The 56,675-nt window shown below is 72.9% G+C and carries 52 protein-coding genes (1 of these 52 running past the window's edge); 20 read left to right on the top strand and 32 right to left on the bottom strand.

All coding sequences use genetic code 11. The features are described 5' to 3' along the window. The 5 genes from BG482_RS28920 to BG482_RS28900 form a co-directional block, all read right to left on the bottom strand. Positions 1–980, bottom strand: the beginning of a protein-coding gene (locus tag BG482_RS28920; protein WP_069772103.1) for a helix-turn-helix transcriptional regulator. It extends 2,014 nt beyond the left edge of the window; the window shows 980 of its 2,994 coding nt (coding positions 1–980); its start codon is at positions 978–980; its stop codon lies beyond the left edge, outside the window. A gap of 78 nt (positions 981–1,058) precedes the next feature. Further along, positions 1,059–1,412, bottom strand: a complete 354-nt coding sequence (locus BG482_RS28915; protein ID WP_069772102.1) for a UBP-type zinc finger domain-containing protein — start codon at positions 1,410–1,412, stop codon at positions 1,059–1,061. Beyond that, entirely contained in the window at positions 1,409–2,905 is a 1,497-nt protein-coding gene (locus BG482_RS28910) for an ATP-binding protein (protein WP_069772101.1), read from the bottom strand. Before BG482_RS28910 ends, BG482_RS28915 begins: the two co-directional genes overlap by 4 nt. Then, positions 2,902–4,578 carry an FAD-dependent oxidoreductase gene (locus BG482_RS28905; RefSeq protein ID WP_069772100.1) on the bottom strand — a complete coding sequence of 559 codons (1,677 nt, stop codon included), beginning with the start codon at positions 4,576–4,578 and terminating at the stop codon, positions 2,902–2,904. The genes BG482_RS28910 and BG482_RS28905 overlap by 4 nt, the downstream gene beginning before the upstream one ends. Positions 4,579–4,723: 145 nt before the next feature. Then, positions 4,724–5,080, bottom strand: coding sequence for a VOC family protein (locus BG482_RS28900; RefSeq protein ID WP_069772156.1), 357 nt, complete (start codon positions 5,078–5,080; stop codon positions 4,724–4,726). A gap of 61 nt (positions 5,081–5,141) precedes the next feature. On the opposite strand from BG482_RS28900, the gene BG482_RS28895 reads away from it, so the two are divergent. Next, positions 5,142–6,014 (top strand): universal stress protein, encoded by an 873-nt coding sequence (locus tag BG482_RS28895; protein ID WP_069772099.1) that lies wholly within the window; start codon positions 5,142–5,144, stop codon positions 6,012–6,014. A gap of 26 nt (positions 6,015–6,040) precedes the next feature. On the opposite strand, the gene BG482_RS28890 is transcribed toward BG482_RS28895, so the two are convergent. The 3 genes from BG482_RS28890 to BG482_RS28880 form a co-directional block, all read right to left on the bottom strand. Next, a complete protein-coding gene (locus BG482_RS28890; protein ID WP_069772098.1) occupies positions 6,041–7,276 on the bottom strand; it encodes a DUF4032 domain-containing protein in 1,236 nt (411 codons plus the stop codon). 9 nt (positions 7,277–7,285) lie between these two features. Continuing rightward, positions 7,286–8,035 carry an MBL fold metallo-hydrolase gene (locus tag BG482_RS28885; RefSeq protein WP_069772097.1) on the bottom strand — a complete coding sequence of 250 codons (750 nt, stop codon included), beginning with the start codon at positions 8,033–8,035 and terminating at the stop codon, positions 7,286–7,288. Positions 8,036–8,161: 126 nt separating this feature from the next. Continuing rightward, positions 8,162–8,791 (bottom strand): alpha-ketoglutarate-dependent dioxygenase AlkB, encoded by a 630-nt coding sequence (locus BG482_RS28880; RefSeq protein ID WP_069772096.1) that lies wholly within the window; start codon positions 8,789–8,791, stop codon positions 8,162–8,164. A gap of 130 nt (positions 8,792–8,921) precedes the next feature. Here BG482_RS28880 and BG482_RS28875 point away from each other — a divergent pair, with 130 nt between their 5' ends. Both BG482_RS28875 and BG482_RS28870 read left to right on the top strand, forming a co-directional pair. After that, positions 8,922–9,554 (top strand): TetR/AcrR family transcriptional regulator, encoded by a 633-nt coding sequence (locus BG482_RS28875; protein ID WP_069772095.1) that lies wholly within the window; start codon positions 8,922–8,924, stop codon positions 9,552–9,554. Positions 9,555–9,571: 17 nt separating this feature from the next. After that, entirely contained in the window at positions 9,572–11,245 is a 1,674-nt protein-coding gene (locus BG482_RS28870; RefSeq protein ID WP_069772094.1) for an FAD-binding dehydrogenase, read from the top strand. Positions 11,246–11,259: 14 nt separating this feature from the next. Here BG482_RS28870 and BG482_RS28865 read toward each other — a convergent pair whose 3' ends face one another. Next, on the bottom strand, positions 11,260–11,619 hold the full coding sequence (locus BG482_RS28865) for a DUF488 domain-containing protein (protein WP_069772093.1): 360 nt from the start codon (positions 11,617–11,619) through the stop codon (positions 11,260–11,262). Positions 11,620–11,768: 149 nt separating this feature from the next. Here BG482_RS28865 and BG482_RS28860 point away from each other — a divergent pair, with 149 nt between their 5' ends. The 4 genes from BG482_RS28860 to BG482_RS28845 all read left to right on the top strand — a co-directional run bounded on the left by BG482_RS28860 (position 11,769) and on the right by BG482_RS28845 (position 16,543). Further along, a complete protein-coding gene (locus BG482_RS28860; protein ID WP_069772092.1) occupies positions 11,769–13,184 on the top strand; it encodes a M1 family metallopeptidase in 1,416 nt (471 codons plus the stop codon). Positions 13,185–13,248: 64 nt separating this feature from the next. Next, positions 13,249–13,986 (top strand): L,D-transpeptidase family protein, encoded by a 738-nt coding sequence (locus BG482_RS28855; RefSeq protein ID WP_069772091.1) that lies wholly within the window; start codon positions 13,249–13,251, stop codon positions 13,984–13,986. Between the two features lie 17 nt (positions 13,987–14,003). Continuing rightward, the gene (locus BG482_RS28850) at positions 14,004–14,702 is read left to right on the top strand and encodes a response regulator transcription factor (protein WP_069772090.1); all 699 of its coding nucleotides are present in this window, start codon (positions 14,004–14,006) and stop codon (positions 14,700–14,702) included. Beyond that, complete coding sequence (locus BG482_RS28845; protein ID WP_069772089.1) at positions 14,699–16,543, top strand: cell wall metabolism sensor histidine kinase WalK; 1,845 nt, start codon at positions 14,699–14,701, stop codon at positions 16,541–16,543. Before BG482_RS28850 ends, BG482_RS28845 begins: the two co-directional genes overlap by 4 nt. A 96-nt stretch (positions 16,544–16,639) precedes the next feature. On the opposite strand, the gene BG482_RS28840 is transcribed toward BG482_RS28845, so the two are convergent. Together BG482_RS28840 and BG482_RS28835 are read right to left on the bottom strand one after the other, a co-directional pair. Further along, entirely contained in the window at positions 16,640–16,888 is a 249-nt protein-coding gene (locus BG482_RS28840; protein ID WP_069772088.1) for a WhiB family transcriptional regulator, read from the bottom strand. Between the two features lie 103 nt (positions 16,889–16,991). Further along, positions 16,992–18,209, bottom strand: a complete 1,218-nt coding sequence (locus tag BG482_RS28835) for a saccharopine dehydrogenase family protein (protein WP_069772087.1) — start codon at positions 18,207–18,209, stop codon at positions 16,992–16,994. Between the two features lie 196 nt (positions 18,210–18,405). Here BG482_RS28835 and BG482_RS28830 point away from each other — a divergent pair, with 196 nt between their 5' ends. Continuing rightward, complete coding sequence (locus tag BG482_RS28830; RefSeq protein ID WP_069772086.1) at positions 18,406–19,128, top strand: TetR/AcrR family transcriptional regulator; 723 nt, start codon at positions 18,406–18,408, stop codon at positions 19,126–19,128. On the opposite strand, the gene BG482_RS28825 is transcribed toward BG482_RS28830, so the two are convergent. Next, positions 19,125–20,033, bottom strand: coding sequence for a LysR family transcriptional regulator ArgP (locus BG482_RS28825; RefSeq protein WP_069772085.1), 909 nt, complete (start codon positions 20,031–20,033; stop codon positions 19,125–19,127). The genes BG482_RS28830 and BG482_RS28825 overlap by 4 nt on opposite strands. 107 nt (positions 20,034–20,140) lie before the next feature. Here BG482_RS28825 and BG482_RS28820 point away from each other — a divergent pair, with 107 nt between their 5' ends. Beyond that, a complete protein-coding gene (locus BG482_RS28820; RefSeq protein ID WP_069772155.1) occupies positions 20,141–20,758 on the top strand; it encodes a LysE/ArgO family amino acid transporter in 618 nt (205 codons plus the stop codon). 104 nt (positions 20,759–20,862) lie between these two features. Next, the gene (locus tag BG482_RS28815) at positions 20,863–22,167 is read left to right on the top strand and encodes an MFS transporter (protein WP_069772084.1); all 1,305 of its coding nucleotides are present in this window, start codon (positions 20,863–20,865) and stop codon (positions 22,165–22,167) included. A 127-nt stretch (positions 22,168–22,294) separates the two neighbouring features. Here BG482_RS28815 and BG482_RS28810 read toward each other — a convergent pair whose 3' ends face one another. Then, a complete protein-coding gene (locus tag BG482_RS28810) occupies positions 22,295–22,750 on the bottom strand; it encodes a cyclic nucleotide-binding domain-containing protein (protein WP_069772083.1) in 456 nt (151 codons plus the stop codon). A 472-nt stretch (positions 22,751–23,222) separates the two neighbouring features. Further along, on the bottom strand, positions 23,223–23,444 hold the full coding sequence (locus tag BG482_RS28805; protein WP_069772082.1) for a hypothetical protein: 222 nt from the start codon (positions 23,442–23,444) through the stop codon (positions 23,223–23,225). Between the two features lie 516 nt (positions 23,445–23,960). Here BG482_RS28805 and BG482_RS28800 point away from each other — a divergent pair. The 6 genes from BG482_RS28800 (at position 23,961) to BG482_RS28775 (ending at position 27,892) form a co-directional block, all read left to right on the top strand. After that, positions 23,961–24,407: an ATP-binding protein gene (locus tag BG482_RS28800; RefSeq protein ID WP_069772081.1), complete on the top strand. Its 447-nt coding sequence runs from the start codon at positions 23,961–23,963 to the stop codon at positions 24,405–24,407. A 271-nt stretch (positions 24,408–24,678) separates the two neighbouring features. Continuing rightward, complete coding sequence (locus BG482_RS28795; RefSeq protein WP_069772080.1) at positions 24,679–25,494, top strand: SigB/SigF/SigG family RNA polymerase sigma factor; 816 nt, start codon at positions 24,679–24,681, stop codon at positions 25,492–25,494. 55 nt (positions 25,495–25,549) lie between these two features. Beyond that, positions 25,550–25,855 carry a DUF5133 domain-containing protein gene (locus tag BG482_RS28790; protein ID WP_079142258.1) on the top strand — a complete coding sequence of 102 codons (306 nt, stop codon included), beginning with the start codon at positions 25,550–25,552 and terminating at the stop codon, positions 25,853–25,855. A gap of 490 nt (positions 25,856–26,345) precedes the next feature. Further along, a complete protein-coding gene (locus tag BG482_RS46225) occupies positions 26,346–26,750 on the top strand; it encodes a DUF1206 domain-containing protein (RefSeq protein ID WP_079142256.1) in 405 nt (134 codons plus the stop codon). Further along, positions 26,659–27,432, top strand: coding sequence for a DUF1206 domain-containing protein (locus BG482_RS28780; RefSeq protein ID WP_107450799.1), 774 nt, complete (start codon positions 26,659–26,661; stop codon positions 27,430–27,432). Before BG482_RS46225 ends, BG482_RS28780 begins: the two co-directional genes overlap by 92 nt. Before the next feature lie 28 nt (positions 27,433–27,460). Then, on the top strand, positions 27,461–27,892 hold the full coding sequence (locus BG482_RS28775) for a hypothetical protein (protein WP_069772077.1): 432 nt from the start codon (positions 27,461–27,463) through the stop codon (positions 27,890–27,892). Positions 27,893–27,947: 55 nt separating this feature from the next. On the opposite strand, the gene BG482_RS28770 is transcribed toward BG482_RS28775, so the two are convergent. Both BG482_RS28770 and BG482_RS28765 read right to left on the bottom strand, forming a co-directional pair. Continuing rightward, positions 27,948–30,197, bottom strand: a complete 2,250-nt coding sequence (locus BG482_RS28770; protein WP_069772076.1) for an FUSC family protein — start codon at positions 30,195–30,197, stop codon at positions 27,948–27,950. Between the two features lie 46 nt (positions 30,198–30,243). Continuing rightward, the gene (locus BG482_RS28765; protein ID WP_069772075.1) at positions 30,244–31,620 is read right to left on the bottom strand and encodes an NAD(P)/FAD-dependent oxidoreductase; all 1,377 of its coding nucleotides are present in this window, start codon (positions 31,618–31,620) and stop codon (positions 30,244–30,246) included. A 227-nt stretch (positions 31,621–31,847) separates the two neighbouring features. Here BG482_RS28765 and BG482_RS28760 point away from each other — a divergent pair, with 227 nt between their 5' ends. Then, entirely contained in the window at positions 31,848–32,372 is a 525-nt protein-coding gene (locus BG482_RS28760) for a MarR family winged helix-turn-helix transcriptional regulator (protein ID WP_069772074.1), read from the top strand. Positions 32,373–32,379: 7 nt separating this feature from the next. On the opposite strand, the gene BG482_RS28755 is transcribed toward BG482_RS28760, so the two are convergent. Genes BG482_RS28755 through BG482_RS28730 form a run of 6 tightly spaced genes read right to left on the bottom strand, consistent with a single transcriptional unit; the run spans position 32,380 to position 38,320 of the window. After that, a complete protein-coding gene (locus BG482_RS28755; protein ID WP_079142254.1) occupies positions 32,380–34,185 on the bottom strand; it encodes a PP2C family protein-serine/threonine phosphatase in 1,806 nt (601 codons plus the stop codon). After that, positions 34,182–35,285, bottom strand: coding sequence for an ATP-binding SpoIIE family protein phosphatase (locus BG482_RS28750; protein ID WP_069772073.1), 1,104 nt, complete (start codon positions 35,283–35,285; stop codon positions 34,182–34,184). Before BG482_RS28750 ends, BG482_RS28755 begins: the two co-directional genes overlap by 4 nt. Then, positions 35,282–35,731, bottom strand: coding sequence for an anti-sigma regulatory factor (locus BG482_RS28745; protein ID WP_069772072.1), 450 nt, complete (start codon positions 35,729–35,731; stop codon positions 35,282–35,284). The genes BG482_RS28750 and BG482_RS28745 overlap by 4 nt, the downstream gene beginning before the upstream one ends. Beyond that, a complete protein-coding gene (locus tag BG482_RS28740; protein WP_069772071.1) occupies positions 35,728–36,132 on the bottom strand; it encodes an STAS domain-containing protein in 405 nt (134 codons plus the stop codon). Before BG482_RS28740 ends, BG482_RS28745 begins: the two co-directional genes overlap by 4 nt. Further along, positions 36,129–37,034, bottom strand: coding sequence for an STAS domain-containing protein (locus tag BG482_RS28735; RefSeq protein ID WP_069772154.1), 906 nt, complete (start codon positions 37,032–37,034; stop codon positions 36,129–36,131). Before BG482_RS28735 ends, BG482_RS28740 begins: the two co-directional genes overlap by 4 nt. Before the next feature lie 5 nt (positions 37,035–37,039). Beyond that, entirely contained in the window at positions 37,040–38,320 is a 1,281-nt protein-coding gene (locus BG482_RS28730) for a PP2C family protein-serine/threonine phosphatase (protein WP_079142253.1), read from the bottom strand. 75 nt (positions 38,321–38,395) lie between these two features. Here BG482_RS28730 and BG482_RS28725 point away from each other — a divergent pair, with 75 nt between their 5' ends. Continuing rightward, positions 38,396–38,878 carry a MarR family winged helix-turn-helix transcriptional regulator gene (locus BG482_RS28725; RefSeq protein WP_069772070.1) on the top strand — a complete coding sequence of 161 codons (483 nt, stop codon included), beginning with the start codon at positions 38,396–38,398 and terminating at the stop codon, positions 38,876–38,878. Between the two features lie 189 nt (positions 38,879–39,067). Here the strand turns inward: BG482_RS28725 and BG482_RS28720 are convergent, their stop codons facing one another. The 4 genes from BG482_RS28720 to BG482_RS28705 all read right to left on the bottom strand — a co-directional run bounded on the left by BG482_RS28720 (position 39,068) and on the right by BG482_RS28705 (position 47,720). After that, entirely contained in the window at positions 39,068–39,475 is a 408-nt protein-coding gene (locus tag BG482_RS28720; RefSeq protein ID WP_069772153.1) for an STAS domain-containing protein, read from the bottom strand. Positions 39,476–39,698: 223 nt separating this feature from the next. Then, a complete protein-coding gene (locus BG482_RS28715) occupies positions 39,699–42,191 on the bottom strand; it encodes a SpoIIE family protein phosphatase (protein ID WP_079142251.1) in 2,493 nt (830 codons plus the stop codon). Between the two features lie 54 nt (positions 42,192–42,245). Next, a complete protein-coding gene (locus BG482_RS28710; protein WP_069772069.1) occupies positions 42,246–46,526 on the bottom strand; it encodes a HAMP domain-containing protein in 4,281 nt (1,426 codons plus the stop codon). 318 nt (positions 46,527–46,844) lie between these two features. Beyond that, positions 46,845–47,720 (bottom strand): RNA polymerase sigma factor SigF, encoded by an 876-nt coding sequence (locus tag BG482_RS28705; RefSeq protein WP_079142266.1) that lies wholly within the window; start codon positions 47,718–47,720, stop codon positions 46,845–46,847. A gap of 199 nt (positions 47,721–47,919) precedes the next feature. On the opposite strand from BG482_RS28705, the gene BG482_RS28700 reads away from it, so the two are divergent. Then, the gene (locus tag BG482_RS28700) at positions 47,920–48,291 is read left to right on the top strand and encodes a hypothetical protein (protein ID WP_069772068.1); all 372 of its coding nucleotides are present in this window, start codon (positions 47,920–47,922) and stop codon (positions 48,289–48,291) included. Positions 48,292–48,311: 20 nt separating this feature from the next. Beyond that, complete coding sequence (locus tag BG482_RS28695; protein WP_069772067.1) at positions 48,312–48,734, top strand: ATP-binding protein; 423 nt, start codon at positions 48,312–48,314, stop codon at positions 48,732–48,734. Between the two features lie 34 nt (positions 48,735–48,768). Here the strand turns inward: BG482_RS28695 and BG482_RS28690 are convergent, their stop codons facing one another. The 6 genes from BG482_RS28690 to BG482_RS28665 all read right to left on the bottom strand — a co-directional run. Continuing rightward, a complete protein-coding gene (locus BG482_RS28690; protein ID WP_069772066.1) occupies positions 48,769–49,215 on the bottom strand; it encodes an ATP-binding protein in 447 nt (148 codons plus the stop codon). A gap of 266 nt (positions 49,216–49,481) precedes the next feature. Beyond that, complete coding sequence (locus tag BG482_RS28685; protein WP_069772065.1) at positions 49,482–51,383, bottom strand: long-chain fatty acid--CoA ligase; 1,902 nt, start codon at positions 51,381–51,383, stop codon at positions 49,482–49,484. Between the two features lie 145 nt (positions 51,384–51,528). Then, the gene (locus BG482_RS28680) at positions 51,529–52,617 is read right to left on the bottom strand and encodes a glutamate--cysteine ligase (protein ID WP_069772064.1); all 1,089 of its coding nucleotides are present in this window, start codon (positions 52,615–52,617) and stop codon (positions 51,529–51,531) included. A 57-nt stretch (positions 52,618–52,674) separates the two neighbouring features. After that, the gene (gene glgB, locus BG482_RS28675; RefSeq protein WP_069772063.1) at positions 52,675–54,885 is read right to left on the bottom strand and encodes a 1,4-alpha-glucan branching enzyme; all 2,211 of its coding nucleotides are present in this window, start codon (positions 54,883–54,885) and stop codon (positions 52,675–52,677) included. Positions 54,886–54,890: 5 nt separating this feature from the next. Beyond that, the gene (locus BG482_RS28670) at positions 54,891–56,252 is read right to left on the bottom strand and encodes a maltokinase (RefSeq protein ID WP_069772062.1); all 1,362 of its coding nucleotides are present in this window, start codon (positions 56,250–56,252) and stop codon (positions 54,891–54,893) included. Between the two features lie 28 nt (positions 56,253–56,280). Next, a partial coding sequence (locus tag BG482_RS28665) for an alpha-glucosidase C-terminal domain-containing protein (protein ID WP_176741482.1) occupies positions 56,281–56,675 on the bottom strand: 395 nt, incomplete at its 5' end.

Here is a 56,675-nt window from a genome sequence, read left to right as displayed (position 1 = left end):
AGCTCCTCCTCCGGCAGCCCCACCGCGTCCCGCAGCAGGTCGTGGTCGACCCGCCGGCCGGCGACGGCGGCGGTGCGCAGCACCTGCTGGGCGGTGTCGGGGAGTTGCTCGACCCGGATGAGCAGCAGGTCGGCCAGCCCGCTGGGCACGGCGCCGGACTCCGCGTCCCGGGCAGCCACGAGCTCCTCCGCGTAGAAGGCGTTGCCCTCCGCGCGCTCCACGATCCGGCGCACCGCGGCCTCCGGCAGCGGACGGTCCTCCAGCGCGCGCACCAGACGGGCCACCTCGGCGTCGGCCAGCGGGCGCAGCTCCAGCCGCTCCACGGCCGGCAGCCGCACCAGCTCGGCCAGCAGCGGGCGGAACGGGTGGCGGCGGTGCAGGTCGTCCGCGCGGTAGGAGGCCAGGACCGCCGGCCGGTGCCCCGGTCCGCCGCCCGTGGGCCGTTGCAGGAACCCCCGGCTGAGCAGGAACCGCAACAGGTCGCGGGACGACGGGTCGGCCCAGTGCAGGTCCTCCAGGACGAGGAGCAGCGGGGTGACCTCGGAGAGGTCGGCGAACAGTGACGCCATGCCCTCCAGCAGGCGCAGCCGCCCGCCGCCGGCGTCCGAACCGGCCAGGGGACCCCCGTCGTCCCGCACGGCCTGCGCGCCCGTGCCGAGCAGCCGGTCGACCACCGGGTGCGCGGCGAGGACGGAGGCGAACCGCCCGTCCGCGGCGAGCAGGCCCAGGATCTCCGTGAACGGCAGATACGGCAGGCCCACGTCGCCCAGGTCCACGCAGTGTCCGGTGAGCACGGTCATGCCGGAGCGCGCGGCGCGCACCGCGATCTCGTTCAGCACCCGTGTCTTGCCCACGCCCGCGTCTCCGGCGATCAGCACCGCGCGGGCCTCACCTCCCCGGGCGCGCTCCAGCACGCCGGAGAGCCGGGCGAGTTCCTCTTCCCGGCCGACGAACGGAGTGGCGAACACGGTCTGCGACACGGCCCCATCCTGGCACGCGGCACCGACAGCGCGGCCCGCGACCAGGAACGGAGCCCTGCCGGGCGGGCCGCGGCGGCCTCAGCGACGCAGCAGCCGCGCCCAGTCCGCGGGCACCCGGCCGGCCGGCCCCGGCGTCGGCTGCTCCGCGGGGTGGCTCACCGGCGGGGCGAGCTCCGGCCCGGACTCGTACAGCTCGTCGGTGGAGTAGTCCCAGAACCACTCCTCGCCCGGCTCGAAGCTGCGCACCAGAGGATGACCGGTGGCCTTGTAGTGCGCGGTGGCGTGCTGCGCGGGCGAGGAGTCGCAGCAGCCGATGTGTCCGCAGCTCGTGCAGCGCCGCAGATGGAACCACCAGCCGCCGCTCGCGTCGCAGTCCACGCAGCCCGCGCCGCTGGGCGGGACGCTCGGGTCGATGGGGTCCACGTCGGTCATACCGTCTCCTCGGCGTTCTCGGCGTTCTCGGGGTGCTCGGGCTCGTCCTGGGCGTTCTCGGCCTCGGGGGCGGTCAGCGGCAGCAGCACCTGGAACCGGGTGTCGCCCGGAACGGACTCCACGTGCAGGCTGCCGTGGTGCTTGTTGACGACGATCCGCCAGGAGATGTCCAGGCCCAGACCGGTGCCTTCGCCGACCGGCTTGGTGGTGAAGAACGGGTCGAAGATCCGCTCGCGGATGTCCGGCGGGATGCCGGGCCCCGAGTCGCGGAACTCCACCAGCAGCCGGTCGCCCTCGCGGGCCGTCCGCACCGTCAGCGTGCCTTCCCCGCCGGAGGTGTCGACGGCGAAGACGGCGTTGTCGACCAGGTTCGTCCACACCTGGTTCAGTTCGGCCGGGTAGGCCGGGATCGCCGGGAGCGTGCGGTCGTAGTCCTTGACGACCTCGATGCGCCGGCCGATCTTGCCCGAGAGCATCAGCAGGGTGGAGTCGAGCAGTTCGTGCACGTCGACGACCCGGTAGGGCGCGCGGTCGAGCTGAGAGTACTGCTTGGCGGCGTCGACGAGGTGGGAGATGCGGTTGGTGGAGTCGTCGATCTCGTCCATCAACAGCTCGGTCTCCACCGTGTAGTTGAGCCAGCCGACCGCGCCCGGCAGGATGTCCGGCGCGACGGCGGCCGCGACCTGCTCCAGCCAGTCCACGTCGAGCCCGGCCTGGACGAACGTCGGGGCGATCCGCCAGCCCTCCTCGATGTCGTGGTCGTCGAGCCAGTCGGCGAGGGCGTCCTCCCGGTCGGAGGCCTCCAGGGGGCTCAACACCGGTGCCTTGGCGACCAGTTCGGCCGTGCGCTCCTGGATCTCGATCAGTCGGGTCAGGGCCTCCGGGTCGTACGCGCCGGACGCGATGACGGCGAGCTTGTGCCGCATCTTCGCCACCCGCTCGCGCAGCGTGGCGGTGGCCCGCACGGCCGCCGCGGCCGGGTTGTTCAGCTCGTGCGTGAGACCGGCCGACAACGAGCCCAGCGCCAGCAGCCGTTCGCGCTGACCGATCGCCCGCTGGGTGTTCTTCGAGCCGAAGAACAGCCCCTCCAGCAGGTGCGCCGCCATCGGGAACCACTCCCGCATGACGGCCGAGAACGACTCGGCCGGCAGCACGAAGAACCGGGTCGGCTCGGTCACCCGCATCGAGTTGTTGTAGACCTGCGGCACCTGGTCGCCCAGGTAGGCCTGCATGGCCCCGGCGTACACCCCGCGCTGGGAGGTACGGCTGACCTCGACGTCGTCCGCGCCGACCCTGCGGTACAGCACGACCGTGCCGTCGAGCATCACGTAGAAGCAGGTCGCCGGGTCGCCCTCGGTGTACACCGGGCCGGGCTCGAACTTCTCCACCCGGCCTTCGCCGCACAGCCGTCCCAGCTGCTCGGGGGAGAGCTTCTCGAACAGGAACAGCGAGCTGATCTCGGCCGGGCTGCACGGCATCGGCTTCCCGCTCATGACTGCTCCAGGTAGCGGTGGACGAGCATCACGGCCATGGCTCCCTCTCCGACGGCGGACGCGACGCGCTTGGCGGACTCCGCGCGCGCGTCGCCCGCCACGAACACGCCGGGGATGTTGGTCTCCAGGTGGTACGGCGGCCGGTCGAGCTCCCAGCTCGCCGGGGGCCGCCCGTCCGGGGTGAGGTCGGGGCCGGCCAGGATGAACCCGCGCTCGTCGCGCAGCACCGTGCCGTCCAGCCAGTCGGTCAGCGGGGCGGCGCCGATGAACACGAACATCCACTGCGCGTCGACGAGTTCGGTCCGTCCGCTCGCCACGTCGCGCAGTGTGAGCTGCTCCAGCCGGCCGTCCCCGTGCGCGGCCTCGACGACGGTGCCGGGGCGCACCGAGATGTTGGGCGCTTCCTCGATCTGCTGGATCAGGTAGTACGACATCGACGCCGCAAGCGACTCCCCGCGCACCAGCAGCGTGACCGACTTGGCGCCTCTGGCCAGGTACATCGCCGCCTGCCCGGCGGAGTTGGCGCCGCCGACGATGTACACGTCGTGCCCCTGGCAGGAGGACGCCTCCGTGAGCGCGGACCCGTAGTACACGCCGCAGCCGGTCAGGTCGTCGCAGCCCGGGGCGGCCAGCTGCCGGTAGGACACGCCGGTCGCGAGGATCACGCTGTGCGCGGCCACCGCCGAGCCGTCCGAGAACCGCACGACCCGCGCGGACCCGTTGACCTCCAGGCCCGTCACCTCGCGCGCGGTGAGGATCTCCGCGCCGAACTTGCCCGCCTGCCGCCGCGCCCGGTCGGTGAGCTGAGCGCCGGACACGCCGTCGGGGAAGCCCAGGTAGTTCTCGATGCGCGAGCTCTGCCCGGCCTGTCCGCCGGTCGCCGACCGCTCCACGAGCACCGTCCGCAGCCCCTCGGAGGCCCCGTAGACGGCCGCGCCGAGGCCGGCCGGTCCGCCGCCGATCACCACGAGGTCGTAGAAGTCCGCGGTCGGCGTGGTCGCCAGCCCCACGTGGGCGGCCAGTTCGGGTGCGTCCGGCTCCACCAGGGGCGTGCCGTCGGCGGTGACCACCAGCGGCAGCCGCTGTCCGTCCACGCCGGCCGCCGCGAGCAGCCGTCGGCCCTCGGGCTCGTCGGCGGAGTACCAGCGGTAGGGCACCTGGTTGCGCGCCAGGAACTCCCGTACGTCGGAGGAACGCGCCGACCAGCGGTGCCCGACGACCTTCGTGGCAGGCACCGGCCGGTGGTCGCTGGACCGCCAGGCCTCCAGCAGGTCGTCCAGGACCGGGTAGAGCTTCTCCTCGGGCGGGTCCCACGGCTTGAGCAGATAGTGGTCGAGGTCGACGACGTTGATCGCGTCGATCGCCGCGCTGGTGTCCGCGTAGGCGGTCAGCAGCACGCGCCGGGCGCCGGGGTACACGTCCAGGGCCTGTTCGAGGAACTCGATGCCGTTCATCTGCGGCATCCGGTAGTCGGCCAGGATGACGGCCACCAGGTCGCCGCGGAGCTTCAGCTCGCGCAGGGCGTCCAGCGCGGACTCCCCGGACTCGGCCCGCACGATCCGGTACGAGGCGCCGTAGCGGCGCCTGAGGTCACGGGCGACGGCCCGGGACACCCCCGGATCGTCGTCCACGGTCAGGATGACGGTCCGCGCGGTTTCGGCGGCCTGTGCCATACGTCTCCCACCCCGAGAGGGTCATTGCTCATGGCGGCACGGCAGAGCCCCGTGCCGGCTCCGCCCATCGTATGTTCGATCGGCCCGGTCCGCTCCGGGACAAGGGCGAACCGTGCGCTCACGGCACAGCCCGGGGCGCACGCCGTCAAGCCGGCTGCCGCTCTCCCAGCACGCAGAACTCGTTTCCCTCGGGGTCGGCCAGCACCACCCACGGCTGCTCGCCCTGGCCGACGTCCGCGCGGCGCGCGCCCAGCGACAGCAGACGGGCCACCTCGGCGTGCTGGTCGTCGGGCCGGAAGTCCAGGTGGAGCCGGTTCTTGGCCGTCTTCCCCTCCGGCACCGGAACGAAGACCAGACCCGGCAGCCGGTCCTGCCGCTGCCGGATCTCGTACTCGTCGGGGGCGTCGTGGACCACCACCCAGCCGAGGGCCGCGGCCCACCACCGTCCCAGCGCCACCGGGTCGGTCGCGTCCACGACCGTCTGCTCCCACTCCAGAGTCATGCCGGCAGCGTAGTGAAGACTGGGGGCGACGGATGTGATCACGACACGAGGAGGCGGCGGGATGACGGGCCCGATCACGGCAGGGGTCGACGGAACGGACGAGAGCCTCGCGGCGCTCGCCTGGGCGGCCCGCGAGGCCGTCCGGCGTGACCTGGCGCTGCGGGTGGTGCACGCCTGGCGCTTCCAGCCGAACGCGGCGGCCGACGTGGCGGACCGCGACGCGCAGGAGCGATGGGTGCGCGACGCGGTCGAGCGGGCCGTGGCGACGGTGGCCGAGCGGCACCCCGCGCTGAGCGTCACCGCCGACGTCGAGGAGGGCGGCCCGGTGGAGTCGCTGGTCGCCGCCGCGGCCGGGGCGGAACTGCTGGTGCTCGGCTCGCGCGGGTACGGACCCGTCGTGGGATTCCTGCTGGGCTCGGTCGGCCGGCAGGTGATCGCCGAGGCCGCGCGTCCCGTCGTGCTGGTGCGCGCGGGCGACCGTCCGTCGTCCGAGGCGGCGGCGCACGAGATCGTCGTCGGTCAGCAGGGCGAGCCCGAGGACAGCGCGCCGGCCCTGCGCTTCGCGTTCGAGACCGCGGCCGCGCGGGGCGCGGGCGTGCGCGCGGTGCGGGCCTGGACGCTGCCGCCGGTGTTCGCCTACAGCCCCGGCTCGCTCAGGCTCCTCGACGAGGCCGGCGGCCTGGAGCCGTACGAGAAGAAGGCGCTGGCGGAGGCGCTGCAGCCGTGGCGGGAGCGGTTCCCCGACGTGCCCGTGGTGGAGCACGTGGAGATGGGCAGCGCCGGCCAGGTACTGCTGTCGGTCGCCGGACGGGCCCAGCTGATGGTGGTCGGCCGCCGCGCCCACCGTACGGCGGTGGGCGCCCGGATCGGCTCCGTGGCGCACGGCGTCCTGCACCACGCGGACTGCCCGGTCGCCGTCGTGCCCCACGACTGACCCGCGGGGCGCGCGCGGCCCCGGGCTCATTCCGGGAGGGTCGGCTCCAGGGTCTCGCGCGCCTTGGGCAGGATGTTGCCGATGTAGTCCTCGACCACGGCGTCGAGCCCGATGTCGTGCTGCGCGTGCTCCGACAGGTACCAGCGGTGTTCGAGCAGCTCGTGGTAGATCTCCGCGGAGTCCATCGAGCCGCGCAGCTCGAGCGGCACCGCACGCACGGTGGGCCGGAAGACGTCCCGCACCCAGCGGTGCGCCAGCACCTCCGGGCGGGCCGCGAGCGGGTCGCCCGGGGCGTAGTCGTCCTGGGTGGCCATCCAGCTCTCCAGGTCGCTCAGCAGCCGCCGGGCCTGGTTCTCCTCGGTGTCCAGTCCCGTCAGGCGCAGCAGCTGACGCTGGTGGTGGCCCGCGTCGACGACCTTGGGCACGAAGGTGACCGTGTCGCCGTTGGAGGAGTGCTCGATCTGCATCTCGGCGACGTCGAAGCCGAGCTCGTTGAGGCGGCGGATCCGGCGCTCGATGTAGTGGTACTTGCCCGCCGGGTAGACCGAGGTGCGGGTCAGCTCCTCCCACAGCGCCCCGTAGCGGGCGCAGATCTCCATGCCGAACTCGATCGGGTCCACCGACGGGTGCAGCGCCCCGGAGGCTTCCAGGTCCAGCAGCTCGCCGCTGATGTTGACGCGGGCGAGGTCGAGGTCGTACTCGCGCTGCCCGGTGCTCAGCTGCGGGTGCAGATCGCCGGTCTCGGCGTCCACGAGGTAGGCGGCGTAGGCGCCCGCGTCCCGTCGGAACAGGGTGTTGGACAGCGAGCAGTCGCCCCAGGCGAACCCGGCCAGGTGCAGTCGCACCAGCAGGACGGCGAGGGCGTCCATCAACCGGTGCATGGTGGCCGGCCGCATCGTCGTCTCGAACATCGAGCGGTACGGCATCGAACCGCCGAGGTGCCGGGTGACCAGCACCGACTCCAGTGGCGACCCGTCGTCGGCGGTGCGACCGGTGACCACGGCCAGCGGGTCGACGGCGGGGATGCCGATCCGGTCGAGGTCGCGCAGCAGCTCGTACTCGCGCAGCGCGGGCCGCTCGGCGAGCTCCTTGACGGCGATCACCTCGTCGCCCGCCCGGGCGTAGCGCACCACGTGGCGGGAGATGCCGCGCGGCAGCGGGACCAGGACCTCCTCGGGCCACTCCTCCAGGGGCACGTGCCAGGGCAGCTCAAGCAGGAGTGCCGGGTGCTCCGGGTTGGTGGCGCTGATCTGCAAAGCCATGACCTGACCTTAGACGGCGCGTTCGTGGGCCTGCTGGGCCGCGGCCTTCACGGACCCCTGGTGGAGCGGTCCGTGTCCGGGCAGCAGCAGCTCGCCCGTCAGTCCCGCGATCACGTCCAGCGACGCGACCGCGCGACCGCGCTCGTGGTGGAACATGTCCGGCAGCAGCTGCGGACCGCGGAGGCGGGACGTCGGGTGCCCGCTGACCAGCGCGTCCCCGGACACGACGATCCCGCGGTCCGGGAGGTGGAAGACGGTGTGCCCGTCGGTGTGCCCCGGGGTGTGCACCGGGACCGGCCGGCCGGGCAGGTCGAGCGGACCCTCGGCGGCCGGGAACGCCTCGGGCGCGGTGACCGGGTGCTGTTCGGTGCCGCCGGAACGCAGCGCATGCACCATCCACGGCAGCACGCCGGGCCGCCAGGCGTTGCGCAGCACCTCGCCGACGCTCACCTGCTGGAGGAACTCGCGGCGGGCGTGCGGTACTTCGGCCTCGTGCAGATACACCGGCACGCCGTACGTCGCACGCAGGTGCTCGGCGGAGCCCAGGTGGTCGTTGTGGGCGTGCGTGACGAGCACGGCCGTGATCGCCTCCGGCGAACTGCCCACGGAGGTGAGGGAGTCGAGGACCAGCTCACGGTCGCCCGGGTAGCCGGTGTCGATCAGCGTGACCGCGTCCCCGTCGGTGAGGATCACCCAGTTGGTGTTGCTGCCGTGCACCAGGTAGGTGCCGTCCGCCACTTGCCGTACGTCTGCCCGCATGGCCGTCCCGTGTTCTTCGCGAGGTGCTCGACGGGGACAGCAAAGCAGACCGTGCGCAAGAGGCGGTGGGCGGGGCTCCCCGCCCGACGGGACCGGGCCGGGCCGGGCCGCGTCGGCGCCGCGGGCTCAGCGCACCCCGCGCGGGCGGAACTGGACGCTGATGCGCGGTCCGGCGGCCCGGGTGGACTTGGGGACGCAGTGTTCCCAGGTCCGCTGGCAGGAGCCGCCCATGACGATCAGGTCGCCGTGCCCCAGCGGACGCCGCACCGTCTCGCCGCCGCCCGCCGGACGCAGCAGCAGGTCGCGCGGCGAGCCCACGGAGAGGATCGCGACCATCGTGTCGAGCCGGGCGCCGCGGCCGATCCGGTCGCCGTGCCAGGCGACGCTGTCCCGGCCGTCGCGGTAGTGGCACAGGCCGGCGGTGACGAACGGCTCGCCCAGCTCGTCGGCGTAGTGCGCGGACAGGGTCCGGCGGGCTTCCTCCAGCACCGGGTGGGGCAGGTCGTCGTCCGCTCCGTAGAACGCCAGCAGACGCGGCACGTCGACGACGCTGTCGTACATCGTGCGCCGCTCGGCCTGCCACGGGACCTCCACCGCCAGGTGTTCGAACAGCGTGTCCGAGCCGGTGAGCCAGCCCGGCAGCACGTCGATCCAGGCGCCCGCACCGAGGGTGGTGCGGCGGAGCCCGTCGAGGGGGCCGAGGCGCGGGGCGTCGGCCTGGTCGAAGAGGGAGCCCTGAAGGTGGTGCGCGGTCATGCGTCCCAGCGTACGCCTTAATCGAAAATGTGTTCGCCGAGGTCGGCGCGGCTCGTGTGCGCCCGCGGTCCGGGCCCTTTCGATACATCTGTGTATCGGATACATTCGCGTATCGAACGGAGGTCCAGCCATGGACGTACGGCACCCGGAGCCGGCGGGACGCGTGACCCGGCGGCGGGCCCGCACCCGCGCCAACCTGCTCGACGCCGCGTTCGCCGTGTTCGCCGCCAAGGGCTTCGGCCGGGTCTCCATCGAGGAGGTCTGCGACGCCGCCGGCTACAGCAGGGGCGCCTTCTACTCCAACTTCGCCAGCCTGGACGAACTGTTCTTCGCCCTCTACCAGGAGCGCGCCGACCTCATCGCCCGGCAGGTCGCCGAAGCCCTCGCCGACGGCGGGCCCGACCTGGCCGTGCCGGCCTCCGTGGACCGCGTCACCGAGGTGCTCCTCCTCGACCTCGACTGGCTGCTGGTGAAGACGGACTTCCTGGTGCACGCCGCCCGCGACGCCACGGTCGCGCAGACCCTCCTGGAGCACCGGACCAGGCTGCGCGGCGCGATCGCCGACCGGCTGGCCCGCACCCCGCTGCCCGCCGTCCTCGGCGACGCCGACTCCGCCGCCCACGCGGTGGTCGCCGCCTACGACGGGGTTACCACCCAACTGCTGCTGGACAAGGACGTGGACCGCGCCCGCGGCTGGCTGAAGCAACTGCTCACCGCGCTGCTGACCGACGGCAGCACACCCCCTCCCGGATGTTCCGAATGAGAAAGGCAACCCACGCCATGGACGCGGACGTCATCGTCGTCGGAGCGGGCCTCGCGGGCCTCGTAGCGGCGCACGAACTCACCAGCAGGGGCAGACGGGTCGCCCTCGTCGACCAGGAGAACGCCGCCAACCTCGGCGGCCAGGCGTTCTGGTCCTTCGGCGGACTCTTCCTCGTCGACTCCCCGGAGCAGCGCCGGCTCGGCGTCAAGGACTCCTTCGACCTGGCCTGGAGCGACTGGCAGGGCAGCGCCGCGTTCGACCGGACCGAGGACGAGGACTCCTGGGCGGTGCGCTGGGCGCGCGCCTACGTCGAGTGGGCGGCGGGGGAGAAGCGCACCTGGCTCGCCGGGCACGGGATCTCCTTCGTGCCGACCGTCGGCTGGGCCGAGCGCGGCGACCTGCGGGCCGACGGCCACGGCAACTCCGTCCCCCGTTTCCACGTCGCCTGGGGGACCGGCACGGGCGTCGTCGAACCCTTCGTGCGCTACGCCAAGCAGGCGGCCAAGGACGGCCTGCTGACCTTCTACCACCGGCACCGCGTCGACGCGCTGGTCCTCTCGGACGGCGCCGCGCGCGGGGTGCGCGGCACGGTCCTCGCCGCCGACGACTCCGCGCGCGGCGTCGCCTCCAACCGCGACCCGATCGGCGAGTTCGAACTGACCGCGCAGGCCGTGGTCGTCAGCAGCGGCGGCATCGGCGCCGACCACGACATCGTCCGCCGCTACTGGCCCGAACGGCTCGGCACCCCGCCCGCCGAGATGGTCACCGGCGTCCCCGCCTACGTCGACGGCCGGATGCTCGACATCAGCGCCGAGGCCGGGGCCCGCCTCGTCAACCGCGACCGCATGTGGCACTACACCGAGGGCATCCAGAACTGGGACCCCATCTGGCCCGGCCACGGCATCCGCATCCTGCCCGGCCCCTCCTCGATGTGGTTCGACGCGCTCGGCCGCCGGCTGCCCGACCCCTGCCTGCCCGGCTACGACACCCTCAACACCCTCAAGCACCTGCGCACCACCGAGGACATCGCCGCGTACGACCACTCCTGGTTCGTCCTCACCCGCAGAATCGTCGAGAAGGAATTCGCGCTGTCGGGCTCCGAGCAGAACCCGGACATCACCGCCAAGGACCGCAAGGCCGTCCTGCGCGACCGGCTGCTCGGCAAGGGCGCCCCGGCCCCCGTGCAGGCGTTCCTCGACCGCGGCGCCGATTTCGTGATCGCCGACACGCTGGAGCAGCTGGTCGAGAAGATGAACGGGCTGACGGAGAAACCGCTGCTCGACGCGGACACCCTGCGCCGCCAGATCCAGGCCCGCGACCTGCAGATGGCCAACCCGTACAGCAAGGACGCCCAGATCCAGGGCATCCGCAACGCCCGCCGCTACATCGGCGACCGGCTCGGCCGCGTCGCCACCCCGCACCGCGTCCTCGACCCCGCGGCCGGCCCGCTGATCGCCGTCAAGCTGCACGTGCTCACCCGCAAGACGCTCGGCGGCATCCAGACCGACCTCGACTCACGCGCCCTGGGCGCCGACGGGCAGCCGGTCGAGGGTCTGTACGCGGCCGGCGAGGTGGCCGGCTTCGGCGGCGGCGGCGTCCACGGCTACAACGCGCTCGAAGGCACTTTCCTAGGCGGCTGCCTCTTCTCCGGGCGGGCGGCCGGCCGAGCGGCGGCGAAGCAGACGGGCTGACGTCCGCGTGTCGGTCAGTGCCGGTCCGCCTCCAGCAGGCGGACCAGCACCGCCGTGTGGCTCTGCTCCGGGGACTTCGCGGCGGTCAGCAGCGTCACGGGTCCCCGCCCGACCAAGTCACGCACGTGGTCGAGCGGTTCGCGCGCCCCGGGCTCGGCGAGCTCGGCCTCGTAGCGGCGGGCGAACTCCTCGAACGTCCCCTCGCCCGCGTGATACCAACGGCGCAGCTCGGTGGACGGGGTCAGCCCCTTGGGCCACTCGTCGACACGGGCCGCCTCCTTGGACACCCCCCGCGGCCACAACCGGTCGACGAGGACGCGCACGCCGTCCTCCGGCTCGGGCGGGTCGTACACGCGGCGAACGCTGACCGACATGGTGGCCGTCCTCGGGTCGGCGGGTCTCCCAGCCTAGCCGCGCGGCGCCCGCCGCTCCTGTTCGGCTTGACCTGAATGAGGGGGAGAGGCGAGGGTCCAGTCCTTAGTCTGAGGGGCGTTGATCACCCGCCACCCCCCTAGGAGCGCACGTGACACACCCCCGCAGACGCCCCGCCCTGCTGCGCCGCGAGGCCGTCGCCGCCACCGTCCCCGTCGCCGTGGCCGCACTGCTCACCGCGGCCGGTCCCGCCGTGGCGGCCGGCCCCGTCGGCACGAGCGGCGTCGGCGACCCCTACTTCCCGCTCGCCGGCAACGGCGGCTACCACGTGAGCCACTACGACCTGACCCTGCGTTACGACCCGACCGGCCGTCACCTCGACGGCACGGCCGTCCTGTCGGCCCGCGCCACCCAGCGGCTCACCCGCTTCGACCTCGACTTCAAGGGGCTGAAGATCACCGGTCTGACGGTCGACCACGTCAAGGCCGCACACCGCCGCGACGGTCAGGAGCTCGTCGTCACCCCCCGGCGCGCCCTGCGCAAGGGCGAGCGGTTCCAGGTCGCCGTCACCTACAACGGAAGCCCCCGCCCGGTCACCGACCCCGACGGCTCCCTCGACGGCTGGATCCCCACCGACGACGGCGCGTTCGTCGCGGGCGAGCCGCAGGGCGCCATGACCTGGTTCCCGGCGAACAACCATCCCCTCGACAAGTCCTCCTACGACTTCACCCTCACCGTCCCCCGGGGCCGTACCGCCGTCGCCAACGGCGTCCTGCTCGGACAGCGCACCAGGAAGGGCGGGACCACCTTCCACTGGCGTCAGACGGAACCCATGGCCGCCTACCTGGCCACCGCCACCGTGGGAACGTTCCAGGTCACGCAGTACACGACCCGGGGCGGCCTCAAGGTCTACGACGCGGTGGACCCACGGGAGGCCGCAGCCGCGAAGCCGGTGCTGAAGAAGCTGCCCTCGGTGCTGGAGTGGGAGAGCAAGCTGTTCGGCCCCTACCCCTACCGCGCCGCCGGCTCCATCGTCGACCACGCCCCGAACGTCGGCTACGCGCTGGAGACCCAGACCAGGCCGGTGTACGACAGCGCCCCCGACCTGAGCACCCTCGTCCACGAGAGCGCCCACCAGTGGTTCGGCGACTCCGTCTCCCTCACCTCCTGGAAGGACATCTGGCTCAACGAGGGCTTCGCCACCTACGCAGAGTGGCTCTACAGCGAGCAGCACGGCGGTGACAGCGCCCGGAAGTCCTTCGACGCCCTCTACGCCCGCCCCGCCACCGACGGCCTGTGGGCGTTCCCGCCCGGGGCCCCAGGCAGCGGCGCCCACATCTTCGGCACCCCCGTCTACGCCCGGGGCGCCATGACCCTGCAGGCCCTGCGCACCGCCGTCGGCGACCGCGACTTCTTCCGCATCCTGCGCGCCTGGGCCGAGCAGCACCGCTACGGCCACGGCACCACCGCCCAGTTCGAACGTCTCGCGGAACGGCAGTCCGGGAAGAACCTCGACCGGCTGTTCACGACGTGGCTCTACACACAGGGCAAGCCCCGCCACCCGTGATCCTCGGCCGAACGGGCATGGGGAACCTGACGAGTTCCACACATCTCCCGGCCAAGGTCACCTCATGATCATGCACCGCCCCCGTGCAGCGCTGCTCGCTGCGTCCCTTCTGCTCACCGGATGCGGAGGAGCCGCGTCCGCAGGTCCGGCGCACCCCACGGCCTCCGTCCGGGGTGCCCCGGCGCCTCCCGCGCCCGCCGCCGCGGAGGCGGCGCCACGGGACATACCCGGTCTCGGGGCCAGGACCCGGGCGGCGGTTCCGGCGAACGCACGGCAGGTGGTCGTGGTGAGCGGCCGCGGCAGGAACTCGCCGCTCGCCACGGTCGTCCTGTACCGGCGCACCGGGTCCGGCTGGCAGGCCGGCACCCCCTGGCCCGCGCACAACGCGCTGCGCGGCTGGAGCGACCGGCACATGGGCGGCGACCTGCGCTCGCCCGTCGGCGTCTACGGCCTCACCGACGCCGGCGGGCTGCTGGCCGACCCCGGCTCGAAGCTGCCCTACGACCACGGCCCCGGCTTCCACTCGCCGGGCACCGGCTTCGAGGGCGAGCCGCTGGACGGTTCCTTCGACTACGTGGTCGCCATCGACTACAACCGCAAGCCCGGCACTTCACCCCTCGACTGGACCCGGCCGCTCGGCGCGGGCCGCGGCGGCGGCATCTGGTTCCACGTCGACCACGGCGGGCCCACCCACGGATGTGTGAGCATCGCCGAGGAGCACATGAAGGAACTGCTGCGCACGCTCGACCCCGCGCTGCACCCCGTGGTCGTCATGGGCGACCATGCCTCTCTGGCCCGCTGAGGAAACGGAGTCGTGGCGTGTGCGCTCATGTACTGGTGGCCGAGGACGACGCGATGCAGGCCGAACTCATCCGCCGCTCGCTGATCGCCGAGGGGCACACCGCCACCGTGGTGCACGACGGCTCCGCCGCGTTGGACGCGGTGCGCCGGGACCGGCCGGACCTCGTCGTCCTCGACCTGATGCTGCCGGTCATCGACGGCTTCGGGGTCTGCCGGGTGCTGCGCCGGGACGACGACCTGCCGGTGCTGATGCTCACCGCCCGCGCCGCCGAGGACGATGTGCTGCTCGGCCTGGAACTCGGCGCAGACGACTACATGACCAAGCCGTACAGCCCGCGTGAACTCATGGCCCGCATCCGCACCGTGCTGCGGCGCAGCGGACGGGCCGGCGCCGACCGGCGGGACGAGGGCGTCGTACGGACCGCTGGGCTCGCCGTCGATCCGGAGCGTCACGAGGTGCGGTGCGACGGCGAACCCGTGGACTGCACGCCCGCCGAGTTCCAGATCCTTCTGGCGATGGCCGCCGAACCCGAACGGGTCTTCTCACGGCGGCAGTTGCTCCGGTGCACCCACGGCTTCGACCGTTCCTCCACCGAACGGGCGGTGGACGTGCACATCATGAACCTGCGCCGGAAGATCGAGGCCGACCCGCGCAGACCCGTACGGCTGCTGACCGTGTTCGGCGTCGGCTACAAACTCAGCGGCGGCCGTGCGTGACGCGCGCGACCCGGGTCCGGATACCGGTGCGCAAACGGCTGCTGGTGCGGCTGCTGAGCGCGTCGGTGCTGATCGCCGTGTGCTCGGTGGCCGCCACCGCGTGGCTGGCGGTCGCGACCACCACCCGCGCGCTGCGGGAGGAGCAGGGCCAGGCCCTGGCCGACGACATGGACATCCTCGCCCGGCTCAGCGGCTACGCGGCCACTCATCCCGACTGGGCAGGCGTCCAACGCATGGTGCGCGACCTGTCCGCCCGGACCGGCCGGCGCATCGCCCTGACCGGCGCCGACCGCACGCTCCTCGCCGACTCGGCGCCGCACGGCACCTCGCTGCCGCCGCGCGCCGCCGCCGCCGTCGACCCCCTGCGCACCGACACCTACACCGAACGCGGCGCCCAACTCAGCGGCACCGACCCGCGCGTGGTGGGCCCCTACCGGCTCACCGACCTCGAACGCCGGAAGCTCGACGCCGTGGCGCACGCCCGGCAGCGCTGCTTCTCCCGCTACGGCGTCGAGACGACCATCACCCGGACCCCGAGCGGCCGCCCGGTGCTCACCGACGCCGACGGCGGCGCGACCACCGGCTACGTGCCCGAGGAATGCGCGGACGGACAGCTCGACACGCCGACCTCCACCGAACAGAAGGCGCTGAACGCGCTCCAGGCCCACGCGGGCCCCTGTCTGGTCCGCGAGGGCCTGGAACCGGACATTCCCCTGTACTTCGGACCCGGCATCCCCGGCGTCAACGGCCGGGACGCCACCCCCGCGCCCGCGTACGTCAAGGTGAGGGACGCCAAGACGGGGCGCGCGGCCCAGAGCTGTCTGGAGGAGGCCCGCCGCGCGCAGCTCGACCCGTACGTGGCGCCGGTCGCCGAGCTGTTCCTCGGGGGCGGGGACAGCGGCGCGGCGCCCCGCTGGGACATGTCACCGGCCAACAAGACGAAGGTCTTCGGCGCGGCGGGCCTGGTGCTGGCCGTCACCGTCGCCGTGAGCGCCGTCGTCGCGGCCCGTCTCGTGCGGCCCCTGCGCGCCCTCACCGAGGCCGCGCAGCAGCCCCCGGACCGGCACGCGCGCGTGCCCGTCACCACCCGGGACGAGACCGGGATCCTGGCCGAGGCGTTCAACGACCTCGCCGAGCGCCGGGAACGTCTGGAGGCCCAGCGCAAGGCCCTGGTGAGCGACGTCGCCCACGAACTGCGCAGCCCGCTCACCAACATCAGGGGCTGGCTGGAGGTCACGCGCGACGGACTGGTCGAGCCCGACGCCGAACTGCTGGGCGCCCTGCACGAGGAGGCCCTCGTCCTGCAGCGCGTCATCGACGACCTGCGCGACCTCGCGGCCGCCGACGCCGGCGCCCTGCTGCTGCGCCGCGAGCCGGTGCCCGCCGACGAGCTGCTCGCCCAGGTCGCCGCCGCCCACCGTGTGGCGGCCGACGGCGCCGGAGTCTCCCTGCGCACCGGGACCGACGGCGCGCTCTGGCTCGACGCCGACCCGGTGCGGCTGCGGCAGGCGCTCGGCAACCTCGTCACCAACGCCGTCCGCCACACCCCGCCCCACGGCACGGTCACGCTGACCGCGCGGGGCGAGGGCGCGCAGGTCGTGCTGGCGGTCGCCGACACCGGCACGGGCATCGCCGAGGCGGATCTGCCGCACGTCTTCGAGCGGTTCTGGCGCGCCGAGAAGTCACGCAGCCGCCGCACCGGCGGCAGCGGCCTCGGGCTGTCGATCGTCCGGCAGTTGACGACCGCTCACGGCGGCACGGCGGAAGTGGCCAGCACCCCCGGCGCGGGCAGCGTGTTCACGCTGAGACTGCCCGCCGCGCCGCCTCCCGCGGACGCCTGACGAGCGCCGCCGGGACGGCCGCAAGCGGGGTGCGGCACCCCGGCCGCTTTCGGCGCCCGGGCCGCCGGGGCGCCGGCCGGGTCGGATGCCGGGGGCTCAGGCACTGCGCCGCGCCCTGATGCGGCGCTTGAGAGCACGGCGTTCCGTCTCGCTCGTGCCGCCCCACACCCCGAGGGTCTGATCGGTCTCCATGGCCCATTCCAGGCACGGTTCACGCACCGGGCAGCGTCGGCAGACCGCCTTCGCCTGTTCCGTCTGCAGCAGTGCCGGGCCGGAGGTGCCGATCGGGAAGAAGAGGTCGGGGTCCTCGGTGCGGCACTCGGCGTGCTCTCGCCAGTCGTCCATCGAAGTCACCTGCGATCGAGTCGTATGTGCTTTTCCGGATGTGTTGCTTCCGATCGGGTCACCGGCACGGCGGCGCTGAAACAGGGCGAGCCCGGAAAAACGTTCACTGCTCCCGCAGACCCCATGGGGAGCCGTACGCCGTCAGCAGGTCGAGGAACGGCCGCGCCGGGAACGCCTCGGGGCCCAGCACGCCCGCGCCGGACCAGACTCCGGTGGCGAGCAACTCCAGGGCCACCACCGGGTTCACGGCCGTCTGCCACACCACGGCCTGGCTGCCGTACTCGGCCATGGACCACTGGTTGTCGACCACGTGGTAGAGGTACACCTCGCGCGGGGCGCCGTCCTTGACGCCCCGTACCCAGGCGCCCGCGCAGGTCTTGCCGCGCATCAACTCGCCCAGCGTCGCCGGGTCGGGGAGACACGCGGCCACCACGTCCCGCGGCGAGACCGGCACCGGGCCCTGCGCGCTCGGGACGGTCACCGGCGCGGTGCGGTCCAGTCCCAGCCGGTGCAGCGTCTTGAGGGTCTCGATGAACTCGCCGCCCAGGCCGTACTTGAAGGTGACCCTGCGCGCCTTCACCCAGCGCGGCACGAGAAGCACCTCCTCGTGCTCGACGTTCACGCACTCCACCGGCCCGATGCCGTCGGGGAAGTCGAACACCTCGGGCTCGCTGAAGGGGGCGGTGGTGAACCAGCCCCGGTCCGCCTCGTAGACCACCGGGGGGTTCAGACACTCCTCGATGGTGGTCCAGATGTTGAAGGAGGGCGCGAAGTCGTGGCCCTCGACGGTCAGATTCGCGCCGTCACGGATGCCGATCTCCTCGATCTCGTCGAAGAGTTCGTCGGCGGCGTACCGGGCGAAGACGTCCGAGAGCCCGGGTTCGACGCCCATGCCGACCAGGGCCAGGCCGCCCGCCTCGGCCCACTCGTCGGCCTCGGCGAACTGTGCGTCGCCCAGCCGCACGCCGCACTCCTCGTACGGACGCTCCGGGTGCGGTCGCGACAGCGACATCGCCATGTCGACATAACGGGCCCCGGCGGTGCGCGCCGCGTGGAACAGGGGCATCACGAACCGCGGGTCGGTGGCGTTGAGCAGGACGTCGCAGCGGTGGCGGGCGAGCAGGGCGGTCACGGCCGCCTCGTCGGAGGCGTCCACGCGCTCGGCGTGGAAACGGTCGTCGCCGTCGAGTGCGGCGACGGCGGCTTCGGCGCGCGCCGGGTCGTAGTCGGCGACGACCATCGCCTCGAAGAAGGGACGCCGGGCGGCGATCCGGGTGATGGCGGTGCCCACACCGCCGGCGCCCACGAGCAGGACACGCATGAGGAGAACTCCCTCGGTCGAGAGTGCGAACGAAAGTGTGCGAAGCGGGGGCCCCTGACCCGATACAACGCCGCGGGCCGACGTAAGGTCAATGGCGTTGGCATAAGGACGCGAGGACCCGCACCGGGACGGGCACTGAGGCGCGGCACGACGGCACGGCACGACGGCACGGCACGGCACGAGGGAGCGTGGGCACATGGCCAAGCAGGTGGTCCCCGAGGAGAAGCGGCGGCGCCGCCGCCCCACCAGAAGCGGCACCGTGCTGTCCGAGACGCTGATCGTCGAGGCCGCGCTGCGTCTGCTGCGCGAGCACGGCAGCGCCGGGCTCAGCGCCCGCCGTCTCGGACTCGCCCTCGACTGCGACCCCAGCACGCTCTACCGCTACTTCCGGGGCATGGACGAACTCACCCTCGCCATCGGCGACGCGCTGATCGGCGAGGCGCTGCGCGGCTGGCGGCCGACCGGGGACTGGCGGACGGACCTGCACGCCGTGGGCCTGCGCATCCACGCCGCCTACGTCGCCCATCCGCAGGCCGCCCAGCTCACCGCGAGCCGGGTCACCGGCCGGGCCAACGAACTCGCCGCCGACGAGGCCGTCCTGGACGTCCTGCGCACCGCCGGCTTCCCGCTGGCGGACACCGTGCGGATCTACCACGCGTTCATCGACCAGACCCTCGCGTTCGCCGCCCTGGACGCCGCGTCCCTCGCCCTGCCCCGCGCCGCACAACGCGCGGACGACGCGATCTGGCGCTCGACCTACGCCCGGCTGCCCGCCGCGACCCACCCCAGGATCGCCGAGGCGGCCCCGCTGCTGTCGACGCGCATGGTGACCAGTGCCTATCCGACGGCGCTGGAGATGCTGCTCGACAGTGCGCAGGCCCGGCTGGCGGCCATCACGGCGGCCGGCCGCCGCCCCTAGGGCGCGCGGTTCAGCGACTCGGCCGCCGCCGCGGCCACGGCGTCCGCCACCGCCGCCAGGGCCGGGGAGTCGAGCTTCCACTGCTGCCAGTACAGCGGGACGTCGAGCGGCCGGTCGGGGGCGAGGGGCACCAGACGGCCCGAGCGCAGGAGGGGTTCCCCCTGGACCTCGGGCACCATGCCCCAGCCGAACCCGGCCGCGACCGAGGCGACGAAGCCCTCCGAGGTCGGCACGGCGTGGCGCACGGGACCCGCGCCCCGGGCGCCCCGCAGCAGGCCGCGCACGAAGGCGTCCTGCACGTCGTCGCTGCGGTCGAAGGTCATCACCGGGGCCCGCGTCAGGGTTTCGTGGAGCGGGCCGTCGGCGAGGTGGCGCGCGACGAAGTCCGGGCTGGCCGCGGCCAGGTAGCGCATCGTGCCCAGCGTCCGCACCGAGCAGCCCGTCACGGGGGCCGGCGACGAGGTCACCGCGGCCATCACCAGTCCTTCCCGCAGCAGTTCGGCCGTGCGGGTCTCGTCCTCGCGGTGCAGTTCGAAGCAGAGCCGTGGTTCCCGAGCCACCTCGGCCAGGGCCGGCAGGAACCAGGTGGCCAGCGAGTCCGCGTTCACCGCGACGCTCACCCGGGTGTGTTCGCCCTCACCGCTCATGCCCAGCTCGGCTTGCGTGTCGCGCTCCAGCCGGGCCAGCTGGCGGGCGAACCGCACGACGATCTCGCCGGACTCCGTGGGACGCACCGGCTTGGTGCGCAGCAACAGGACCCGTCCTGTGCGCTGCTCCAGCGCCTTGATGCGCTGGCTGACCGCGGACGGCGTCACATGCAGGGCTGCGGCTGCCGCGTCGAAGGTGCCCTCGTCGACCACGGCGAGCAGCGTCCGCACCTGGTCGAGCGGGAGGTCCGTCATCATCGCCGCGCCACCGCATTCCGGGCCATCGCAGGTGTCATCACGAAGGCTAATGATACGTAAGAATCTTTAGCTGTACCCGCAGTGATCGACTGCCTAGCGTGGACGGCATGTTCCCCGCACTCACCGCCGCGGCCGCCGGCTTCGGCACCGGTCTCTCACTCATCGTCGCCATCGGCGCCCAGAACGCGTTCGTCCTGCGGCAAGGGGTCCGCCGTGACGCCGTCCTGGCCGTCGTGGGGATCTGCGCGCTGTCCGACGCGCTGCTCATCGCACTCGGCGTGGGCGGGGTCGGCGCGGTGGTGGTCGCCTGGCCCGGGGCGCTGACCGTGGTCGGCTGGATCGGCGGGGCCTTCCTGCTCGGATACGGACTGCTCGCGGCCCGCCGGGTGCTCCGGCCAGGCACGGACGCCCTGCGCACGGACGGCGAGGCGGCCGGCTCACGCCGCGGTGCCGTGCTCACCTGCCTGGCGCTGACCTGGCTCAACCCGCACGTCTACCTCGACACCGTCTTCCTGGTCGGCTCGACCGCCGCCGACCGCGGCCCGCTGCGCTGGACGTTCGGCCTCGGCGCCGCGCTGGCCAGCCTGTGCTGGTTCGCCGCCCTGGGCTTCGGCGGCCGGCTGCTGGGCCGCTTCCTGGCCCGCCCCGCCGCCTGGCGGGTCCTGGACGGCCTGGTGGCCGTCACGATGATCACGCTGGGCGTGCTGCTGATCGCCAGGGCCTGATGTCCGTGATCCGGGACGGCAGGTCCAAATGAGCGGCGAGAGCGCAGGAGGGCTGCGATAGTGACCCACGGAATCGAAAGATGTAACGAGCAACCAGGAAGCGCGTGGACACCAGCGAGAGCACCCCCGCCCCCGAGGCCGAGGAGACCGACCCGAGTCCGCACGGCCCCGCCCGGCGCGGCTGGCGCCGCTGGGCCATGGACACCCGGCCGCTGCGCCGGCCGGCCTACCGGCGGCTGTGGTCCTCGACCATCGTCACCGCGGTGGGCAGCCAGCTCACCGCCGTCGCCGTGCCCAAGCAGATCTACGACATCACCGGCTCCTCCGCCTGGGTCGGTTACGCGAGCCTCGCCGGACTGGTGCCGATGGTGCTGTTCGCGCTCTGGGGCGGCGCGGTCGCCGACACCGTCGACCGCCGCAAGCTGCTGCTGGTCACCAACAGCGGCATCGCCGTCACCTCGGTGCTGTTCTGGGTCCAGGCGGCCTCCGGGCTCGGCTCGGTGGCCGTGCTGATGGTGCTGCTCGCCGCCCAGCAGGCGTTCTTCGGCCTCAACTCGCCCGCCCGCAACGCCTCCATCGCCCGGCTGGTCCCGGCGGACGAACTCGCCGCCGCCAACGCCCTCGGCTCCACCGTGATGCAGACGGGCCTCGTCGCGGGACCGCTGCTCGCGGGCGCCCTGATACCCGTGATCGGGCTGCCCGAGCTGTACCTCCTCGACGCCGTCGCGCTGTGCGTGACGCTGTGGGCCGTGTTCCGGCTGCCCGCGCTGCCCCCGTCGGCGAGCGCGACCGTCCGGCGCGCCGGGCTGCGCGAGATCGCGGAGGGCTTCCGCTACATCTCGCTGCACAAGGTGCTGCTGCTGTCCTTCCTCGCCGACGTCATCGCCATGGTCTTCGGCATGCCCCGCGCCCTGTTCCCGCAGCTCGCCGCGCAGACGTACGCCTCGTACGGCGAAGGGCTCGCCCTCGGTCTGCTGTTCGCGGCGATCCCGATCGGGGCGGTGCTGGGCGGGCTGTTCTCCGGCACGTTCTCCCGGGCGCGCAGGCACGGCTGGATGGTCATCGGGGCGGTCGTCGCGTGGGGTGTGTCGATCGCCGGGTTCGGGCTGAGCCGCAGTCTGTGGCTCGCGGTGGCGTTCCTCGCCTGCGCCGGCGTCGCCGACATGGTCTCCATGGTCTTCCGGGGGGCGATCCTGCTGTCCGCCGCCACCGACGAGATGCGCGGACGCATGCAGGGCGTCTTCACCGTCGTCGTCGCGGGCGGCCCGCGGCTGGCCGACGTCCTGCACGGCACCGCGGGCGCGGCTTTCGGGCCCCGCGCGGCCGTCGCGGGGGGAGGCCTGCTGGTCGTCGCGCTCATGCTGGGCCTGGCGGCCGCGGTGCCCGCGTTGCGCCGGTACCGCATCTGACGGCGGGGCGGAGGGGAACCGACCGGCGACGCATCGTCGGCCCGGGACCCGGCGACGGACGTGGGCCGGGGCCCCCGGGCGGGCGGTCCGTCGAGCCGGGCGTCCGTCGAGCCGGGCGGGCCGCCGGCTACGGCGCCCCGCGCCGGTGAGAGCCGTACTGCTCCATCAGCCTGCCCCGGGTCATCTCCAGCCGGTGCGCGAGGATCTCCGCCACGATCCGCACCAGTGACATCCCGAGCGACGGTTCCTCCTCGCAGAGTTTGAGCACGGGCTGCGCCTCGAACTCGTAGGCGCGCACGGGGCTGAAGGCCTCGGCGCCGAAGTCCCAGCGGTACGGCGGGAACAGCCACGACCAGCCCAGCAGATCGCCGGCGCCGAGACTGGCGACGGTGACCCGCCGCTGGGGCGTCACCTGCTGGACGAGCGAGACGGCGCCGGACCGGACGACCCAGAAACGGTCGGCCGTGCCGCCCGCCTCGAAGATCCGGGCGTCTTCCGCGAACGAGACCTCCCTGGCGAGTTCCATCAGGCGTCCGCGCTGGGGCGGGGGAAGGGCGGTCAGCAGTCTGGTCGCTCTGGTCATGGCGCGGGGCTCCTCGCCGCCGATTCGGTGGGGGGTGTTCTCCCCCTCCCATTTCAGCCGCTGCCGCCGTTCGGGGCACCTCGGAGGACGGTACTTTCCCGGTTTCCGCACGTCGCCCGCCACCCGCCGACCGGCCCGCCCCGCCCCGCGCCCCGGTCGCTTCGGGTGGGGGTGGGGGTGGGGCAAGGACGAGGACATGGAGAAGCCCTGGCTGGACGGGGGAAGCCAGCCAGGGCGGTAAAGGGTGGCGGACGGAGGAGTAGTCGCGTCGACCCCGTCCACCACGTATGGATGAACCGTAAACCATTCACGGGGTTTTCACACAGAGGAAACCAGGTTCAGTGACCCGTTTCACTCCGTCGCCGCCGGACCCCGGTCATCTTTGCGGCGATCATCCGCAGTTCGGCCTCCGTCGGCGCCGCGGCCGGCGAGGCGAACCGCAACTGCGTTGCAGGGCCCACGAGTTCCGTCGTCAGTCCCCGTCGGCGGAGCGGCCGGGCGTCAGGATCTCGTCCAGCACTCTGACCACGGCCTCGTAGGCGAGACCCCGTATATGGGCGTCCCGCGCCCCGTCCGGATCGGTCTGGGAGAGATCGGCGTTGCGGGCCCGGCAGGCCAGCAGTTCCTCCCGCGCGCAGGTGCGGGAGCGCTGGATGCGCCGCAGCAGTTCGTCGGAGTCCACCACATCGGTCATGCAGGTCGCCTACCCACACCGGGCCGGACGATGGCTTCCTCGTGCTGTCGATGCTCCCCGCAACTTTCCGGACGACTGCCCCAGGTCCGGGAGGTTTGGCCGGCCCGGGGAAGGTCAGCCGGACAGGAGACAACAGGAGAGACCGCACCGTCCGGCGGGACGCCCGCGTGCGAGGGCGCCGAGGCCGCCGCCCGATCGGCGGGCGGCCGGGCGGCCGGCGCCCGGCGCAGGACCACGGTCCGCCCCCCAGTCCGTCCCGGTGCAGCCTGCCGTGGACCCACGCGCCGCCGTGCGCGTCGGGCCGGCCCGGGGACGGGAGTGCCGTCCGGTCCGCTCGACCCCGTGGTCCGCCGGCCCGGCGGTCGTCCGCCCGACCGGGGGCCGCCAGATCCGCGCGGTCCGCTCGGTCCACTCGGTCCGCGGTCCACTCGACCCGTGACCCGAGCACGGCCCGATCCGCAGCCTGTTCCACAGCCCGATCCACAGCCCAGTCGCCACAGCCAGGGGAGCGAAAGGATGCGTACGAACGACTCGACCGACCGCCTGAGGACGCCCGAGGACCCGTCGTCCCGGTGCGAGGGGCGTCGGCAGTGCCGACCGGCGGACGTCCGCAGTGCCGTGCGAAAGGCCGTGAGCGGCCGGTGCGGAGCCGTCGGATGCCGTTACGACGAAGAGGCCCTCTCGGACGCGCTGCTCGTCGCCACCGAACTCACCAGCAACGCCATCCTGCACGGCGGCGGCGTCACCGGCTTCGACGTCGACGTGGAGGGGCGGTCCGTGCGGGTGTCCGTGAGCGACCGCAGCGGCCGTCGGCCCGTCGCCGTCGGCCCCTTCGACCAACGGGGGCGGCGGCGGGTCGGCGGGCGCGGCTGGCCGATCGTCTGCCGGCTCGCCCGCGATGTCGAGGTCCGTGATCTGCCGTCCGGCGGCAAGCGCGTCACCGCCGTCGTCCCCGTGTTCTGACCCGCCGTCCGACCGACTTCGGGTCCGCGTCCCGGCCCGCGCAGCAGCCGCCGGGCAGAAGGCCGGCGGGCCCGGGGTGAGGGCTTCGTGAACACCTTTTGCCCATGCGGAGTTTGTACCTCCAGGGGCAGGGCAGACGGAGGTTCGTGCTTCGGACCGGAGGCGCGCCGACGGGAGCGGTGGGACCGCTTCGGGGCGCTCCGCGTGCCCCGGGTGTCAGGAGCCCTCCCGTCGTCAGTCACCTGAAACAACCGTTCAGGAGCGTTTACGCATGCTCATCGACATGTCGACAAGCCGTCCCGCCGTATCGGCCGGCACCGCCGCGCCGCGACGCACCCATGACGACGCACCCGACACCGCGAGCCGGTTCGCCCGGCTGGTCGCCCTGGAGGAGGGGCCCGAGCGGGACGCCGTGCGCGACGAGATCGTCACCGCCTGGTTGCCCATGGCCCACCGGATCGCGGGCCGCTTCCGGGACCGCGGCGAGGCGATCGAGGATCTGCGCCAGGTGGCGGCCCTCGGACTCGTGAAGGCCGTGGACCGCTTCGACCCCGAGCGCGGGGCCTTCGAAAGCTACGCCGTGCCCACCATCACCGGCGAGATCAAGCGGCACTTCCGCGACCGCATGTGGGCCCTGCGGGTGCCCCGCCGGGTGCAGGAACTGCGCAACAAGGTGCGCATCGCCCGCCGCGAACTCGCCCAGAATCCGGGAGCGCCCGAACCGTCGGTCGCCGACATGGCCGCCCACACCGGCCTGACCGAGGACGAGGTGACCGCCGGCCTGGAGGCCCTGGAGAGCTTCAGCACCCTGTCGCTGGACGCAGAGGTCCCCTCCGGCGACGACGGCTACAGCCTCGCCGACACCCTCGGGGCCGCCGACTCCTCCTTCGACGTCGTGGTCGACCGCGAGTCCGCCAAAGAAGGTCTGCGCCGCCTTCCGGAGCGCGAGCGCGCCATCCTCTACATGCGCTTCTTCGAGGACATGACGCAGAGCAGGATCGCCGACCAGCTCGGCATCTCCCAGATGCACGTCTCCAGGCTCATCAGCCGCAGCTGCGAGCGGGTGCGCCAGGAAGCTCTGCGCTGACAGCAGGTCACCCGCATCCCCACTTCGACACTTCGACGTCAGGAGTAGCCCGCCGATGCTCATGCCCCATCCCGCCGTCCTGCGCACACTCGTCGACGAGTACGAGGCGCTGTCCGCGACCGGTACCGCCGAGGCACGCGCGCAGGAGCGCGACCTCGCCTACACGTTGTGCGTGTCCACCGGCACGCGGGACGTGAACGACGCCCTGCGGACGGCCCGCCGCTGGCTGGAGGCGGCCTCCGCCGCCGACGCCGCGGCCCGTCCGCAGGCGACGGTGGTCCGTCCGCAGGCGACCCTTGCGCGTCCGCAGACGGGCAAGGCCCGCCCGCAGACCGACGACGGCCCCCGTGTGTACGCCTGAACCGCACCGGAGACGCGCACCAGGGCGGGCCGCGGTGGCCTGACCGGTGGTCCGCTCGACCGCCGGGGCAGCGTCCGACCTGCCCGCCCGGCCCCGCACCGCCTTCACGCCCCGCCCTGCGGCCGGNTCCGCCGCCGACGCCGCGGCCCGTCCGCAGGCGACGGTGGTCCGTCCGCAGGCGACCCTTGCGCGTCCGCAGACGGGCAAGGCCCGCCCGCAGACCGACGACGGCCCCCGTGTGTACGCCTGAACCGCACCGGAGACGCGCACCAGGGCGGGCCGCGGTGGCCTGACCGGTGGTCCGCTCGACCGCCGGGGCAGCGTCCGACCTGCCCGCCCGGCCCCGCACCGCCTTCACGCCCCGCCCTGCGGCCGGCCGCCCCGACTCGGGGCGGCCGGCCGCAGGTGTGTGAACACCTGTGCGTGTGCGCGGCCGGAGCCGGGGCAGTCGGATTCTGCGAAATTCGGGGAGACTTCGGGAGGGGACGCAATGAACGCGAGCGCCATGGCGCGCAACGGCCGTGCCGGAGCGGAACGGGCGGCACGCGGCTCGGTGACGAAGACAGCCGCCAAGGCCGGGTTCGCCGCCCGCGGCGTGATCTATCTGCTGGTCGGGCTGTTGGCCCTGCAGATCGCCTTCGGTGACACCAAGGAGGAGGCGGACCGCCGGGGAGCCCTCGCGGCCGGAGCCGGGGCAGTCGGATTCTGCGAAATTCGGGGAGACTTCGGGAGGGGACGCAATGAACGCGAGCGCCATGGCGCGCAACGGCCGTGCCGGAGCGGAACGGGCGGCACGCGGCTCGGTGACGAAGACAGCCGCCAAGGCCGGGTTCGCCGCCCGCGGCGTGATCTATCTGCTGGTCGGGCTGTTGGCCCTGCAGATCGCCTTCGGTGACACCAAGGAGGAGGCGGACCGCCGGGGAGCCCTCGCGGAGATCTCCCAGAAGCCCTTCGGCTCGGTGGTGCTCTGGGCGCTGGGCGTCGGGCTGGTCGGCATGGCGCTGTGGCGGCTGTCCGAGGCCGTCTTCGGCGGGGTCGGCGACGACGGGCGCAGCGCCAAGAAGCGCCTGATGGCGCTCGGCCGGTGCGTCTTCTACTCCTTCGTCGCCTACTCCGTCCTCGCCTTCGCCGCGGGGTCGGGCAGCGGCGGCGGATCGAGCGACGAACAGTCCCGTGACGTCACCGCCCGGGTGCTGGACCTCCCCGGCGGACAGTGGATCGTGGGCGTCGCGGGCGTCGGGATCGTCGTCGCGGGCCTGTGGATCGGCGCCCGCGCCGTCATGCGCTCCTACCGCAAGAAGCTGCGGCTGGGGGAGATGTCCCCCCGCATGCGGCGTCTGGTGGACGTCACCGGAGTGGGCGGCGGCGCTACCCGCGGTCTGGTCTTCGCCGCGGCCGGCGTGTTCGCCGTGCGGGCCGCCGTCGAGTACGAGCCGAACAAGGCCAAGGGACTGGACGACACGCTGCGCTCGTTCGCGAGCACCCCCGCCGGTCCCGGCCTGCTGGCCTGCGTCGCGGGCGGACTCATGCTCTTCGGACTGTTCTCCTTCGCCATGGCCCGCTGGCGCAAGGTCTGACGTCGGCCTCACGGGGAACACGGACGAGATGAACGATGCAGAGTTCCCGCGCGACGGACGGCCCGTGGACATGTACCTCGACCTGCTTCGCGTCCGCATGGACAGCGAGGACTACCAGCTCCTGCTGAAGGTCGTGGCACCTGCGCTGCGCGCCCTCGACGAACAGCCTCCCGAGAGCCTCGACTTCGCCCTCGACCCCGAGGAGACCGAGGATCTGCCCCAGGAGATCCGCGACGAGGCGGCCCTGGTCATCGCCACCGCCGTCACCGGCCGGCTCGACAACCAGCTGGTGGAGATCCAGGTCGACGGAACCGGTCCGGTCCGGGTGGTCACCGACGCGGCCACCGCGTCCGACCCCGGTCGCCTCGCCGAGATCGCCGGCTGTATCCAGCAGCGGCAGCAGGACACCGAGGCGCTGCGGGGCATAGCGGCCGCGAGCGGCATGTCCACGGACTTCTGAGCGGCTGTCCGAGCGGACTTCCGAGCGGACTTCCGAGCCCGGCCGGGGCCCGCCCTCACTGCGGCGGCGCCACCGGCGCCCCGAGCGGGCGGGCGAGGCCGACCACCGCCTCGTCCAGCCGCTGGAGATGCCGCAGCACCCGGTCGGTCACCCGGCCGTAGCGCGGCGTCCCCGGCACGCCCGGCTTCAGCAGCGCGGCGATGCTGGGCCCGGTCAGGACCTGGGCGGTGCTCGGCTCCTGCGCGACCCGCGCGGAGATCGCCCCGATGTTGTGCCGGATGCGCTGTCCGGCCCGGCGCAGCCGGGGGTCCGCCGCTATCGACGGATGCGTCGGCAGCAGCTCGGCGGTGGCCGCCAGCGACCGGGCGTGATAAGCGCAGGTCTCCAGAAGCGCCACGACGTAGCGAGCGGTGTCCCGGCGCGTTCGCAGCGGCGTCACCGGATGCGTCAGCGGCTGGGTGGCCGCCCGCAGGTCGGCCAGCGCCTGGTCGAGATCGCGGGCCCGGTCCAGCAGGTCGGTCGGGGGAGCGCCGCTCAGCTGCTCCACAGCCGCCTCGGTGACTTCGCTCAGCCGCTCCAGCACGGCCGTCAGCAGCTCGTTGGTCCGCCGGTCGGTGCGTACGGGCAGCACCAGCGCCGCCGCGACGATTCCGCAGGCGGCCCCGAGCGCCGTCTCCTCCACCCGCAGCACCAGCACCGACAGGCTGTAGGTGTGCAGCAGCGTGTACAGCACGCCCAGGGCGGCCGTCACGAAGAACGACATCAGGGTGTACGACAGCGGCGCCGTGTAGAACATCGCGAAGACGCACAGCAGCACCACCGCGAACGCGGTCCAGGTGTGGTGCCCGACCAGCCCCGCGAGCACGATGCCGGCGATCACGCCGAGCACGGTGCCCAGCAGCCGCCGGTAGCCCTTGACCAGGATCTCCCCGGTGGACGCCGTGTTGATGAACACGATCCAGCAGGTCAGCACCGCCCAGTACCAGCGGTGCGAGGAGAGCAGCTCGCCGCCGACGATGGCCAGCGCCGAGCCGACCGCCACCTGCACGGCGGCCCGCGTGGTCGGCCGCCGCAGCCCCGTGGCCTGCTCCTCCGCCGACCCCTCGTCCGCCTCGGCTCCGCCGATCGCGGCGTCCTCGGCGTCCAGCTCCTCGCGGGAGCGTGCCGTCTCGGGGCTGTCGTCGGACTCGTCCTGCGGGCCGTCCAGCGCGATCCGCAGCCCCAGCACCGCTCGCGCCGCCTCGCCGACGCCCCGGAAGACGTCCTGCACCGCGGGCGGCGCCTCGGGCAGGTTCTCCTCGTCCCGGTAGCCGAGCAGCCGGTTGCGCACGTGCGACAAAGAGGTCCCCGACCCCGCCGCCACCGGATTCCGTACGAGCAGCTCCAGGGCCAGCAGATCGCGGCGCAGGATCTCCAGGGCTTCGTCGCGCACCGGCAGCCGGCCGCTCTCCGGCAGGGGCGCGCCCGGCAGATGCATGGTCAGCGTGTCCGCGCGCTCGGCGCTGCGGGCCGTCAGGAGCAGCAGGCCGAGGCGCTCGGCGGCGATCTCCGCGTCGGCGATCCGCCGTTGCACCAGCCGGGCCACCGCCTCGTCCGGGGTGCCCTCGTCCAGACGGCCCTGGATCATCATGGCCGTCTCGTGCAGGCGGGCGGTTCCCTCGCGCACCTGGGCGACGGCCTTCACCACGTCGTCCGGTGCCGCGTCCAGCAGGTCGAGCTGGGCGTCGAGCAGCTGCGCCAGCCGCGCCCGGAAGGCCTGGCGCAACCGCAGCAGGATCCCCGTCGGCGTCTGCGGCACGAGCGCGAACCGGGCCGCCGCGCTGCTCGCGAAGGCCACGGAGATGACCCCGTAGTACCCGGGCAGCGACGACGTCCCGACGCCGACGAACAGGGACATGAAGTAGACCTGGAAGCCGATCAGCCCCAGCGCGGTGCCCCGGTCGCCGAACCGGCGGCCGTAGACCGCGCAGAAGATCAGCGCGACGAAGAAGAGGTCGCCGGCGACCGTCCGGGAGCTGAGCAGCGCCGCGACCGACACCGACGCCAGCGCAACCGGCAGGCCCAACGCCAGTGTGACGGCCTGCCGGTCGCGCTGCTTCTCCCGGACGGCGAACGTGGCGACCATCGCGGCGATCGCGCCGGCCACCAGATGGGAGACGTCGGCGCCGAGCAGGGACAGCACGGCCAGCGTCACGGCGATCGCGCCCACCGTCCGCAGACCGGCCGCCAGCCGCAACAGCCCGGGGTCGGACGCCGCGACCCGATCTCGCAATCGTGTGCCGAACGCCCGTGCCGCCGCCCTCACGCCGCCGTACTCTCCCTTGCCCGTGCTGTCCCCTGCCGTGTGGATCTCAGGCGGAATCCGGCCCGGTCCCCTCCACCTGCGCCCGCACCTGCTCCGGCGTCAGATAGCTGTCGGTGTACTCGAAGTCCTTCAGCTTCGCCGCCCGGCGGGCCTGGAACCCGGTACGGACGAAATCGTCCCCCGCGATCGCGTTGAGCGTCCAGTTCGTCAGCACCCGGGCCTTGGCGACGCCCGTGCGCAGGGCCGACCAGTGGTAGCCGCGGGCCACGGCCTGCGCGGGCAGCCCCCGCAGTTCCACGCCGAGCGGCTTGGACACGGCGTCCGTGCCGCCGAGGTCGACGACCAGGCCGAGGTCCTTGTGCACGTAGGGCCGCATGGACTGCCCGCGCAGCGTCGCGATGACGTTGTCGGCGACGACCTTGCCCTGCCGCATGGCATGCTGCGCCGTCGGCGGGCAGATGGCGCCGTCCTCGCCCTTGGCGCGGTCGGGCACGGCGGCGGCGTCCCCGAGCGCGAACACCCCGTCGTTGCCGGGCAGGTTCATCTCGGCCTCCACGGCGAGCCGCCCGCGGACCGTCTCGGCCCCGAGCGTGGCCATCAGGGGGCTCGCCACGACCCCCGCCGTCCAGATGAGCGTCCGCGTCGGGACGACCCGCCCGTCGGTGAAGGTGACCTCCTGCGGACCCGCCTTGGCGATCGACACGCCCAGCGAGATGTCGATCCCGCGCTTGCGCAGCACCTCCTGCGCGCTGCGGCCCAGCTTGTCGCCGAGTTCCGGCATCAGTTTCGGGGCGACGTCGATCAGATGCCACTTGATCAGGGCGGGATCCAGGCGCGGATAGCGCTTGATCGCGTTGTGGGTGAGCAGTTGCAGACACGCGGCGGTCTCGGTGCCGGCGTAGCCGCCGCCGACGACCACGAACTGCAGCCGTGCGGCCCGCTCGACGGGGTCGTTGCTGGCGTCGGCGAGGTCGAGCTGGGTGATGACGTGGTCGCGGATGTACGCGGCCTCCGCCAGGGTCTTCATGCCGAAGGCGTGGTCGGTCAGCCCCGGGATGTCGAAGGTGCGGGTGACGCTGCCGGGAGCCAGCACGATGTAGTCGTACGGCTCGTTGACGATCTCGTCGGTGATGGTCCGGATGACGCAGACCTTCGACTTGAGGTCCACGCCGATGGCGCCGCCGGGAATGATCCGCGTGCGGTACTTCTTGCTGCGGCGCAGCGATACGGCGATCGACTGGGGCGTCAGCACGCCTGAGGCGACCTGCGGCAGCAGCGGCAGATAGAGCTGGTAGGCGAACGGCGTCACCAAAGTGACGTCGGCCTCCGCGGCGGAGAGCGCGCGTTCCAGACGCTGCACGCACCCCACTCCCGCGAAGCCCGCGCCCACCACCAGGATCCTGGGTCGTGTCACGATGTCCATCCCTTTCTGCGGCTCCAGGCGGTCTGCCCGACCTGGTGCGCGTGCCCCGCCCCCGGGCGCTTCGCACCTCATCGATCCCACCGCGCCCGAACCGGTTGCGCCAGTCGGACGAGGCAAGCAGACGAACGTTTCTCCTGAGGCTGCCTCCGTACCCGCAGATGGCCCTGTGTACGCCCCCTGCCTACGGGTAGGCCGACGTACATGACATTCGCGGTGGTCGAAGAGCGATGACGGTGGGCTGGTCGGAGGGCGTCGGCGACGGCCGGAGGGACGCTCGGCGGGACGGCGGGCGGGCACAGGCCCGGCAGGTCGCGGACGCGGTCGAGAGCCTGGTGGCCTGCTGGCTGACGGCCGCGGAGGAGACGGCGCCGCTGCTGCCCGCCCGGCAACTGCTCGCCCTGCGGACCATCCGGCACAGACCGGAGCTCAACCTGACCGCCCTGGCCGAGCGCCTCGACGTCGGCCTGCCCACCGCGAGCCGTCTGTGCGACCGGCTGGAGGCCGCCGGGCTGCTGGAGCGCGCCGTCCACCCGCGCAACCGGCGCGAGGTGCGGCTCGTGCTGACCGTGTACGGACAGCGTGTCCTCACCGACGTGGGCGAGCGCCGCGTGCGGCGGCTCGCGGCGGTGTTCGAGGGCATGTCGCCCGCTCAGCGCGCCGCACTGGAACAGGGCCTGTACGCCTTCCACCGGGCGCACGCCAGGAGGTCCGGGACCGGGCGCGGGCACGGGCCTGCGGAACGGGACGGCTGAGCGCCCTTCAGGACCCCGCCGACAGACGGCCGTCGAGACGCCCGTCGAGGCGGCTGCCGCCGAGACGGCTGCCGAGCCGGTCGCCCAGACCGTCCGGACGTCCGTCGAGCCGGCCGTCGAGCCGGCCGTCCAGGTGGCACAGCAGAAGACAGACGTCGTCGTCGCGCTCCGAGTCGCTCAGCATCGGCTCCAGGATGCGCTCCGCCGAGCCGTCCAGGTCCGCGTCCAGCTCGTCGGCGCGGAACGCGCCCAGTGCCGCCGACAGCCGCTCGATCCCCGGGTCTATGCCCTGGGCGCGGCGCTCCACCAGTCCGTCGGTGTACAGCGCCAGCGTGGAGCCCGGCTCCAGGGGCACGGTGTGGTCGGAGATCTCCTGGTGCAGCGGGATGCCGAGCATCGCCCCCGGCTTGGCGTCCAGCGTGCGCACCCGCCCGTCGGGCCCGCGCAGCACCGGCGGCGGATGCCCCGCGGCCGCCCACGTGAGCACGGGCTCACCGGGCTGGAAACGGGCGATCACGGCCGTGGCGTACAGGTCGGGCTGAAGGTGGTGCAGGAAGGTGTGCAGCCGCGTCAACAGCTCGCCGGGGGTGCCTCCGTCGACGGCGTACGCGCGCAGAGCGGTGCGCAGCTGGCTCATCATCACCGCCGCGTGCAGCCCGTGCCCGGTCACGTCGCCGATCACGGTGATCAGACTGCCGTCGGGCTGCCGGAAGGCGTCGTACCAGTCGCCGCCGATGTTCAGCCCGTAGGTGGCCGGCAGATAGCGGGCCGCAAGGCGCAGGCCGGGGAGGGCCGGCAGTTCGGTGAGCAGGGCCCGCTGGAGGGTCTCGGCGATGTCCCGGTTGTGCTCGAAACGGCGGGCGTTCTCCAGCGCGCCACCCGCCCGCCGGGTGAGTTCCAGCAGCATCACGGCGTCGTCGGGATCCCAGCGTTCGCCCGGCGGGGTCAGCGTCAGCACGCCCAGGGGCGCGCCGCGCGTCGGCAGCGGCACGCATAGCAGGGGCCGGTCGGGCAGCAGCGTGGACGGCGGCTGGTCGTCCACCCCGGGCAGCCCGCCCGGCTCCGCCGCCGCGTACTGGGGCCGGCCGGAGCGGGCCGCGACGACGGCGGCCGCCGGCCGCGGGACGGACGGGCCGCGGTCCTCCTCGGCGTCGAAGAGCCACACGTCGAGCGTGCGTGCGTACTCGGGGACCAGCAGCTCCGGCAGCCGGCGCACGATCTCCTCGTGGTTGAGGGAGGCCGTCAGCGCCGCGCTCGCGTCGGCCAGGAAGGTCAGTCTGCGGCGGGCGGCCTCCGCCTCCCTGCGCGCGGCGCGCTCCGCCGCGAAGGCCTCGCGCTGCGCCCGCCCGGCGGCGTCGAGCTCCGCGTGCAGCGCCAGGACGCCCTGGTTGGTCTGGTGCAGCTCCTCCCGGTGGAAGGCGACGAGTTCCTCCTGCTCGGCGAGCCGGTCCAGTGCGACGGCGGTGTCCTCGTCGGCGCCGAGCAGCGCCTCGGAGAGCACGTCGGGGTCGGCCGACACCGCATCGCTCACCGGGCCGGCGGCGGGCTCCGGACAGGGCGCGGTGATCAGCCACGGTGACTCGTCGCCGGCGGGGGAGGGGGCCATCTCGACCCGCAGGGTCCCGTCGGCCGTCGTCAGCGCGAGCCGCCAGACGCCGCCCTTGGCCAGACACCGGCGCAGCCGTGCGCTCAGCGCCGCGGCCAGCCGGGCGCGCTCCAGCGGCGGCATGCCGTAGGCGGCGGCCACCCGCGCGGTCGCGATCCGCACCCGTGCGGCGTCGGTGACGGTGCTGATCTCCCAGGTGCGCGTCATGGGCGGTCCGGCGGGGTCGGGGACAGGACGGCCACGGCCGTGTCGTCACGCACCGGGCGGGCGGAGCTGCCGGCGTCTCGCACCGTCACGGCGGCGGTGAGGGCGGGGTCGGCGGACAGCAGTCGGGGGTCGGCGGGCGGCGCCCAGCGGCTGGGCAGCCCGTCGCTGTGCAGGACGAGGAGACGGTCCGGGGCCCAGGAGGCCTCGGCCTCGGGCAGGGTCGAGGGCCGGTGCGCGCCGACGATGCCGGGCCGGGACAGCAGGTGCCGCCAGGAGTCGCCCTCGCGCAGTCGCGCGCCCACGTTGCCGATGCCGGCGAAGCGCAGCCGTCCGGCCCGCACGTCGAGCTGGGCCACCGCGACCGCCGCTCCCCGCGTGCCGCGCAGGGCGTCGTCCAGCCGGCGCAGCAGCTCGGCGGGCGGGAGATGGGCCGAGCGCCGCACTTCCTCCACCGCCGCGGTCGAGGCGAGGGCCGCTTCGGGGCCGTGCCCCAGCCCGTCGGCCAGCATCAGCGTGAGCAGGTCGTCGGCCCGCACGCAGGTCCAGGCGTCCCCGGAGCACTCGGCGCCCCGGAAGGGGACGTTGACGCCGCCGACACGCACCCCGAGGGGCGCGTCCGCGCCGCCCTCGCCCGTCGGGCCGGTGCCGGTCCGTCCCCCGCCCGCGTCGCGGCCGCCGCGGGCGGCAGGGGCACCGCCTATCCGGGCGAGCGCGACCGTTCCGCGCCCGGGGGCGCTGTGCAGGTCGAAGTCGTCCGCCAGCCGTCGGCAGGTGCCCAGGCCGGCGCCGAGCGAGCCGGCCGTGGAGAACCCGTCGTCGAGGGCCGCCGGGACGTCGGACATGCCGGGCCCGTGGTCCACGGCGGCGATCTGGACCATGAGGCCCTCCGCCCGTCCGCCCGGCGCGGAGACCGCCTCCACCAGGAGCTGTCCGCCCTGCGCGTGCTTGAGCAGGTTCGTCGCCAGCTCGGTCGCCACCAGGGCGGCGGCGTCGGTGCGCGCCCGGTCCAGCCCGGCCAGCGCCGACGCGCTCTCCGCGGCCACCCTCGCGTCGCGCAGCCGCGTCGAGTCGTGCACGGGGACGTCCCACACGCGGGTCATCTCAGCTCCTCACGCTGCCGGGGCGGGCGGGCGGCCCAGGAGGTCACCGTGACCGTGGTGCCGGAGCCGGGCGCGCTGTCGATGGCGAACTCGTGCACCAGCCGACGCGCCCCGCCCAGGCCGAGGCCCAGTCCGTCGCCCGAGGTGTAACCGTCGCTGAGGGCCTGGTCCAGGTCGGGGATCCCCGGTCCGCGGTCGGTGAAGGTCAGCCGCAGTCCGTGCGCCGACCTCCCGTCCGACACGCGCTCGGCCGCCACCTCGCCGCCCCCGCCGTACACCAGGGTGTTGCGGGCCAGCTCGCTGGCAGCCGTGACCAGCTTGGTCTGCTCGACCAGGCCGAAACCGACCGCGGCGGCCGCCTGACGCACGTGCTGGCGCACCCACACCAGATCCAGGTCCGAGCGGATCGGCAGGCGGGCGTCGACGCCCGCGGCCGTCCCGCTCACCGCGGCTCCCGGTGCGGGCGGTCCGCCGGCGCGGCGAGCAGCTCCAGGGCCGCTTCGGTGCTGAGCGCGGTCCGCAGTCCCGGCAGCGTCAGTCCCAGCTCCACCAGGGTGATCGCCACGGCGGGCCGCATGCCCGCCACGACCGTCCGGGCGGCGAGCAGACGTGAGCCGGCCGCGATCTCGGCCAGCACCCGTCCGAGGTAGGAGTCGATGATCTCGATCCCGGAGATGTCGATGACCACTCCGGTCACCCGGCTGCGGACGATCGACTCGGCGATGTCCCGCTGCAGTTGCTCCGCGGTGCCGTCGTGCAGGTCGCCCTGCAGCGTGATCAGCAGGACGTCGCCGAGCCGGAGCACCGGCACGGGGGCGGCGCCCGTGCGGGGGAGGTCGTGGTTCACCGGGGACCAGCACCGCCGGACGTCACCGGGACGATGTCGGCGCCCAGCCGGTGCAGGGCGTAGGCCAGGGCGTCGGCGAGGCTGGAGCGGGTGACCACGGGCAGGTCGAGGCCGAGGTGGACGATCGTCTGCGCGATGGCGGGCCGGATGCCTGAGACGACGCACTCCGCGCCCATCAGCCGCACGGCGGCCACGGTCTTCATCAGGTGCTGCGCCACCAGCGAGTCGACCGTCGGCACCCCGGTGATGTCCAGGATCGCGAAGCGCGCCTGCTGGTCGACGACGGACTCCAGCAGGGTCTCCATCACGACCTGGCTGCGGGCGCTGTCGAGCGTGCCGATCAGCGGAACGGCGACGATGCCGTCCCAGAGCCTGATGACCGGCGTGGCGACCTCCAGCAGTTGCACCTGCTGCCGGTCGATGAGGGCCTGGCCCTCGGTCAGCGAAGTCTCCATGACCACCAGTCGCAGCGTCCCCATCAGCGCGGTGAGGGTCGTCGCGCACTCCCTGACGTGCTCGGACGCGGCCTGCGGGAGGTCGGCGACGAGCAGGTTCACCGCGGGCACGCGCAGGGCGTCCACCTCGCGGGAGATCTGCGCGGTGGTCAGTCCGGCGCGGGCCCGGGAGGCCGCCATCCGGGCCAGCTGCTCGCGCACCAGCGTGAAGCCTGCGCCGTCGGTGTCCTCCACCCGGCCGGATCCGGCGACCTGGGCGAGCGCGTCGGCGACCGCCCGGCCCGCTTCCACCGCCTCGTCCCGCGAGACGGTGAACACCGCCCGGAACAGGGGTTCGTCGGCCCACCGTTGGGCGATCTGCTCACGGCGGCGGCCCAGGAACGCGCCGACCTCCTCCGTGGGCGTCGGGTTCTCCGCGTCTCGTCCCGCCGTGTCGTGTTCCGGCAACTGCTTCACTCCTCGTCCGCGTGGTGTCGCTGTGGTCCCGTCGATGGCGAGAGGACCGTGCTGTGCCCGTCGCCGGGCGACAGATCCGTATCGGGGCGGGCGGACGACGGCAGGGGCCGTCTTCCGAACCAGTCGAGACACACGACCAACGCGTCGTCGTCGGGCTCGGGTCTGCCCCGGTGCCCGGTGAGCTCGCGCAGCACCGCGCCGGGGACGTCCGCCGCCGGCAGCAGGGCCGCCGACGCCACCGCCCGGGCGAGCGCGTGCTCGCCGTAGGTCTCGCCGCCCGGCGAGGCGACCGCGTGCACCCCGTCACTGACGAAGATCAGCCGGTCGCCTGGGAGCAGGCCGAACTCCTGCGCCGTGTAGTCGGTCTCCTCGAACATGCCCAGCGGCAGTTGCGCGTCGAGCGCCACCCGGGTCAGGGTCCGGTCGCGCACCAGCAGCAGCTGGGGCGAGCCGGCGTCGACGACGTGCATGCGTCCCGTGGACAGCTCGATCTCCACCAGGAGCACCGACAGATGCGCCTCGCCCCGGTAGTGGGCGTGGATCGCCTGGTCGGCGAGGGCCGCCTGGTCCGCGATCGGGAGCCCGGCCCGGCGCGCGTTGCGCAGCGCGTTGATCCCGAGTCCGGTCAGCAGCGACGCCTCGATGCCCTCGCCCATGCCGTTGGTGACGTAGACCATCAACCGGTCGGCGGAGGCGGCCCAGTCGAAGTTGTCGCCGAAGACCGCGTAGGCGGGCTCCAGTTGGGCGCCCAGGGCGTACTCGTCGCCGGCACAGGACCGGGCCGGGAGCAACTCCCACTGCATCTCGGCCGCCAGCGTCAGCCGGTCCGTGCGGCGCGCCTGCCGGTAGACGTCGGTGTCGCGTTCGGCGACGACGACCTCGTGCCCGAGGAGCTGCGCCAGCTCGGCGAGTTCGGCCAGCCGGTCGGCGTCGTGCTCCGCGCCGGGCAGCGTGACCGACAGGACGCCCAGCCGGTCGCCGCGCACGGTCACGGGCAGATGCGCGAGGACGAACCCGTCGTCGAGTTCCTCCACGTACGGTTCCTGGGACCCGAAGGCGCGGCCGGGGGCGCTGCCGTGCAGCGGGACCGACCGCCTGTCCTGCGCGCCGTGCCCCTCGGGCGCCACGCCGAGCAGCGCGGTCAGCCCGTAGTCGGCCAGCAGGAGGTCGACCGCTTCGGCCGCGTAATGGGCCCGCAGCACGGTGTGCAGCACGCCGGGCAGCCGGTGCGGTGCCGCCGCGCGCAGGGCGCGTTCGGCGGCGACGAGTCTGTTCACGCGGTCGGTCCCGTCGTCTCTCCGTGGCGGGGGTGGGCTGACAGCCGTCGAGAAGCCTGCGAGAGTGTCACCGTGATGTCGCCCTCCTCACGCTCCTCGCGTCCGCAGCCCCACCAGGTGGCGCGTGTGACCTCACAGGCGTCGGAGCTGCTGGAAGTCCTCTGGGGTCGTGCTTCCACGGCTCCGGTCTCCGCCTCCCAGCTGCGTGTGCTGTTCATCCTGGAGCACCACGAAGGCATCAACCTGCGCACGCTCGCCGACTGCCTGGGGTCCACTCCGCCGTCCACCAGCCGGCTGTGCGACCGGCTCCAGGCCGTCGGCTTCGTCGAGCGCCGTACCTCCGCCGGGAGCCGCCGGGAACTGGAGCTGTTCCTGAGCCGCCGCGGGAGCGCCTTCCTCGCCGACCTCAGGTCGCGCCGGGAGGCGGCGCTGGAAGGTGTGCTGGAGCAGATGCCGGCCGCGCAGCGCTCCGCGCTGCTGAGAGGCCTGGAGGCGTTCTGCGCGGCCGCGGCCGCGCAGATCCACGAGTCCGACGGCGCTGACGCCCGGACCGCCTGACGGTGTTCCCGGGTGATCGGGTTCGCCCACCGGCGCATCCGTGATCCCTCCCGCCCGCATCTGTCCCGCTCACTCTGTTGCTTCCCGTGCACAGTTGTCAAATGACAACTATTGGACGACAGTCGTCCGCACCTGCGTGTTTCCCGGCCCGGCCCGGCGCCGGAGACCCGGCGGACGGCGTCCCTCCGCTCAGCCCCCGGAGGATTCGGAAGATCCGGAGGACTCGGACGCCTGCTGTTGGTCGATGAGCTCCAGGGCCTGCTCGGGCTTGTCCGATATCGGCACGGTGATGCTGACCCCGGTGAGGTCCAGGACCCGGCGCACGGCCGGCGTCGGATTGATCACGTGCACGCTGCCCGGCAGACCCCGGGCCTCCTGGTAGACCCGCAGGATGATGTTCATCCCGGACGAGTCCATGAAGGGGACCTCGGAGAGATCGATGAGGAAGTGCCGTCGTCCGTGATGGAGCTGGTTGGCCAGATGGGCCTGGAACTCGGTCGCGGTGTCGAGATCGAGATGCCCCGCCACCGTGACCAGGGCGACGTCCTCACGAGGCAGGGTGACCTCGACGGACAGGGGATTCTGGGCGATGGACACGTGTTCCTCCGAAAGCTGGCGGTCGGGGGCGTCTCCCCCGGCGGGCGACTTCGATGCGCCGTGACGGTGGACGGGGGCCACGGGCTGCGGCACGGATACGTTCCCCATGGTCCACTCCAGCCCCTTCCACCCGCCGAGCCCCGGCCTGTTGGTGCGCACAGCCGGATACCCCCGAATCGCCGGGACATGCATCGGCGCCTCACCCGCGTGCCCGCCCGGGCTCCTAGCGCAGCCTGATGCCCACGATGCAGGTGTCGTCGTCCGTGTCGGACCTGCTGTACGTGAGCAGCCGGTCCAGCTGCTGGTCGAGAGTCGGCGGCACCGTGCGGGCCTGCACCAGCAGCTGCGTCAGCGACTCCTCCACGGACCGGTCGCGCCGCTCGATCAGGCCGTCGGTGTACATCAGCAGGGTGTCGTCCGCGGCGAGCTGGACCTCCTCCTCCTCGTACTCCGTGTCCGGCACGGCGCCCAGCAGCATCCCCCGGAGCAGGGGCAGCGGGGCCGCATGGGCGTCCCGCACCAGCACCGGCGGCAGATGACCCGCCCGGGCCCAGCGCAGGGTGTGCCGGGACGGGTCGTACAGACCGCACACCGCGGTGGCCGTGATCGAGCCCGTCAGATGGTGGGCGACGATGTTGAGCCACGACAGCAGCTGCCCCGGTCCGGCCCCGGTCACCGCCAGTCCGCGCAGCGCGTTGCGCAGCACCACCATGCTGGTGGCCGCCTCGATGCCGTGCCCGGCGACATCGCCCACGCACAGCATCACCAGGCCGGAGGGCAGCACGACGGCGTCGTACCAGTCGCCCCCCACCAGATGCTCCTCCTCGGCCGGCCGGTAGCGGACGGCCACCTGCAGGCCGGGGGCCTCCAGCGGGGCCCGGGTGGGCGGCATGATGGCGTGCTGGAGCTGCAGCGCCAGCCTGCTGCGCTCGCTGGCCTGCTGCTCGGTCTGGGCCAGCTGGTCACGGGTGGCGGCCAGCGCCACCTCCGTCCAGTGCTGGGAGGAGATGTCCTGATAGGCCCCGCGTACGGCGACCAGCCGCCCGTCGGTGTCCAGCACCGGCTCCGCGACGATCCGCATGTGCCGGGTCACCCCGTCCGGCCGCTGCAGCCGGAAGGCGGCGGAAGCGGGCCGGCGGTGGTGCAGCAGGGTGCGCAGCAGACGGCCCACGACGACCGCGTCGTCGGGGTGGGTGTGCTCCGACAGTTCGTCCAGCCGGACCGGAGGGCTCGACAGCGGCCGCCCGTACAGGGCGAACAGCTGCCCGTTCCAGGTGGTCTCGCCGGTGAGGAGGTCCTCCTCGAAGCCGCCGATGCGGCCGAGACGCTGGGCGTTCTGCAACAGGCTCGCCAGTCGCGCCGCCTCGTCCTCGATCCGCCAGATCAGCAGCACGCACGTGCCGTGCCGGCTGATGCTGAGGTCGGCCACCGCCGCCAGGGGCACCTCGCCGACCAGTGCGGTCAGACTCATCCGGCGGGCCCGGAACGGCTCGCCCGTCGCGTGCACGCGCTCGATGCGCTGGAAGAGGTCGCCCCCGCCGGCGGCCATCGGATAGGCCTCCAGCAGCAGGGCGCCGTTGATCACCGCCCGCGGCCGGCCCGCCGGGTCGAGGAAACGGTCGTTGGCGTGCTGGATGCGGAAGTCCAGGAGCTTGCCCGACCCGTCGACGTGCGGCACGAGCACCAGGGCCGGATCGTGCAGGCCGTCCGTCAGGTCCATCAGCTCCGACGCGTCCGGCAACACGACCGGCTGCTGATCGGTCCCGCGCACGTACGCGTACGACTGAAGGGTGTGCGCGCACAGCTCCGCGAGCGCCTCCACCTGGCGCATGACCTGCGGCGGCTGCGGGGCCAGGGGCGCCGGCCAGGCGATCTCCAGGATCCCCTGGACGCGTCCGGCGGTCGCGGCGGGCACGGCGACCCGCCCGCCGTCGGGGTGCAGCTGACGGCCGACGGTGGGCAGCCCGGTCCGTGCGAGCGACCCGATCCACTGGGTCGACCCCTCGGTGAGGGCGTTGCGCGCCACGGTGGCCACGTCCGGGGGCACATACCGCCAGCGCTCCGCCTCGCCGGGGGAGAAGCCCGCGCTCCCGGCCAGCGTCAGAGAGCCGTCGGAGCCCACCGCCCAGATCGCCACGGCCACCGCGCCCAGCGGACCCAGTGCGTGCTGCAGCAGGGAGTCGGCGACGGCCTGGGTGTCGTGCGCCGCCGCCAGCGCCCCGCTCTCGGCGGTCCGCAGCCGCACGGCCGTCGACCGCTCCGAGGGATCGTCCGCCCCCCGGACGGCGGCGAGGAAGGCCTCCGTCACCTCCGAGACGCGGTCCTTGGCCGCCTGGTTGATGACGTCCACCGCGAACTCCAGCGGAGTCGTCCCGGCCTGCTCGGCGAGCGCGGTCAACTGCTGCGCCGCCTCGGCCGGACCGCACCCGAGGCGCTCCACGAGGATGCCCTTGGCGAGCTCGACCAGGGCCCGCCCGTCGGCCTCGGCCTGGGCCGCCCGCACCTCCCGGCGCAGCCGGTCCACGGTCGCGGCCAGCCGGCCCACCGGCGAGGACGCGGCGTCCGCCTCCGACAGGCTCGCCTCCTGATCGGACACGAGCTCCTGCCCGGCCGGCGGGGCCGGACTCGCCGTGGCGGTCGCGGCCCCGGCGGCGCCGGTGGGCGCCGGCCGGGACCGGGCGTCACCGGATTCTGTGGGCTGGGCGGGAATGGTCACGGTGTGCGGTCTCCTCGGCTGGGACGCCTGTGGCGCGGGGCGGGCAGGACGTCCTCAGACGGTCAGCCAGCGTCGGACGCAGGCCATGAGGTCATGGGTGTCGACCGGCTTGGTGACGTAGTCGCTGGCCCCTGAGGCGAGGCTCTTCTCCCGGTCGCCGGGCATCGCCTTGGCGGTCACCGCGACGATGGGCAGCCCGGCGTACTCGGGCATGCGGCGGATCTCGGCCGTGGCCGTGTACCCGTCCATCTCGGGCATCATCACGTCCATCAGCACCATCGCGATGTCCGGGTTGTTGCGCAGGGTGTCGATTCCCTCCCGGCCGTTCTCCGCGTGCAGCACCCGCACGCCGTGCAGCTCCAGGATGCCACTGAGCGCGAACAGGTTGCGCGCGTCGTCGTCGACCACGAGGACCGTGCGGCCCACGACGGCGTCGTCGACCGGCGGCGGCCCCTCGGGCTGCTGCGGCTCGTCCGGCCGGACCAGGGCCAGGACGTCCCCCGGCTGCTCGGCCGACAGGTGCAGCGTGATGCGCTCGCGCAGCTCGTCCAGGCTGGAGAGGAACTCCATCGGCTTGCCCGCGGCACGCGACTGCAGGCTCCGCTCCTGGGCGAGGTCCGCGCGGTGCCCGCTGTGCACGAGCACCGGCACGCCGGTCAGCGCCGAGTCGTTGTGCAGGGCCTCCAGGAACCGCGACGCCTCCGCGTCCGGCATGCCCAGTTCCAGCACCACGCAGTGGCACGGCTCCGCGGCCAGCGCCCCCGCCGCCTCGTGCGCCCCGACGGCGGTGACGATGTCGACGGGGGCGGCCGACGTCCCGTCCTCACGGCCACGCGCCATGTCCGCGACGACGCTCTCGGCCACCAGCGTCAGCAAGCCGCGGGGCCGCTCCTCCACCACCAGCAGCCGACGCGGACGCCGCGCGGACGGGGCGACGGCCACCGGCACGCCGGGCGGCCCGACGGGGATCGCCTCGGGCGGTTCGCCGAGGACCCGCTCCACCTGCCGGCCGCCGTCGATGACCTCCTGGAAGTCCCGCCGCGCCACCGGCAGATACAGCGTGAACGTGCTGCCGCGTCCCGGTGTGCTGTCCACCGTCACGGCGCCGCCGAGCAGATGCGCGATCTCGCGGGTGATGGACAGCCCCAGGCCCGTGCCGCCGTACTTGCGACTGGTGGTGCCGTCCGCCTGCTGGAAGGCGCCGAAGATGGTCTCCAGCTGCTGCTCGGGGATGCCGATGCCGGTGTCCTTCACCCGGAACGCCACCACCGTGCCGCCGCGCACCACGCCGCTCGGCACCTCCTCGTCGGAGGCCGGCTCGATGCGCAGTTCCACCCCGCCCTGCTCGGTGAACTTCACCGCGTTGGAGAGCAGGTTGCGCAGCACCTGACGCAGCCGGGAGTCGTCGGTCAGCAGATCCGCGGGGGCGCCGGCGGCCGTGTCGATGGTGAACTCCAGGCTCTTCTGCGACGTCATCGGCCGGAAGGTGGCCTCGACGTACTCGATGAGCTGCCGCAGCGAGACCCGCTCCGGCGAGACGTCCATCTTGCCGGCCTCGACCTTCGACAGGTCCAGGATGTCGTTGATCAGCTGCAGCAGGTCCGAGCCGGCGGAGTGGATGATGCCCGCGTACTCGACCTGCTTGGGGGTGAGGTTGCGCGAGGGGTTCTGCGCCAGCAGCTGGGCCAGGATGAGCAGGCTGTTCAGCGGGGTGCGCAGCTCGTGGCTCATGTTCGCCAGGAACTCCGACTTGTACTTGGACGCCAGGGACAACTGCTGTGCCCGCGCCTCCAGTTCCTGCCGGGCCTGCTCGATCTGCAGGTTCTTCGCCTCGATGTCGCGGTTCTGCGCCACCAGCAGCGAGGCCTTCTCCTCCAGTTCGGCGTTGGAGTGCTGCAGTTCCTCCTGCTGAGACTGCAACTCCGCCGAACGGGCCTGCAGTTCGGCGGTGAGCCGCTGCGACTCGTCGAGCAGCTCGTCGGTGCGGGCGTTCGCCACGATGGTGTTGACGTTGACGCCGATGGTCACCCGCAGCTGCTCCAGGAAGTCCACGTGGGTCTGCGTGAAGGAGGTGACCGACGCCAGCTCGATCACGCCGAGGACCTGGCCCTCGAAGACGATGGGCAGCAGGAGCAGGGCGCTGGGCTCCACCTCGCCCAGGCCCGAGGAGACGGTGACGTAGCCGGGCGGCAGCTCGTCGACGGTGATCGTCCGGCGGCTGCGCGCGGCCTGACCGACCAGGGAGCGGCCGAACGGGACGCGGGTGGGACGGGTGTCGTCGGCGGGATAGCCGTAGGCTCCCACGAGCCGCAGCTCGGGGCCCTCGGGGCCGTCCTCGGCGAGATGGAAGGCGCCGAACTGGGCCGACACCAGCGGCACCAGCTCGTCCATGATCAGCTCGGCGACCACGGGCAGATCGCGGTGGCCCTGCATCAGGCCGGAGATCCGCGCCAGGTTGGTCTTGAGCCAGTCCTGCTCCTGGTTGGCCCGGGTGGTCTCGCGCAGGGACTCCACCATCGAGTTGATGTTGTCCTTCAGATCGGCGACCTCGCCGGAGGCCACCACCGTGATCGACCGGGTGAGGTCGCCCTCCGCGACGGCGCTGGTGACCTCGGCGATCGCCCGGACCTGCCGGGTCAGGTTCCCGGCCAGCTCGTTGACGTTCTCCGTCAGGCGCTTCCAGGTGCCCGAGACGCCCTCCACCTCGGCCTGGCCGCCGAGGCGTCCTTCGGTGCCGACCTCGCGGGCGACGCGGGTGACCTCGTCGGCGAAGGCGGACAGCTGGTCGACCATCGTGTTGATGGTCGTCTTGAGTTCGAGGATCTCGCCGCGGGCGTCGACGTCGATCTTCTTCGACAGGTCGCCGCGGGCCACGGCCGTGGTCACCAGCGCGATGTTGCGCACCTGGCCGGTGAGGTTGTTCGCCATCGAGTTGACGTTGTCGGTGAGGTCCTTCCAGGTGCCGGCCACGTTCGGGACCTGCGCCTGGCCGCCGAGGCGTCCCTCGGTGCCGACCTCGCGGGCGACGCGGGTGACCTCGTCGGCGAACGCGGACAGCGTGTCCACCATGGTGTTGATCACATCGGCCAGCGCGGCGACCTCGCCCTTGGCCTCGACGGTGATCTTCTGCGACAGGTCGCCGCGCGCCACGGCGGTGGCGACCTGGGCGATGGAGCGCACCTGGCCCGTCAGGTTCGACGCCATGACGTTGACGTTGTCGGTGAGGTCCTTCCAGGTGCCGGACACCCCGCGCACCGTGGCCTGGCCGCCGAGGTTGCCCGCCGTGCCGACCTCGCGGGCGACGCGGGTGACCTCGTCGGCGAAGGCGGACAGCTGGTCGACCATCGTGTTGATGGTGTTCTTCAGCTCGAGGATCTCGCCGCGGGCGTCGACGGTGATCTTCTGGGAGAGGTCGCCCTTGGCCACCGCCGTCGCCACCTGGGCGACGTTGCGGACCTGGTTGGTGAGGTTTCCGGCCATGAAGTTGACCGAATCGGTGAGATCTCGCCAGGTGCCCTTCACGCCCTTGACGTCCGCCTGGCCCCCGAGGCGTCCTTCGGTGCCGACCTCGCGGGCCACGCGGGTGACCTCGTCGGCGAAGGCGGACAGCTGGTCGACCATCGTGTTGATGGTGTTCTTCAGTTCGAGGATCTCGCCGCGGGCGTCGACGGTGATCTTCTGGGAGAGGTCGCCCTTGGCCACCGCCGTCGTCACCTGGGCGACGTTGCGGACCTGGTTGGTGAGGTTTCCGGCCATGAAGTTGACCGAATCGGTGAGGTCGCGCCACACCCCGGCCACCCCCGGCACCTGGGCCTGGCCGCCGAGGCGTCCCTCGGTGCCGACCTCGCGGGCGACGCGGGTGACCTCGTCGGCGAAGGCGGACAGCTGGTCGACCATCGTGTTGACGGTCTCCTTCAGCTGAAGGATCTCGCCCCGCGCCGGCACGTCGATCTTCTGGGAGAGGTCGCCCTTGGCCACCGCCGTCGCCACCTGCGCGATGTCGCGCACCTGCGTGGTGAGGTTGCCGGCCATGGCGTTCACGGAGTCCGTGAGGTCGGCCCAGGTCCCGGACACCCCGGGCACCTCGGCCTGTCCCCCCAGAGTGCCCTCGGTGCCCACCTCCCGGGCCACGCGGGTCACCTCGGAGGTGAAGACCGACAGCTGGTCGACCATGCCGTTGAAGACGGTGGCGATGTCGCCCATGAGACCGTCGCCGTCGGTGGGCAGCCGGGTGCCGAAGTCCCCGTCCCGGACGGCTGTCAGGCCGGCCAGGAGCTGGCGAAGCTCGTGGTCGCCGGGAACCGTGTCCAACGACTCGGTCGCGTTGCTGGTCATGCGTACCCTCGTTCCGCTCCCCAGGAGCCCCCGGGCGGGGGCTCGGAACCGGGCCGCCCGGGTGAGCGGCCCCGCATGTCGCGCCTGTGTTTCCGCAGTTCACGGAAGTGTGCGATGAGAGAAATCCGCCGCAGGCTAACCCACGGGAGCGCACGGAAACAAAGCCTCACGTCACTTCGCCCGCACAGGAACTCCAGACCGTGCACACCGTGCATGCATGACCGGAAGCGGGGTAGCCGGACAGGTTGACGCCCGGAACGGCGGCCTGCGCCGTCCCGGGCGGGTGGGTGATGCGGGCCCGGCGTCACCGGGCGAGGGTCAGGCGATCTCGGGCCCCAGCAGACCGGCCCGCAGCCGCTGCACCGTGCGGCTGATCAACCGCGAGACGTGCATCTGCGAGATGCCGAGTTCCCTGCCGATCTCCGCCTGGGTGCGCTCCTCGACGAACCGCAGGTGGAGGATCCGCCGCTCCCGCTCGTCGAGGCCGGCGATCAGGGGCGCGAGCGAGTGGAGGTCCTCCACGAGCTCCAGCGCGGGCTCCGGCACGCCGATGAAGTCCACGGACTCGCCGTCCGCGCCGCCCTCGGAGGTGAGGGCCGCGTCCAGCGAGGCGGAGGTGTAGCAGTTGGACGCCTTGCGCGCCTCGATGACCTCCTCCTCGGACAGCGACATCAGCTGCGACAGCTCACGGGTGGTGGGCATCCGGCCCAGCCGCGTCTGCAACTCCTCGGTGGCCTTGGCCAGTTCGACCCGCGCCTCCTGAAGCCGGCGCGGCACGTGCACCGCCCAGCTCGTGTCGCGGAAGAAGCGCTTGATCTCGCCGACGACGTACGGCACGGCGAAGGAGGCGAACTCGGTCTCGCGGGTGAGCTCGAACCGGTCGATGGCCTTGATCAGCCCGATGGTGCCGACCTGGACGATGTCCTCCATCGTGTCGCCCCGGCCGCGGAAGCGGGAGGCCGCGTACCGCACGAGGGACAGATTCATCTGGATCAGGGTGTCGCGCACGTACCGGTGCTCGCGGGTGCCCTCCTCCACGGCGGCCAGCCGGTCGAAGAAGCGGCGCGACAGCTCGCGCGCGTCCTTCGGGCTCAGCTGCGTGGGGGCGTCGACGAACGGAACCCCCGCACATGGGCTGTCGGCGTCCGCCCGCGCTGCCGTGGCCGTCGGTGCCTGTGCCGTCACGGCGTTCACGTTCCGCTCACTCCGTTCGTCGAGCACGTCGATCGCAGGTCCGTCTGCCCCTGCGCCCCCGGGTCATGCGAGGGGGGACACCTGCTTTCCGCGCGGGCGTCCCTGCCCGCCCTTCCGAGGCCCGAAACGGGCCGACACGCCCCGAATGCGGCTGCTCCGGCAGGGTAACTGCAGCTGTGGAACGCGAGAAGGGAGCAGCGTGACCATCCACGGAATCTGGTCGTATGCGCCGGGCAGCGGTCATGTCGAGGGACAGGACCTCACCGGCTACGCCGTCGTGACGACCGACGGCGCCCTGGGGCATGTGGAACGCGAGGCCGGGCCGCAGGGGATGCGGCACCTGGTCGTCGACACCGGCGTCTGGGTGTTCGGCAGGAGCGCCGTCGTCCCGGTGGGCGTGGTGAAGGGCGTCGACCAAGCCGCCCGCGAAGTCTCGCTGGCCTGCACCGGGGACGAGGTGAAGGAAGCGCCCCGCTTCCGCACCGACAGTGAGACGAGCGACCCCGCCTATCTGACCGCCGTCGGCGACCACTACGGCCGCCCGACCCCGCGGGGGGCGTCGTCGCCGTGAGGGGAGAGGAGTTCGCGACCGTGCGGACGCCCGCGCCCGCGACGCCGGTGACGACCGCGGCGTCCGCCCGGGCCCATGCCCGCGCGGTGGTGGCCTCCCGGTGGGACCCCTCGACGCGCCCGGCGCGCGAGGAGGACGTGATCGATCTGCTGCTGGTCGTGTCGGAGCTGGTGAGCAACGCGCTCCGGCACGGCGGCGGCCTGGCCGGCTTCGAGGCGACGCCCGTTCGCGACGGGATCCGCGTCGCCGTCCGGGATCACAGCGACGTGGTGCCGACCGCGGCCTTCGGGCCGGACTCCCCGCCCGCGGTGCATCGTGCGGGCGGCTTCGGCTGGCCGCTGGTCGTCCGTCTGGCCCGGGAGATCGACATCGAGACACGGTCCGCGGGCGGGAAGACGATCAGTGTGTTCCTGCCGGTCCGTGAACTGGACCGCCCGGTCTGAAGCGCGCGCACCGCACGCCGTCGCGCGGCGGACCTCACCACGGCAGGAAGACGTGGACGTCCTTGCCCGGCTCCTGGCCCTCGTCCGCGGTCACCACGCTGACCTGCGTGCAGAGCGTGTGCACCAGATACCAGCCGATGCCCCCGCCACCGCTGTCGGGATGGAACGGACGCGGGGTCGGCGGAGTGCTGCTGGTGTCGTGCACCGTGACGTGCACCCCGTCGAACGTGCGGCGCAGCTGCAGCTCGAACGGCCCCGGAGCGTACTGGACGGCGTTGGCGGCGAGTTCCGTGACGATCAGCACGATGTCGTGCCAGCACTCCGGCGCCGTCGGCGGGGAGGCCCGCGCCAGGTCGTGGAGGAACTCCTCCGTGGTCAGTCGTGCACCCGTCACGTCGTGCGGTTCACCCGCAAAACGGGCCGTTCGGCTCGGAATCGCCCAGGAGGACAATGCTTCGTTACCCCGCGGCTCGGTTGCCATGTCAGTGTGCGGTCCCGTCTCGGCCGGGACCGTCGTCCTTTCTCGTGCGGCTGTGTCTGGCTTCGCCCCTTGCTGGGTTCCCGGGGCTGCCCAGGCTACGCGTCCGTCTCGCCGCGGCATATGGCCCGTCGGGCCACGCGGGGCGACCCGTAGGGCACGCGCCGCAAGGGATCCGACGGTCCGTCACGGGGCGATCACCCCACGTGCCGGGGCGGGCTGCGACCGCGCGAGCGTCCGCGGTCCGCCCGAAGGCGGCCGGAGCCGGGTCAGCGGAACACGTCGTCCGCGTCGTCCCAGCTCAGGACCTCCTCCTGCGGGCTCTGCCGGGGCACCCGCGCCCGAGCCTGGTACATCGCCTCGATCTCCGCCGCGTAGTGCGCCACGATCGAGTCGCGGCGCAGCTTCATCGAGGGGGTCAGCAGTCCGTTGGTCTGGTCGAAGGGCTGGGGCAGGATGCGGAAGGCACGGATCGACTCCGAGCGGGACACCGTGCTGTTGGCGGCGGCCACCGCCCGCCCGATCTCCTCCCACAGCGCGTTCTCCTCGCGCGCCTCCCGGCTCTGTGTGTCGCCGTGCAGCGCCAGACTCGCGCGCCAGTGCGCCAGGAAGTCGGGGTCGAGGGTGATCAGCGCGCCCACGCAGGGCCGGTTGTCGCCCACCACCACCGCCTGGTGCACGAGAGGGTGCATCCGCAGCCGCTGTTCCAGCGCGGTCGGCGCCACGCTCTTGCCGCCGCTGGTGATGATGACGTCCTTCTTGCGGCCGGTGATCGTCAGGTAGCCGTCGGAGTCCAGGTATCCGAGGTCCCCGGTGGCCAGCCAGCCGCCCGACAGGGCCGCCCGCGTCGCCGCGTCGTCGTTCACGTACCCCTGGAAGACCGACGGGCCGCGCACCAGGATCTCCCCGTCGTCCGCCACCCGGAGGTCCGTGCCCGGGAGCGGCTGCCCGACGGTGCCGGACTTCTCCCGGCCGAGCGGCTGCATGGTGATCCCGCCGCTGGTCTCGGTCAGGCCGTACCCGTCGTGCACGTAGATGCCGATGCCCTCGTAGAAGAGGGACAGATCGCGGTGCAGGGGCGAGCCGCCCGAGGTGGCGCGATGGACCCGGCCGCCGAGCGCGGCCCGGAGTCTGCGGTACACCGTCCGCTCGAACAGGGCGTGCTGCAGCCGTAGATCGAGGCCCGGGCCGGAGCCGCGGCCGAGGCGCTGCCGCTCGACGGCGGCCGCGAAGACCCGCGCCGTCTCCGCCGCCCGCTCGAAGAGGGCGCCGCGGCCGCCCTCCTGGGCCACCCGCAGGAAGTTCTTGTAGATCTTCTCGAAGACCGAGGGGACCGCGTACAGGTACGTGGGGCGGAAGGTGCGCAGCGACTCCGTGAGCGCTTCGGCGCCGAGGTCGGGCTCGTGACCCATCAGGATGCCCCCGCGCAGGCACAGCCCCTGGATCATCAGTCCGTAGACATGGGAGAACGGCAGGAAGGCGAGGACGCTCGCCTGCTCGCCAGCGGGCGCCGCCGTGTGCCCCCAGCCGGCCAGGAGCGTGTCGCACGGACTGGCCAGACTGCGGTGGCTCAGCGCGCAGCCCAGTTGCCGCCCGGAGGTGCCGGAGGTGTACGCGATCACTGCCGTCGAGTCGGGCATCACGATCCGGCGCAGCGAGTTCACCGTGGTCAGTGCCACCGACTCGCCGCGCTGGGTGAGCTGTTCGAGTGCTCCCGCGTCCAACTGCCATACATGGCGCAGCGAGGGCAGGGCCGCGCACACGGACCCCACGGTCATGACGCTCTGTTCGTCCTCGACGACCACCCCGACGCAGCCGGCGTCCCGCAGGATCCACTCGACCTGCTCGCGCGAGGACGTCGGGTACACGGGCACGACCTCGGCGCCCACGGTCCACAGCGCGTGAGCCAGCACCGTCCACTCGTACCGGGTGCGCGCCATGACGGCCACGCGGTGGCCGGGCGAGATCCCCGACGCCACGAACCCCTTGGCGAGATCGACGACTTCGTCGCGCAGCTCGACGGCGGTGACCTCCTGCCAGCCGGCGGAAGCGTGCGCGCGCCGGGCGAGCACCGGGAGCGAGGGGGCGCGGGCGGCTGTCTCGAAAACGCTGTCGGCGAGCCCTCCGGTCAGGGGCGAGGCGGCTGGGGGAGCGAGGGCGAAGTCGCGCATGCGCTGCTCCTGACGTGTACGGGCTGTGACTCCGCCGACGAGGACTGTCATCGACGGTGGTCGAATGTAGCCCAGGTGAGACCGCTTGTGGCCGGGAACGAATATGTAATCCGCCTTGATGATCTCGGCCCGCGGGCCGGGCGTCTCAGGCCTGCGTGTGCTCGACGCAGGCGGCGACGACCTCGCGCAGACTGCCGGTGCGCTCCCACACCTCGCGCTGGATCCGGGCCCCGTTGCCGTGCCGGAGCAGTCCGGCACAGGACGTGCGGGCCCGCTCCAGGTCACCGCTGTCCGACAGGGCGTCCTCCACATGTTCCAGCAGGGCCTGGACGACCGTCTCGGCAGGGGCGCGCCGCATGGTCGCCGGGTGCAGCAGATCCCCGGTCAGCCCGGTGCGGGCGGCGCGCCAGTTGGCCAGCCGCAGCAGGCTCACGCTGTGGTCGAGCGGATCCCGGCCCGACTGCCGCTCCCGGGCGGCCGTCTCGACGAGCCCGCGCACCAGCGTGGCGATCAGCACGGCGGTGTCCGCGTGCAGACAGACGTCCGCCACCCGCACCTCCACCGTCGGATAGCGCGCCGAGAGCCGGGCGTCGAAGTAGATCATGCCCTCGTCGAGGATCGTGCCCGTGTCCACCATGTCCGCCACCCGCCGGTGGTAGCGCTCCGCCGAGCCGAACAGCTCGGTCGGACCCGCCGACGGCCAGCGCTGCCACACCCGGCTGCGGTAACTGGCGTAGTCGGTCTCCCGTCCCTGCCAGAAGGGCGAGTTGCCGCTCAGCGCGATCAGCACCGGCAGCCAGGGCCTCATCCGGTCGACGACGGCCACGCCCTCCTCGTCCGACTCGACGGACACATGCACATGGCAGCCGCACACCATCTGCTCACGCGTCGCGATCCCGTACTGCTCCGCCATCCACTGGTAGCGCCGGTTCATGCTGATGGAGGGACGTACCGGAAGTGGCGAGGTGGCGAGCGCGGCGACGGCGCACCCGGCCTCCCGGGCATGCCGTGCCGCCTCCCCTCGGATGCGCACGATCTCCGCTCCGAGCTCGTCCATGCCCGACTGCGGGTGGGTGCCGAACTCGAGCATCTGGTTGTGCAGTTCCTTCTCGAAGACGTCGTTCTCCTCCTCGCACCGCGAGGCGCGGGCGAGGACGGCGGAGGACAGGGACTGCGGCTCCCCGGTCTCGGGGTCGACCAGGAGGAGTTCTTCCTCCACTCCGACGGTGCGCACGCGAGGTGACCTTCCTGTGGTGGGTGGTACGCACCCGACTGCCCCGTCCCCCGGGGTTCAAGCGGACGCGGGCGCCAGCCACACCGTGGCCAGCGGCGGCAGCGTCAGCCTGAGCCCGCCGTCGCGGGGTGCGACCGACGGGGCATGGCCGGCACCGCTGCCGCCGTAGCGCGTGGCGTCGGTGTTGAGCACCTCGCGCCAGGCCGGGACGTCACCGGGGACGGCGAGCTGATAGTCGTGGCGCACGACCGGGGAGAAGTTGCTGACGGCGAGCAGCGGAGCCCCGTGGGCGTCGTGCCTGAGGAACGCGAAGACGTTGTCGTCCGCCGCGTCGCCGAGCACCCAGCGGAAGCCCGCCGGGTCCGTGTCCCGCTCCCAGAGCGCCGGGGTGGCCCGGTAGACGGCGTTGAGGTCACGCACCAGGTCCTGCACGCCCCGGTGATCGCCCGCCGAGGCGTAGCCGGGGTCGAGCAGCCACCACTCCGGGCCGTGCTCCTCCGACCACTCCGCTCCCTGTGCGAACTCCTGCCCCATGAAGAGCAGTTGCTTGCCGGGGTGGGCCCACATGAAGCCCAGGTAGGCGCGGTGGTTGGCACGTCGCTGCCACCAGTCGCCGGGCATCTTGGAGACCAGCGCCTGCTTGCCGTGCACCACCTCGTCGTGCGAGATGGGCAGCACGTAGTTCTCGCTGTAGGCGTACACCATCGAGAACGTCATCTCGTTGTGGTGGTACTTGCGGTGCACCGGCTCCTTGGCGATGTACTGGAGCGAGTCGTGCATCCAGCCCATGTTCCACTTCAGCCCGAACCCCAGACCGCCGCTGTCGGTCGGCCGGGTCACGCCCTCCCAGGCGGTCGACTCCTCCGCGATGGTGACGACGCCGGGACTGCGGCGGTACACCGTCGCGTTCATCTCCTGCAGGAACGCCATCGCGTCCAGGTCCTCCCGGCCGCCGAACACGTTCGGCGTCCACTGCCCGGAGTCCCGCGAGTAGTCGAGGTAGAGCATCGACGCGACGGCGTCCACCCGCAGGCCGTCGACATGGAACTCCTCGCACCAGTAAGTGGCGTTCGCCACCAGGAAGTTGCGCACCTCCACCCGCCCGAAGTCGAACTCGAACGTCCCCCAGTCCGGGTGCTCGGCCCGCCGGGAGTCCCCGGGTTCGTACAGGGGATCCCCGTCGAACCGCCCCAACGCCCAGTCGTCCTTGGGGAAGTGCGCCGGCACCCAGTCCACGATCACGCCGATTCCGGCCCGGTGCAGCGCGTCCACCAGGTACTTGAAGTCGTCCGGCGTGCCGAGTCGGGAGGCCGGCGCGTAGAAGCCGGTGACCTGGTAGCCCCATGAGCCGGAGAACGGGTGCTGGGCGACCGGCATGAACTCCACATGCGTGAAACCGAGATCACCCACGTAAGCCGGCAGCACCTCGGCGAGCTGACGATACGTCAGTCCCGGTTTCCAGGAGGGCAGATGAACCTCGTACACGGAGAACGGCGCCACGTGCACGGGGACGTCGCCCCGGTGCGCCATCCACTCCTGGTCCGCCCACTCGTAGTGCGAGGCGTGCACGATCGACGCGGTGTCCGGCGGCACCTCACAGCGCCGGGCCATCGGGTCGGCCTTGAGGAAACGGTGCCCGTAACGGGAGGTGATCTCGAACTTGTAGCGGGCGCCCTCGCCGATCCCGGGCAGGAACAGCTCCCATACCCCGGACGAACCCAGGGACCGCATCGGGAAGGCGGTCCCGTCCCAGAAGCAGAAGTCCCCGGCGACCCGCACCCCCTGGGCGTTGGGCGCCCACACCGTGAACCGGGTGCCGGCCACGCCCTGGTGCGCCATCGGCTCCGCGCCGAGCGCCTTCCACAGCTCCTCGTGCCGCCCCTCGCGGATCAGATGCAGATCGAGGTCGCCGAGGGCGGGCAGGAAACGGTACGGGTCGTCCACCTTGTGCTCGACGCTGTCGTACGACACCAGCAGCGTGTACGCCGGAGCCTCGGCGAGCGGCAGGACGCCGGCGAACAGACCGTCGCCCTGCGAGACCAACGGCGTGGCCTCGCCGTCGATCACGACGCTCACGGCGTCCGCGAAGGGGCGCAGGGCCCGGAAGAGGATGCCGCCCGGCGCCGGGTGCGCGCCCAGCAGCGCGTGCGGATCGTGGTGCGCGCCCGACAGCAGGCGGCCACGGTCGCCCGGATCGAGCGCCGGCGCCGGTGCCGTGCGCGGGCGGGGGCCGGCCGACTCGGGCGGAGAGGTGTCACGCAGGGCCACGGGGGTCAGCCTCCTCGGACGGCGAGTCGTTCGATCGCCGCCATGGGTACGGGGAGCCAGTCGGGACGGTTACGGGCCTCGTACAGCACTTCGTACACGGCTCGGTCGGTCTCGTAGGCACGCAACAGGGCATGTTTCTTCCGGGGGTCCCAGCCCGCGCGGGCCGCGTAGCCCGCGCAGTAGGCCTCCCGGCAACGCCGCGCCCACTCCGGCCGCCACGGGCGGCGCTGGCGGGCGGCGTAGTCGAAGGAGCGCAGCATCCCGGCGATGTCGCGGACCGGGGAATGGGCGCTGCGCCGCTCGGCCAGCGGCCGCGACGGCTCGCCCTCGAAGTCGATGACGAACCAGTCGCGCCCGGCGCGCAGGACCTGACCGAGATGCAGGTCGCCGTGGATGCGCTGGGCGGGCGGCCCGGCGTCGCAGACGGCGAGTGCGTCGAACGCGGTGGTCAGCCCGGGGACGAACGGCCGCAGCGCCGGCACGTGGTGCGCCGCCGTCTCCAGCCGCTCGGTCATCGCCGCCGCCGTCCGGCCGTCCTCCGCGTCCGGGCCGGCCGGGAGGGCCGCGGCCAGCGCCAGGTGGACGTCCGCGGTAGCCCGTCCCAGGTCCTCCGCCTCGGCCGTGAAGTCCTCGCCGCGGGCCAGGGCCCGCAGCGCCAGCGTCCAGCCGTCCGAGGCGTCGGGCAGGAACGGCTGGAGGACGCCGAGGGTCGCCTCCTGCGGATGCGTCGTGCGGAACCAGGCGACGGGGGCGGGCACCCGCCCGCACCCCTGCCCGGCCAGCGCGACCGGCACCTCCAGATCGGGGTTCACCCCGGGCTGGACGCGCCGGAAGATCTTCAGGATGAACGCGTCCCCGTACACCAGCGACGTGTTGGACTGCTCGGCCTCCAGCAGGCGCGGCGCGAGCCCCGGGGGCAGCGACACGGACGGGTCCGACTCGAAGCACAGCGGGCCCAGGGCGCCGGGATGGCGCATCCGCTCCAGGAGCAGCTGCGCCGACCGGGGGTCCTGCAAGGCGTCATGGACCGTCAGCCCGGCCAGTGGACCCTCTTCGACCCTCCCGATCAGAGCACGCCCCAGCCGCGGCGACAGATGCTCCTGGACGCCCAGCAGCAGCTGGTAGCAGTCACCCGCCGGGGGAGTGCCGCCGGGGGTCGGGACCCCCGACTGGTCGGCATGCACGAGCAGATGCAGACAGCCCGGATACAGCTCGGTCATCGACAGCATGCGCAGGTCGGTGAGCGGCCGGTCCTTGCCGGCGAACCAGCGCTGCCGGGGCAGCCACTCGCACAGCAGCGCGGCGAGCGGTCCGACGGAGCGGACGCCGCTCGCGCTGCCCGGTCGCAGGGGTGCGGTCCTCGTCACGGTGACCCATCCTTTCCGCGGCGCACGCTCACTGGCGGCGACCGATCCGGGACGCGGCTCTGGTGAGCCGGAACCAGTAGAAGCCGTGGCCCGCGAGGGTGAGCAGGTAGGGCAGTTCACCGATGGCGGGGAAGCGGACGCCGCCGAACAGCTCGACGGGGTGGCGGCCGTCGTAGCGGCTGAGGTCGAGTTCGGTGGGCTGTGCGAAGCGTGAGAAGTTGTGCACGCACAGCACCAGGTCGTCCTCGTGTTCGCGCAGGAAGGCCAGGACGGCGGGGTTGGAGGAGGGCAGTTCGGTGTAGGTGCCCAGGCCGAAGGCGTGGTTCTGTTTGCGGATCTCGATCATGCGGCGGGTCCAGTGCAGCAGTGAGGAGGGCGACGACATGGACGCCTCGACGTTGGTGACCTGGTAGCCGTAGACGG

This window comes from Streptomyces sp. LUP30, assembly GCF_001746365.1.
Taxonomy (GTDB): domain Bacteria; phylum Actinomycetota; class Actinomycetes; order Streptomycetales; family Streptomycetaceae; genus Streptomyces.
Note: the sequence above shows the minus strand (reverse complement) of the source record. Positions and strands in the feature narration are given on the sequence as shown.

What these genes read in the sequence shown, in the direction of transcription:
- BG482_RS28795 (WP_069772080.1), top strand. Translation starts at nt 24,679, where the DNA reads ATGCTCATCGACATGTCGACAAGCCGTCCCGCCGTATCGGCCGGCACC.
- BG482_RS28905 (WP_069772100.1), bottom strand. Translation starts at nt 4,578, where the DNA reads ATGGCACAGGCCGCCGAAACCGCGCGGACCGTCATCCTGACCGTGGAC.
- BG482_RS28685 (WP_069772065.1), bottom strand. Translation starts at nt 51,383, where the DNA reads ATGCGCGACTTCGCCCTCGCTCCCCCAGCCGCCTCGCCCCTGACCGGA.
- BG482_RS28820 (WP_069772155.1), top strand. Translation starts at nt 20,141, where the DNA reads ATGTTCCCCGCACTCACCGCCGCGGCCGCCGGCTTCGGCACCGGTCTC.
- BG482_RS28755 (WP_079142254.1), bottom strand. Translation starts at nt 34,185, where the DNA reads ATGACGCGCACCTGGGAGATCAGCACCGTCACCGACGCCGCACGGGTG.
- BG482_RS28915 (WP_069772102.1), bottom strand. Translation starts at nt 1,412, where the DNA reads ATGACCGACGTGGACCCCATCGACCCGAGCGTCCCGCCCAGCGGCGCG.
- BG482_RS28840 (WP_069772088.1), bottom strand. Translation starts at nt 16,888, where the DNA reads ATGGACGACTGGCGAGAGCACGCCGAGTGCCGCACCGAGGACCCCGAC.
- BG482_RS28835 (WP_069772087.1), bottom strand. Translation starts at nt 18,209, where the DNA reads ATGCGTGTCCTGCTCGTGGGCGCCGGCGGTGTGGGCACCGCCATCACC.
- BG482_RS28900 (WP_069772156.1), bottom strand. Translation starts at nt 5,080, where the DNA reads ATGACTCTGGAGTGGGAGCAGACGGTCGTGGACGCGACCGACCCGGTG.
- BG482_RS28765 (WP_069772075.1), bottom strand. Translation starts at nt 31,620, where the DNA reads ATGGACATCGTGACACGACCCAGGATCCTGGTGGTGGGCGCGGGCTTC.
- BG482_RS28790 (WP_079142258.1), top strand. Translation starts at nt 25,550, where the DNA reads ATGCTCATGCCCCATCCCGCCGTCCTGCGCACACTCGTCGACGAGTAC.
- BG482_RS28810 (WP_069772083.1), bottom strand. Translation starts at nt 22,750, where the DNA reads ATGACCAGAGCGACCAGACTGCTGACCGCCCTTCCCCCGCCCCAGCGC.
- BG482_RS28690 (WP_069772066.1), bottom strand. Translation starts at nt 49,215, where the DNA reads ATGGCAACCGAGCCGCGGGGTAACGAAGCATTGTCCTCCTGGGCGATT.
- BG482_RS28805 (WP_069772082.1), bottom strand. Translation starts at nt 23,444, where the DNA reads ATGACCGATGTGGTGGACTCCGACGAACTGCTGCGGCGCATCCAGCGC.
- BG482_RS28870 (WP_069772094.1), top strand. Translation starts at nt 9,572, where the DNA reads ATGGACGCGGACGTCATCGTCGTCGGAGCGGGCCTCGCGGGCCTCGTA.
- BG482_RS28895 (WP_069772099.1), top strand. Translation starts at nt 5,142, where the DNA reads ATGACGGGCCCGATCACGGCAGGGGTCGACGGAACGGACGAGAGCCTC.
- BG482_RS28880 (WP_069772096.1), bottom strand. Translation starts at nt 8,791, where the DNA reads ATGACCGCGCACCACCTTCAGGGCTCCCTCTTCGACCAGGCCGACGCC.
- BG482_RS28830 (WP_069772086.1), top strand. Translation starts at nt 18,406, where the DNA reads ATGGCCAAGCAGGTGGTCCCCGAGGAGAAGCGGCGGCGCCGCCGCCCC.
- BG482_RS28890 (WP_069772098.1), bottom strand. Translation starts at nt 7,276, where the DNA reads ATGGCTTTGCAGATCAGCGCCACCAACCCGGAGCACCCGGCACTCCTG.
- BG482_RS28750 (WP_069772073.1), bottom strand. Translation starts at nt 35,285, where the DNA reads ATGACCCGCGTGTGGGACGTCCCCGTGCACGACTCGACGCGGCTGCGC.
- BG482_RS28875 (WP_069772095.1), top strand. Translation starts at nt 8,922, where the DNA reads ATGGACGTACGGCACCCGGAGCCGGCGGGACGCGTGACCCGGCGGCGG.
- BG482_RS46225 (WP_079142256.1), top strand. Translation starts at nt 26,346, where the DNA reads ATGAACGCGAGCGCCATGGCGCGCAACGGCCGTGCCGGAGCGGAACGG.
- BG482_RS28725 (WP_069772070.1), top strand. Translation starts at nt 38,396, where the DNA reads ATGTCGCCCTCCTCACGCTCCTCGCGTCCGCAGCCCCACCAGGTGGCG.
- BG482_RS28710 (WP_069772069.1), bottom strand. Translation starts at nt 46,526, where the DNA reads ATGACCAGCAACGCGACCGAGTCGTTGGACACGGTTCCCGGCGACCAC.
- BG482_RS28800 (WP_069772081.1), top strand. Translation starts at nt 23,961, where the DNA reads ATGCGTACGAACGACTCGACCGACCGCCTGAGGACGCCCGAGGACCCG.
- BG482_RS28760 (WP_069772074.1), top strand. Translation starts at nt 31,848, where the DNA reads ATGACGGTGGGCTGGTCGGAGGGCGTCGGCGACGGCCGGAGGGACGCT.
- BG482_RS28825 (WP_069772085.1), bottom strand. Translation starts at nt 20,033, where the DNA reads ATGATGACGGACCTCCCGCTCGACCAGGTGCGGACGCTGCTCGCCGTG.
- BG482_RS28865 (WP_069772093.1), bottom strand. Translation starts at nt 11,619, where the DNA reads ATGTCGGTCAGCGTTCGCCGCGTGTACGACCCGCCCGAGCCGGAGGAC.
- BG482_RS28910 (WP_069772101.1), bottom strand. Translation starts at nt 2,905, where the DNA reads ATGAGCGGGAAGCCGATGCCGTGCAGCCCGGCCGAGATCAGCTCGCTG.
- BG482_RS28855 (WP_069772091.1), top strand. Translation starts at nt 13,249, where the DNA reads ATGATCATGCACCGCCCCCGTGCAGCGCTGCTCGCTGCGTCCCTTCTG.
- BG482_RS28885 (WP_069772097.1), bottom strand. Translation starts at nt 8,035, where the DNA reads ATGCGGGCAGACGTACGGCAAGTGGCGGACGGCACCTACCTGGTGCAC.
- BG482_RS28775 (WP_069772077.1), top strand. Translation starts at nt 27,461, where the DNA reads ATGAACGATGCAGAGTTCCCGCGCGACGGACGGCCCGTGGACATGTAC.